Below are 55,397 nucleotides of genomic sequence, written 5' to 3' on the forward strand. Positions count from 1 at the left end.
GGTCGCTACGGCGCCTCCCTGGACCAGCGTTTCGGCATGGCACCTAATCAGGAAACCAACACCAAGCTGGTCAGCGATGTGTTGAGTGATGCGTTGACGCGCCTGTTCAAGGACCCGACAGTGGGTCAGGTGCTGGGCCAATAAGCGTTCGCGAGATGAAAAAAGTATGCCCGGGACCAGAAATGGCCCGGGCATTTTTATGTCAGGCCGCCTGGGAATAGAAATCCAGCACGCTGATCCCCGTGAGCAAATCCGTCTCCGGCAAGTCCTCATGCTGATGCCCGCCCAATGCGCAATACACCAGCCAGTGGCGGTCCTGGACATTGAAGGACAGGCTTCCCACAAGGTTCTGCTGTTCTTCGCTTGCGGCGATCAGGTAGAGGCGATCCTGGTTTTCGGCGTGCAGCATGACGTTTTCCGTGTCGGTTTCGAGGGGCGCCAGACTGACCCAGTCAGATGACGTCGCCGTGACACAGAACAGCATTTGCTCAGTTTTTCGTTATTTGTCGGAAAGGTGGGGCAGGTGGGCGGCCTTTCGGTAGAATCCGCGCCGCAGTCGTCGATCTGGCGACTTGCCATATCCGATTCGCCAGAGGTTCGTGATGTCGCTGCATTTGATGACGCTGTTTATCGCCCATCCCGCCAAGTTGATCAACCTGCTGGCCCTGCTGCTCGCCTTCCCGGGCAGCTGGCTGCTGCATGCCACCCGTCGCCGCGAGCAGCGCGCACTGGCCAGTATCGAGGCCCAGCGCCAGAGCCGGCCAAGCGTGGAGCCGACCCTGGATTGGGCGACCTTGCGCATGAACCGGTTTTTCTATCGCTTTGGTTTTGCGTGCCTGGCGCTGGCGCTGGTCGTGTCGTGGGTCAGCACGCAGTTTTGAACCTCTAAAAGAAGATCGCAGCCTGCGGCAGCTCCGGCCTATAGGGGCAATCCGGCCTTGACCCGATACTGATTACGCACCGGCGTCGCATACTGCTGGATGAGGTATGGACGATGGTCCGCAGGGCATTCGTCCAGGCGCCGCTGCCACTCCTCCTGAGCCTTGGCCAACTCATCCGCCGCAAATACCTTGGCCGCGTCTGGCACCTGCAGTTGCGGATCCGCGTCCTGCCATTGGGCGTAGGCCAGGTAATGCACCGGAAACAGCCGATACCCCCCGAGAATCTGCTTGTCCATCTCGATCGCCAATTGCTTGGTGTCGTCGAAGACCTGGGTGATGGGCGCCGCAAAGTTCACATGCACTCGGCCCTTGTAGCCGGTGATTCCCTTGGCAATGCTGACATCATCCTCGCCCGGCACCTTGGTGTAGGTGCCAGTGGTGGCGCGTATGTACAGTTCGCGGGCCTTGGCCTGGTCGCAGGGATCGTATTCGTAGCTGATCGATACCGGAGTCAGGTTCAGAGACCGAATGACCTCGCCGAACGGCTCGTCCTTGCGGCTCATATGAAACATCTTGAGGATCGCCGACTCGGTCCGGTCATCACCATCCTTGGCCCGACCTTCAGCCTGGGCGATCCAGATCGAGGCGCAGTCGTTGCGGATCGAATGATTGATGTACGCCGAGAGCAACTGGTACGCCGCCATCTTTTCCCGGCGACCGGTGATCGAGCGATGCACGATGAAGCTCTTGTTCAGGCGCATCAGGTCGCTGACGAAGGGTTTCTGCAGCAGGTTGTCGCCAATCGCGATACGTGGGGTCGGCAGCCCCGCGTGGTATACGGCATAGTTGACGAAGGCCGGGTCCATCACGATATCGCGGTGGTTGGCGATGAACAGGTAGGCGCTGCCGGACTTGAATTGCTCGACGCCGCTGTAGGTGACGCCGTCGGTAGCACGCTCAATGGTGTGGTCGACATAAACTTCGACTTTATCCTGCAGGCTTGCCACTGAATTCACGCCGGCGAACTCACGCCGCAACCGATGAGCTATAAGAGGTTTAAGCGCCCAGCCAAGGGCTCCGGCAAAGCGCGGGAAGCGGAAGTGGGTGAGGATATCTAGCAACGCCTTGTCGCTGAGCAGCCGTGCCAGCACCGCCGGGACTTCGCTGTCGTCGTAAGGTCGGATGGTATCGAATTCGCCCATCATGCTCTCTTGTTGGAAACGGCTAGGGTAAGTAAAGGTTTTGATCAAACCAACGGGGCACGGTCTGAAAAATAGACAGACAAAAATAGCCCTGCAAATAGACCGGCGATTATACGCACAAGTCACCTGGGAGACCGCGATGCTGGAAACCGAGCGCTACGAATGTCCATATTGTGGTGAGCAAGCCGAGGCTGTACTGGACTTGTCCGGTGGCGATCAGACGTATATCGAGGACTGTCCGGTGTGTTGTCGCCCGATAACCTTTGTACTGCAGACCGATGGTCAGGAATGGTTGCTGGAAGTCCATAGCGAAAACGAGTGAAAGGGGCGTGACATGCAGCGGATCTACGAACCGGAAAACCTGATGGAAGGGGAGTTGCTGCAAGGCATGCTGGCCAGCGAGGGGATCGAGGCCCACCTGGTGGGGCGGGACCTGGTCGGAGGTACGGGAGAATTGCCCATCTACGGGTTGCTCGGGCTGTCGGTTGACAATGACCAGGCGGCCTACGCGCGTGAGCTGATCAGCGCTTACAATGCCGCGCTGCCGCTGCCCGGGGATGAACCGGAGAGTTTCCCCGGCACGCTGGTCTGTTAGGCTGGCGTTCGTTTGATCAAGAGTTGTGCTGCCCCATGTGTGGACGTTATGCCCTGTTTCGCTGGAACCCCGCCTTTGCGGCCCTGCCTGGTTTTCCCGCTGATCAGCAGGCCCAGTGGAACATATCCCCTACCGATTCGGTGCTGATGCTGCGCGCTGGCGCTGATGGCCAGCGCGAGTTGGCGCGCGCGCGCTGGGGGCTGACCCCGCCGTGGCTGACCGATCTTTCCCGCACGCCCGCGCATGCCCGAGCTGAAACCGTGGCCGAACAACCCATGTTCCGCGAAGCCCTGCGCCTGCGCCGTTGCCTGTTGCCGGCCAACGGGTTCTACGAATGGCGCGGCACCGCGCGCAAGCGTCCGTACTGGCTGACGCCGGGAGAGGGCGCGTCGCTGTTTTTCGCGGCAATCTGGGAGGCATATCCGGTGCAGGAGCAGGTGTGGTTGAGTACCGCGGTGATCACGCAGCCGGCCGCGAGCCAGCGTCGGCCATTGATTCTGGATGCCGCCGGGCAGCAAGCGTGGCTCGATCCAGAGACGCCGTTGCATGCCTTGCAGGCCCTGCTGGCGAGCGAGCCTGCGCCCTTGCGCGAGCGGGTGCTGGCCAACCTGATAAACGATCCAAAGCTCAATGGCCCGGAGTGTTTGACGCCGGGGTAGGCGCTGCCATGGGCAATTTTCGGCTCGGGTTCGGATCTTTTCCTCAAATGCGCGTCTGTATGTCTGTTGTATCTGGCGCCGATTTCATTCCGCGCCTAGGATACCGGCATGTTTTCAAGGAGCTTTTCGATGAACAAGACATTGGTTTTGTGTGCACTGAGCGCAGGTCTGCTGCTCGCCGGTTGTCAGTCGGTCAACACCACCAGCGGTGGCGCGGTAGGTGTTGAGCGCAAGCAGTACATGTTCAGCATGCTGTCGACCGACGAGGTCAACCAGATGTATGCCCAGTCCTACCAGAAGACCGTCGGTGAAGCGACCACCCAGGGCGTCCTGGACAAAACCAGCAATGATGCCAAGCGCGTCCAGGCGATTGCCAGCCGGCTGATCGCCCAGGCGCCGGTGTTCCGTCCTGATTCGGCGCAGTGGAAGTGGGAAGTCAATCTGATCAAGAGCGACGAACTCAACGCCAACTGCGGGCCGGGCGGCAAGATCATTTTCTACACCGGGCTGATCGACACGTTGAAGCTGACCGACGATGAAATCGCGGCGATCATGGGCCATGAAATCGCCCACGCCCTGCGCGAGCACGGGCGTGAAGCAATGTCCAAAGCCTATGGTATCGAGATGGCCAAGCAGGGCGCCGGTGCGCTGTTCGGCCTGGGCCAGGACAGCCTGGCGCTGGCGGACACCGTGGCCAACTACGGCATGACCTTGCCTAACAGTCGCTCCAATGAAAACGAAGCGGACCTGATCGGCCTGGAGCTGGCCGCCCGTGCCGGCTACAACCCGAATGCAGCGATTACCCTGTGGAACAAGATGAGCAAGGTCTCGGAAGGTTCGCCGCCGGAGTTCATGAGCACTCACCCGGCTTCGACCAGCCGGATTGCTTCGCTGGAAGCAGCGATTCCGAAGGTGATGCCGCTCTACGAGAAAGCGCCGAAGTCTTGATAATCATGGGGTGATGCCGCTGACGCCTTCGCGGGCAAGCCCGCGATGAACGTTAACTCGTTCTAAGACCTAGCGCGTCAAACCCACCCACTGCTCTGCATCGCCTTGTACACCGCAACGATCGCCAGGATGAAGAACGCCGAAGCCGCCAGGCGGCGAATCAGGGTCAATGGCAGTTTTTCCGCGGCAAAGTTACCCGCCAGAACCACCGGCACGTTGGCAATCAACATGCCCAGGGTGGTACCAATGATTACCAGCCACAATTCCGGGTACTGTGCTGCGAGTATGACCGTGGCGATCTGGGTCTTGTCGCCAATCTCAGCGAGGAAGAACGCGATCAGCGTGGTCACGAACGGCCCGAACTTGCGTGCGGTGCTGGCTTCGTCGTCATCCATCTTGTCCGGCACCAGGGTCCACAGCGCAGTGGCGGCGAAGCTCGCGGCCAGGATCCAGTGCAGCATCGCATCCGAGAAGAAACTGCCGACCCATGCGCCCACTGCGCCGGCAGCCGCATGGTTGGCCAGGGTGGCAGCGACGATGCCGGCGATGATCGGCCAGGGCTTGCGGAAACGCGCGGCGAGAATGAGGGCGAGCAGTTGCGTCTTGTCACCGATTTCGGCCAAGGCAACGATTGCGGTTGGAACGAGTAGAGAGTCCAGCATCAGGGATTTTCCTAAGGGGCGGGTCGACACGGCTATGACACGTACAGCCTCCCCGCCCCGGGTAAGGTGTTCGTGTCATAGGTCTTGTCAAACCCTGAGGTCCGTCTGTGCGGACCTCGAGGTCGCATACGCCATGGTCTGAGGACCAAGTATGTTGACGTATGCCGGACGAGCGTGGCGCTCGTGGGAGACTACTCCCCTAGGACGGAGCGGATTCTGCCTAGGCAAATCCGAATGAGCAAGTCTCTTTTTGCAGAAAAGATTTCAGCCGCGCTTGGCGCGATAGATCCTGAAGCCCTGTCCTTCGGCCTTGATCGCACACACGCCAAGGTGCTCTTCGATCAGCGGCTGGTACTTCAGGAAGCTGTTGGCAACCAGGCGCAGTTCCCCGCCGTTTTTCAGATGTTTGGCTGCTTTTCGCAGCAAGTTCTCGGTGGCGAAGTAGTCGGTATGCACGCCCACATGGAACGGCGGGTTGCTTAAAATCGCGCTCAAACCCATGGGTGCCGCGTCGATACCGTCACCGGTTATCACGTCTGCTTCAAGGCCGTTGGCGGCCAGCGTCAGGCGACTGCTGGCGGCCGCGAAGGCGTCCACGTCGAGCAAGGTCACCTGATTGTGCGGATAGCGGCGCTTGACCGCCGCCCCCAACACACCGGCACCGCAACCAAAATCCAGCAAATGACCGCTTGGCAACTTGTCGAGGTGCTCGAGCAGCAGCGCACTGCCGCGATCCAGGCGGCCGTGGCTGAACACCCCGGGCAGGCTGATGACGGTCAGCGGTCCTTCAGACAGGTCCAGCTCATAAGTCTGGGCCAGGCTTTCCAGGGATTTGGCCTTTGGCGCATCGGCGACGGTGACCAGCCACAGCTGGCAGTGGCGCGCGCTGTCGAGCTTGCGCGGTTTGCCAAAAGGGTTGAGTTGCTTGGCGGCGCCTTCGATGCCGCTGCGCTTCTCGCCCACCAGGTACAACTCGCGACCGGCCAGGCGCGAGGCCAGGGCGTTGAGAATGTAGTCGGTGAGGTCCTTGGATTTGGGCAGAAACACCACCGCTGTTTCGAACTCGCGCTCTGGCGCGGTCACCCCAAATTGGCTGCGCCCGGCGAAGCGGGCATCGAGGGCTGCTTGATCGCCAGCGTGCCAGCACCAGCCGTGGGCATCGGGCAGGCGTCCCAGCAGATCATCGGCGGGCAACCCGGCGAGCAATACCGAACCCTGGAATAACTCGGCCTGACGAAGCAGTACTTCACTGCGCGGATCCATAATCTGCTCCCTGGAAAAAAGTGCCGCAGTCTATCAACTGACGACACGCAGCGCTTTACCGCTGAAGTATCCCTGCGCATTTTCCGTGAGTTGGCCGACGATCCGCTGGCGCGCTTCACGACTGCCCCAGGCGTTGTGCGGGGTGACGATCAGGCGAGGGATGTCGTCGGCCAGCAGTGGATTGCCGGCGGTCGGTGGCTCTACGCTGAGCACGTCGGTGGCCGCGCCGCCGAGGTGGCCGTTGCGCAAAGCGTCGGCCAGCGCCTGCTCGTCAATCAGGCCACCTCGGGCCGTGTTCACTACAAATGCGCCCGGTTTCATCGAGGCCAGCTCCGGGGCTCCAATGAAATGGCGGGTGTGTTCGTTCAGTGGGCAGTGCAGGGTCAGGGCGTCGATCTGCGGCAGCAGCTCTGCCAGCGGCAGTCGATCCGGCCTGGCTGGGCGCCCCGGTATCTGGCCCAGCAGCACGCGCATGCCGAATGCTTGCGCCAGCCGGGCGACGGCGCCACCCAGTTCGCCGTGCCCCAGCAAGCCAAGGGTCTTGCCTTCCAGTTCGACGATCGGATAGTCCAGCAGGCAGAACTGTTTCGCCTGTTGCCAGCGTCCTTCGTCCACGGCTTTCTGGTAGTCGGCCAGGCGCGTTGCCAGGTTCAGCAGCAACATGATGGTGTGTTGCGCCACCGAGGGTGTGCCGTATCCCTGGCAGTTGCACACGGTGATGCCGTGGGCGCGCGCGGCCGCCAGATCGACATTGTTGGTGCCGGTGGCGGCAATCAGGATCAGCTTCAGCCCGGGGCTCGCGGCGATTGCGGCTGCATCGATCACGGTTTTATTGCTGATGGCGACAGTCGCGCCCTTGAGGCGCTCGATCACCTGGTCTGGCGTTGTCTGGGCGAACAGTTGCAAGTCGCTGAAGCAATCGCGCAACGGTGCCAGGTCGAGGTCGCCCAGGTCCAGGGAAGGATGGTCGAGGAAAACTGCGCGGTGAGTGTTCGTCATCAACTGTACCTTTTGTGCATTGATCTGAAGGCGTAATCTGCCGAGCCTAACAGATGAAACAATCAGTTACTCATCGCAGGGCTGGCCTATACGCCGCTGGATTTCGCCAGGCCTGCCACTAAGGATTTGCGCATGTATTGGACAGAGTTCTTGACCGTTGCCCTCATTCACCTGCTCGCCGTGGCCAGCCCCGGCCCGGACTTTGCGGTGGTGGTGCGCGAAAGCGTGACCCACGGTCGTCGCGCCGGCACTTGGACTGCACTGGGGGTTGGCTCGGCGATATTCCTGCATGTGGGTTATTCGCTGCTGGGCATTGGGCTGATCGTGTCGCAATCGATCGTGCTGTTCAACGCCTTGAAATGGGCCGCTGCCGCGTACCTGCTGTACATCGGATTCAAGGCGCTGCGTGCGAAACCGGCCAAGCCGGTGACCGACGACCTGCACAAGGAAGCCGGTGAGCGCACTGCCCGTGGCGCCTTCACTTCGGGCTTTGTGACCAATGGTCTGAACCCGAAGGCCACGCTGTTCTTCCTGTCGCTGTTCACGGTGGTGATCAACCCGCACACGCCGTTGTCGGTGCAGGCTGGCTACGGCGTCTATCTGGCGGTGGCCACGGCGATCTGGTTCTGCCTGGTGGCGATGCTGTTCAGCCAGCAGCGAGTGCGCGCCGGATTTGCGCGCATGGGCCACTGGTTCGATCGGACGATGGGCGCGGTGCTGATTGCCATCGGGGTGAAACTGGCGTTTACCGAAATGCATTGAAGGAACTGGGGAGCGCCGCGCCATCTTGTCGCGGCCAATCCGTCACCCGGGTTGATTCGACTGGCGCTGGCGGACGTAATCCAGAAACCCGTCCATGTCACTGCTGCACAGCGCCCGTGACGCAGTCTTCACCTCTTCCATCGGCCAGTCCCACCAGGCAGATGCCAACAGTTCCTGGCGCACGTCTTCCTCGAAGCGCCAGCGAATGTGCCGGCTGGGGTTGCCGCCAACGATCGCATAGGGTTCCACGTCACGGGTGACCACGGCCCCCGCGGCGACTACCGCGCCATGACCGATGGTGACGCCCGACAGGATCAGCACATTGGCGCAGATCCAGCAGTCGCTGCCGATTACCACATCACCCTTGGTCGGGCTGCACCCGGGAATATCCCGGGCTTCGTCAATCATCAACGGGAACGGGTAGGTGCTGACCCAGTCGGTGCGATGCCCGCCGCCGAGCAGAATCTGCACGCCTTCGGCTATCGAGGTGTAGGAGCCGACCTTCAGGATCGTATCGTCACCAAATTCCATGACCTCGGGAATGCCATAGGTCCCCACGCCTATTTCATAGCGGGGGTAGCGCAGGCGAATTTTCTCTGGCGCCCGCTGCAGTTTTTCCAGGCGCTTGAGGTGCTTGCGGATTTTTCGTTGTTTGAGTTTTTCGAGAAATTTCATGGCCAGGCCTGGAAGCGGGGAGGGCGTTCAGCGATGCAGCATCAAGCGTTTCAAACGGCGGAAGCTGGTGCGGTTCAGGTGACGCCAGGGAATGGAGCGCAACAGTTTCCAGGCTTCCTTCTTGTCTTCGACGACCGCGTACTTGAGGGCCTTGTTCACCAGTTGCGTGCGAGCGCTCTGGTATGCGGGGTGGCCCAGGTACGGCGCGATGGCTTCAAGGTCCGCCTGTAGCAGCACCTTGTACTTTCTCGACAGGTTGTTGGGGTGACGGCGATAGCGGGTCACGCACACCGGCAGCTCATGCACCTCGTAACCCAGGCGGGCGATGCGCAGGGTCATCTGGAAATCCTGGACCCGCAGGCTTGGCGCATAAAAGCCGGCACTGCGCATGGCGCTCATGCGATACAGCGCAACCGGAGCACCGATCACCACGGCGCCGCTGAGCACCTTGTCGAAGTCGTAGGTGCGGATCTCGTCGCGTTGTTGCTGCTTGATGGTATTGCCGTCGCTGTCCATGTAGATGATCAGCGCCCCCACACAGCCAACTTGCGGGTGCTGTTCCAGGTAATCCACCCGGATGCGCACGGACTGCGGCAGCATGATGTCGTCCAGGTCCGGCGTGGATACGTAGTCGCCCTTGGCATAACGCAAGCCGTGGTTGAGGGCCGCGCTGACGCCCTGGTTGGCCTGGGTATACAGCTGGAAGTCATGGGTTTGCTGCAATTGCCTGAGCATCGCGATGCTGTTGTCGCTGGAGCCATCGTCGACGATGATGACTTCAAAATTCGGGTAATCCTGGGCGAAGATGCTGGCGATCGCCTCTTCCAGGTATTTTTCCGCGTTATAACAAGGCGCCACAATGGAAACCAGGGGCGCTTGTTTACTGGAGCAATCCAGAGGGTCGGTCACTTCAGTATTCATCGCTGTCATTGTGTCGGTAAAAGTGCATAGGCTCGCACGAAACCCTGCTGGCATCCATTACAAGTTGCCCTGCACAGGCAATAAGCGTGGCCGCCAGAGGTTGCGGGTGATGGCGCAAAGCCAGCATCTGACCCTTCGACGAAATCATTCCTTTGGCTGATTTGATGCCCGGGCCGGCGCATTAGAGTGCTGCTTTCAGCCACGACCGTGCAGTCAGGAAAAGGGATTCTTATGTTGCAGACTCGCGTTATCCCCCCAGCCGAAGGCGCTTACCAATACCCGCTGCTGATTAAACGCCTGCTGATGTCGGGTGCCCGCTACGAGAAGACCCGCGAGATCGTCTATCGCGATCAATTGCGCTACAGCTACCCGACCCTGATCGAGCGCGTGGCACGGCTCGCCAACGTACTGACCGCCGCCGGCGTCAAGCCGGGGGATACCGTGGCGGTGATGGACTGGGACAGCCATCGCTATCTGGAATGCATGTTCGCCATCCCGATGATCGGCGCGGTGATCCACACCATCAACGTACGTCTGTCACCGGAACAGATCCTCTACACCATGAACCACGCTGAAGACCGCTTCGTGCTGGTCAACAGCGAGTTCGTGGGCCTGTACAACGCGATCGCCGGGCACCTGACCACCGTCGAGAAAACCCTGCTGCTGACCGACCTGCCGGAAAAAACTGCTGACCTGCCCAATCTCGTGGGGGAGTACGAGCAACTGCTGGCGGCAGCGAGCGCCCAATACGATTTCGAGGATTTCGACGAAAACTCGGTCGCCACCACCTTCTACACCACCGGCACCACCGGCAACCCCAAGGGCGTGTACTTCACCCATCGACAACTGGTGCTGCACACCATGGGGGTGTCGACCATCATGGGCGCCATCGACAGCGTGCGCCTGCTGGGCACCAATGATGTGTACATGCCGATCACCCCGATGTTCCACGTGCATGCCTGGGGCTTGCCGTACGTGGCGACCATGCTCGGGCTCAAGCAGGTTTACCCCGGTCGTTACGACCCGGAGTTTCTGGTGGAGTTGTGGCGCAAGGAGAAGGTCACTTTTTCCCACTGCGTACCGACCATCCTGCAGATGGTCCTCAATGCCAAGGCCGCGCAGGACACCGATTTTGGCGGCTGGAAAATCGTCATCGGCGGCAGTGCCCTGAACCGGGCGCTGTATGAGGCCGCCAAGGCCAAGGGCATTCAGTTGACCGCAGCCTATGGCATGTCGGAAACCGGCCCGCTGGTGTCCTGTGCGCACCTCAACGACGAGCTGATGGCAGGCACTGAAGACGAGCGCACCACTTACCGCATCAAGGCCGGTGTCCCGGGCCCCCTGGTGGAGGCGGCGATCGTCGACGCCGAGGGTCATTTCCTGCCGGCCGATGGCGAGACTCAGGGGGAACTGGTACTGCGCGCGCCATGGCTCACCGAAGGCTATTTCAATGAACCGCAGAAGGGCGCCGAGCTGTGGGCGGGCGGCTGGTTGCACACCGGCGACGTGGCGACGCTGGACACCATGGGCGTGATCGATATTCGCGACCGCATCAAGGACGTGATCAAGACCGGCGGCGAGTGGATTTCCTCCCTGGACCTCGAAGACCTGATCAGCCGTCATGTAGCGGTACGCGAAGTAGCAGTGGTGGGCATCGCCGATCCGCAGTGGGGCGAGCGCCCGTTCGCCTTGCTGGTGATCCGCGAAGGCCACGTAATCGGGGCCAAGGAACTCAAGGAACACCTCAAGCCGTTCGTGGAACTGGGGCACCTGAGCAAGTGGGCGATCCCGAGCCAGATTGCTCTTGTTACCGAAATTCCCAAGACCAGCGTCGGCAAGCTGGACAAGAAAAAAATCCGCCTCGACATTACCGAATGGCAGGCCAACAACAGCACCTTCCTCTCGACGCTTTAAGCGATCCTGGCGTGCCCGAAAAGGCACGCCAGCCCCACCAAGCAAGCGCTTGGCTTGTGAAATCTGAATTTTCAGCCATTCTTCCCGTGCCGACAGTTGTCGGACTGGCGAAAGGACTGTTCCAGAGTGGCTGGCAGCTGCAAATCACACTTTAGAGGGATCAAGCTCTACTACCTGCTGGCTATAGTCCGCTCAAGGATTTTTAAGAACGAGCGCAAACGCACAAACGGGGCGATGCACATTGGATTGAATTCGGAACGCCCTGGCGTCCGGTCAGCCACAACGTTTTTAAAAGTACTCACTGCCATAACAATAATGCACATGGAGTAGCGTCGATGACATCAGTAAACCAGTTCTGGCGCCGGGCGAAATTGCCTTTGGCGGTCAGTCTTGCTTCTACGCTCGCCGGGCCCGCATTCGGCGTCAGTTTCAACATTGGTGAAATCGAAGGTCAGTTCGACTCTTCTCTCTCCCTGGGCATGAGCGTTTCCACCCAGTCGCCGAACAAGAACCTCATCGGGGTCAACAACGGCGGCCAAGGGCTGTCCCAGACTTCCGATGACGGTCACCTGAACTTCAAGAGCGGCCAGGCCTTCTCGAAGATTTTCAAGGGTATCCATGACCTTGAATTGAAATACGGCGACACCGGTGTGTTCGTGCGGGGCAAATACTGGTACGACTTCGCACTGCAAAACGAAGACCTTGAATTCAAGAACGTCAGCAACGACAACCGCAAGGAAGGCGCCAAATCCTCCGGCGGCCAGATCCTCGATGCCTTCGTCTACCACAACTACTCCATCGCCGATCAGCCGGGCTCCGTGCGTCTGGGCAAGCAGGTAGTGAGCTGGGGCGAAAGTACGTTCATCGGCGGTGGCATCAACTCGATCAACCCGATCGACGTATCCGCATTCCGTCGTCCGGGTGCCGAGATCAAGGAAGGCCTGATCCCGGTCAACATGTTCTACGTCTCCCAGAGCCTCACCGAGAATCTCTCGGCTGAAGCGTTCTACCAGCTGGAATGGGACCAGACCGTCGTCGACAACTGCGGCACCTTCTTCTCCCAGCCGGACATCGTTGCCGATGGCTGTGACAGCAACCTGCGGGTGTTGAACAAACGCTCGACCATCCCGGCCATTGCACTGGGACCGTTGGCTGGCGCTGGCGTAGACGTCAACGAGGAAGGTGTGCTGGTCCGTCGCGGCCCCGATCGCGATGCGCGGGACAGCGGCCAATGGGGCGCGTCCCTGAAGTACATGTTCGATCCGCTGGACACCGAATTCGGTGCCTACTTCATGAACTACCACAGCCGTGCGCCGATCTTCAGCGCCACGGGTGCACCGCAATCGGTGTACAACACCGCCGCGGGCCTGCCGGGTCCATTCGCTGCACTGGCACCTTTGCTGGTGGCGGGCAACTCGCAGTATTTCATCGAATACCCGGAAGACATTCGCCTGTACGGCTTGAGCTTCTCCACCACCCTGCCTACCGGTACGGCGTGGAGCGGTGAGATCAGCTATCGTCCGAACGCGCCGGTGCAGCTCAACTCCACCGACATCCTGTTCGCCGGTGTGCGTCCGTTGGGCGGCGCCCTGGGCAATGCTTCGCTACTGACTGGCGTTCCTGGCCAGGACCTGCACGGTTATCGTCGCAAGGAAATCACCCAGTTCCAGACCACCCTGACGCACTTCTTCGATCAAGTGATGGGCGCGAGCCGTCTGACCCTGGTAGGTGAAGTGGGCGTGACTCACGTCGGCGGCCTGGAAAGCTCCTCTGACGTGCGCTACGGCCGCGATCCGGTCTACGGTCCAGGTGAGCTGCCACCGACTGGCCCAGCCGGTACCGACACCTGCGCCAACATCCTCAACGCCAGCACCATCAACGGTGCAGGTGCTGGTTCGCCGCAGAACAACCGCAGTCGCAATTGCACCAACGAAGGCTTCACCACCGCAACCTCGTGGGGCTACCGCGGTCGTGCGATCTGGGAATACAACGACGTATTCGCCGGCGTGAACCTCAAGCCTAACGTGGCCTGGTCCCATGACGTGAGCGGCTACTCGCCTGGCCCTGGCGGCAACTTCGAGGAAGGTCGCAAAGCGGTCAGCCTGGGCGTTGATGCCGAGTACCAGAACACCTACACCGCGAGCCTGGCGTACACCAACTTCTTCGACGGCAAATACACCACTGTGGACGATCGCGACTTTGTTGCGCTCAGCGTCGGCGTGAACTTCTAAGCACAGTATTTTCAGGACGAACACACATATGAAAATAACAAAGAGTCTGTTCCAAGCCGGTGTTCTGGGACTTTCGCTGCTGGCGACCAGCGTCATGGCGGCGGTTCCCGCTGCCGAGGCAGACAAGCTGGGCAAGAGCCTGACACCGATGGGCGCCGAGATGGCGGGTAACGCCGACGGTTCGATCCCGGCCTGGAAACCCATGGCCAAAAATGCGGGCACAGTCGACAGCAAGGGCTTCCTGTCCAACCCGTACGGCAGTGAAAAACCGCTGTTCACCATCACCGCGCAGAACGTGGATCAGTACAAAGAGAAGCTTGCCCCGGGCCAGTACGCGATGTTCAAGCGTTACCCGGAAACCTTCAAGATGCCGGTCTACCCGTCCCATCGCGGTGCCACAGTGCCGGATGAAGTGTTCGCCTCCATCAAGAAAAACGCCGTCAACACCAAACTGGTGTCCGGTGGTAACGGCCTGGAAAACTTCGAGACTGCCGTCCCGTTCCCAATCCCGAAAACTGGCGTTGAGGTTATCTGGAACCACATCACCCGGTATCGCGGCGGCAGCGTGACTCGCCTGGTCACCCAGGCCACTCCACAGCCTAACGGCTCGTTCAGCCTGGTGTATTTCCAGGACCAGTTCGTGTTCCGCGACAAGATGAAGGATTACGATCCGGCGAACCCGGGCAACATCCTGTTCTACTTCAAGCAGAAAGTGACCGCGCCGGCACGTCTGGCCGGTGGTGTACTGCTGGTGCACGAAACCCTCGACCAAGTGAAGGAGCCGCGTTCGGCGTGGGTCTATAACGCCGGTCAGCGTCGGGTGCGTCGCGCCCCGCAAGTGTCTTATGACGGGCCGGGTACTGCCGCCGATGGCCTGCGTACCTCTGACAACCTGGACATGTACAACGGAGCGCCAGATCGCTACGACTGGAAACTCGAAGGCAAGAAAGAGATGTACATCGCCTCCGACAGCTACAAGCTCGACGATCCGAAGCTCAAGTACGCCGACATCATCAAGGCCGGCCACATCAACCAGGACCTGGCTCGATACGAGCTGCGCCGGGTGTGGCATGTGGTTGCAACCCTGAAGGAAGGTCAGCGCCATATCTACGCCAAGCGTGACTTCTACATCGACGAAGACACCTGGCAGGCGGCGGTGATCGATCACTACGACGGTCGTAATCAACTGTGGCGCGTTGCGGAAGCCCACGCCGAGAACTACTACGACAAACAAGTGCCGTGGTATGCCCTGGAAACCCTGTATGACCTGCAATCGGGTCGTTACCTGGCGTTGGGCATGAAGAACGAAGAGAAGTCGGCATATGACTTCGGCTTCACTGCTACCACCAGCGACTTCACCCCTGCGGCATTGCGTCAGGAAGGTGTTCGCTAAGCTGCACTGAGCAGAGGCCGCACCCTCTGAAAACGCCCCGACTGGTTCGGGGCGTTTTTTTTTGCCTATCGCTCCTGTAGGAGCGAGCTTGCTCGCGATGAACCTGAGGGCTCCGCGGGGAGTCAGGCAACCCACGTCATCGTTAACGACCATCGCGAGCGAGCTCGCTCCTACGGGCCTGCATGCATTCGGGCGTAGAGCTTGATGGCCTTTTTGTAGCCATTTGTAGCAATAACCTTCATTACCTCTTCGTTTACCGCTAGTCTGCGGACATCTGCAACGCCGCCACCCGCCATCAAACAAGAGCCGGCCATGACTGATCTGTCCCCCATCCCGGGCCCTGCAAGCGTTGCCGTCGCGGCACTGGACGGACGTTTTTTTCGCCCGCCGCTGCCTGATGGTCACGTGCTGCGGCCGCGTCTGTGCGAGCGACTGAGTGCCGGGCTTGGCGGCAGGCTGTTGCTGGTCAGCGCCCCGGCAGGGTTCGGCAAGAGCTCCCTGGCCGTGGAATTCTGTCAAGGTCTGCCCGCGCACTGGCAGAGTCTGTGGCTGGGCCTGAGTCCGCGTGACAGCGACCCTGGGCGTTTTCTTGAGCGGCTGCTCGAAGGCCTCCAGGATTTTTATCCCAAGCTTGGCAGCCAGTCCCTTGGCCTGCTGAAAATGCGCCAGCGCCATCAGCCATTTGCTTTCGAGGAGTGGCTGGACGGCTTGCTCGATGAGCTGGCCGTGCACTTGCTGCCAACGGCTCCACTGTTGCTGGTGCTCGATGACTACCACCTGGCCCAGGGGCCGGTGCTCGACCGTTGCCTGCAATTTTTCCTCAATCATCTGCCTGACGGCCTGCTGGTGATGGTGACCAGCCGCCAGCGCCCGGACTGGCATCTGGCGCGCCTGCGCCTGTCCCGGCAATTGCTCGAACTGCACGAGCAGGACTTGCGCCTGACTCACGACGAAGCCCAGACCCTGCTCGATCGCCACAGCACCTCACTGCGCGGCGAAGCCCTGGAAAACCTCATAGAGCGCAGCGAAGGCTGGGTCGCTGGCCTGCGTTTCTGGCTGCTGGCCGCCTCCGAAGTGGGCAGTGAAGGTGCATTGCCTCAGTCCCTGCATGGTGGGGAAGGGCTGATCCGCGATTACCTGCTTGAAGAAGTCATCGATTGCCTGCCCGCCGAAGTGCAGGCCTTCCTCTACGACACCGCCCCCCAGGAGCGCTTCTGCAGCGAACTGTGCGACGCCGTTCGCGAGGCTCACGACAGCGCAGAGATCCTGCGCTTCCTGCTGGCTCACCAGGTGTTCCTGGTGCCCCTGGACGAGCAGGGCCGCTGGTATCGTTATCACCATTTGTTTTCCGATCTGCTGCGCACCCGCCCGACCGCCCAGGCCATCGTGCCGGCAGCGAGCCTGCACCTGCGCGCATGCCGCTGGTTCAACGCCCAGGGGCTACTCGATGAAGCGGTGGAACAGGCGTTGCGCGCCGGTCACCTGGACGTCGCAGCGAACCTGGTGCAGAACCTGTCCGAAGAGCAGCTGCTGGCCGAACAGAACGTCGGCATGTTGCTGCGCTGGAAGATGGACTTGCCCGACAGCCTGCTGATCAGCACGCCGCGCCTGATCGTGCTGTACAGCTGGGCTCTGGGGCTGGCCTGCCAACTCGACGCTGCCGAAGAACTGGCCAGTCATCTGAGCCGCTTCCTGCCGGCCCCTTCGGCCACGGCGCAAAAGTCCATGCTGGCGCAGTGGCTGGCCCTGAGCGGGATCATCGCCCGCGGACGGGGCAACCGTGAACTGACCCTGCTGTATTGCACTGAAGCCCTGGAGAGCCTGCCGTCCAAGCGCTATGGCCAACGCTTGATGTGCCTGTCGACCTTGTCCAACCTGGCCATCGCCGACGGCGACCTGTGGCGTGCACGCGGGTTGAACCGCGATTCCCTGGAGCTGGCACAGCGGGTGGGTAATCCATTGTTCGAGGCGCTGGCGCATTACGACCGTGCCCGAGTGCTCCAGGCCCGCGGGGAAATCCTGCGGGCGCTGGATGAAGTGCGCCAAGGCCTGCAACGCCTGCAAGGGCTGTCGCCGCAACGACTCTATGCTGTTCGTGCACGCCTGACGTTATACGAAGGATTTCTGTTGGCCATGCGCCTGCAGCCACAGGCTGCGCGCATTCGACTGCAGGCTGGCCTCAGCGAAGCACGAGCCTGCCGGGATATCAGCGTACTGATCGGCCATTGCGTGATTGCCCGAATCGAAGGCAGCAGTGGCGAGTTTTCCAAGGCATTCGCCGAACTCGCCGAAGCCGAGCGCCTGATGCATATCTGGGACGTGCCGCCGATTTATTACCTGGCGATGATTACCCTGGTCAAATGCGAGCTGTGGCTGGCCCAGGGCCGCACCGACCTGGCCGAAGCCTGGCTGGCGCGTCTGAGCCAGACCTACAACGGCGAAAACCCCGCTGCGCCGCCGGAATTTCATCCGCAACTGCCCTTGCATATCGAATTGCAGCAGGCTTTGCTGGAGGTCATCCAGGGCCAGTTGATGCTGGCCGAGGGGCGGTTGAACGCATTGCTGGAAAACGGCCAGCAAACCGGGCGTCAGATGCTCAGCGTCATGGTGCTGACCCAGAAGACCGAGCTGCTACTGGCCAGCAACCGCGAACCTGACGCCCGGCAAAGCCTCACTCAGGCCCTTGATGCTGCGATGGGTGGCGTGGTGCAACCTTTCGACGGCTTGCTGAGCAAACATCCGGCCTGGTTGCGCGAACAACTTCAGCACAACGCCAGGACCGCAGTTTGCGCCGCCCTGGCAGAGCATCTGCCCGCCATACCACCGCGCATTGCCTCGGAGCCATCCCACGCCTGCGAGCAACTGAGTGCCCGAGAACTGGCCGTCCTGAAGCTCATTGCACAAGGGTGCTCGAATCAGGAGATCAGTGATCAGCTGTTTATTTCGCTGCATACGGTGAAGACGCATGCCAGTCATATCAACAGCAAGCTGGGGGTAGAGCGCAGGACTCAGGCGGTGGCGCGGGCGAAGGAGTTGGGTGTATTGGGGTGACGCTGTCGGGCCCGCCAGCCTGTGCCAGAATAGGCCATCCATTCTTTTCAGGAACCACCATGGTCGCTGCCAGCCCCACGCTCATCCGCGAGACCTTCCCCGTCGGCCCGTTGCAGTGCAACTGCACGATCATCGGCGATCCGATTACGAAAAAGGCCATCGTCGTCGATCCCGGTGGCAACCCTGAGCTGATCATGGCGCGACTCGACGCCCTCGGGCTCAAGGTGGTGAGCATCATCCACACCCACGCACACCTGGATCACTTCCTGGCTTCCGGTCAGATGAAAGAGAAAACCGGGGCGACCCTGCATCTGCACAAGGAGGACCAGTTCCTCTGGGACAACCTGGAGATGCAATGCCAGATGTTCGGCGTGCCTTACACGCCGGTGCCCCCGCCAGATCGCTGGTTGGCCGACGATGAAGAACTGGCTTGCGGCTGTGGCGTGGCATTGCACACACCCGGTCACACACCCGGCTCTATGAGTTTCTGGTTTGCAGACGCTAAGCTGCTCATCGCCGGTGACACCCTGTTTCGTCGCGGGGTAGGGCGCACGGATTTATGGGGCGGGGATCAGGCCGCTATCGTGCGGTCGATCAAGCAGCGCCTGTATACCCTCGATGAAGAGGCGACCGTGGTCACCGGGCATGGACCGGACACGCGACTGGGTGACGAAATGCGTGAAAACCCGTTCGTGCGCGCCTGATGTCTGCTTGATGGAATTTTTATCGCGCAAAATGATCCAACGCCGGCAAAGGTTCAATGCTTAAGTCCGTTGCACCACAGAATGCAAAAAGTAGGAGCTCTTCATGTTCACCACGCCTCGTCTGATTATTGCCGCTACTGCCATCGCGCTGCTGTCTGGCTGCGCTTCGCCGAACCCGTATGACAACCAGGGTCAGGCCGATAGCGGTTCCCAGGGCATGAGCAAAACCGCCAAGTACGGCGGCCTCGGCGCTCTGGCCGGGGCGCTTGCGGGCGCCGCCATCGACCACAACAATCGTGGCAAGGGCGCGCTGATCGGCGCCGCAGTGGTAGGTGCTTCCGCTGCCGGTTACGGGTACTACGCTGATCAGCAGGAGAAGAAGCTGCGCGCCAGCATGGCCAACACCGGCGTGGAGGTGCAGCGCCAGGGTGATCAGATCAAGCTGATCATGCCGGGTAACATCACGTTCGCCACCGATTCGGCGAATATCGCCTCGAGCTTCTATCAGCCGTTGAACAACCTTGCAGGCTCGCTGAAGGAGTTCAACCAGAACCAGATCGAAATCGTCGGCTACACCGACAGCACCGGCAGTCGCCAGCACAACATGGACCTGTCCCAGCGGCGCGCCCAGAGCGTGGCGACCTACCTGACGTCCCAGGGCGTCAGCAGTGCCAACCTCACAGCCCGTGGCGCCGGTCCGGATAACCCGGTAGCCAGCAACGCTGACGTTAATGGTCGGGCGCAGAACCGTCGGGTTGAGGTCAACCTGAAGGCGATTCCGGGCCAGCAATATGGTGGTCAGCAGCAAGGTACTGTTCAGCAGTACCCATAAGCGCCTGGCTGAATATCAGGTGTGAAAAAAGCCCCCGGACAATCACTCATCCGGGGGCTTTTTCATGTTGCGCGAAACCTGATTACTTCTTCAGGCCGTAATGCTCATCGAGCATGCCCGGTGCGTTTGGCGCTTTGGGCGCGTAATCGCGAGGCGGCTCCTGGTTGCGCGGCGGCGTCAGGCGCTCACGAGGCGCCTGGGCTGAATCGGCATGCAGGGCGGCGAGCAAGCGTTGGCGAGTCTGCTCGTCCAGGGCAAGACGGTTTGCGCCATCGGCGAGATGATCCTGCACTTCCTGGTAACTCTGGGTCATTTTCTTGACCAGGGTCGCGGTGCTGTTGAAGTGGGTGACCACCTCGTTCTGATAACTGTCGAAACGTTCCTGAATATCATCCAGCTGACGTTGCGTGCTGTTAGGCGCGGCATTCGGCACCAGGCGAGCGATCAGGAAACCAATGGCGACACCCACAACCAGGGCAAGAGTCGGCAACAACCAAACTAAGAGCGAGTGTTCCACGAGTCCTTCCTCTATAAACGGCTTTGCTTTACGTTAACGGCTCGAACCTGCGCTGTATACCGCGATTCTCTCGCAGATAGATTGGCACAGACAAATTGCTAGACGAGTCGACCCGATTCGAGGTCACGGAGTTCCTTCCTTGCTTATGCGCGAAACCCCTGTAGTGATTGATGGCCCAGTCGGTGAACTGGAAAGTTTGTACCTGGAAAATGAGCAGCCGCGCGGCATTGCGCTGATCTGCCATCCGAACCCGGTGCAGGGCGGCACCATGCTCAACAAAGTGGTCTCGACCCTGCAGCGCACGGCCCGCGACGCCGGTTTGGTGACCCTGCGCTTCAATTACCGGGGCGTAGGTGCCAGCGCCGGCTCCCATGACATGGGGACCGGCGAGGTCGATGATGCCCAGGCCGCCGCTGCCTGGTTGCGGTCGAAACATCCTGATCTACCTCTGACGCTGCTGGGTTTCTCCTTTGGTGGTTTTGTTGCAGCAAGTCTCGGCGGGCGCCTGGAAGCCCAGGGTGAACAGCTCAAGCATCTGTTCATGGTAGCGCCGGCCGTCATGCGCCTGGGGGATCAGGATCAGGTGCCGCTGCAGGGCGAACTGACGCTGATCCAGCCGGAAACCGACGAAGTCATCGATCCGCAACTGGTCTACGACTGGTCCGGGAAACTCCAGCGTCCCCATGAGCTGCTGAAAGTGGCAGAATGCGGACACTTTTTTCATGGCAAGCTGACCGATCTCAAGGATCTGATCCTGCCGCGTCTCTCGAATTGATTGCAGTCTGACAAGCGATAACCCATGACGACTCGTACCCGTATCCTCACCGGCATCACCACCACCGGCACGCCACACCTGGGCAACTACGCCGGCGCCATCCGTCCGGCGATCCTCGCCAGCCGTGACAGCAATGCCGATTCGTTCTATTTCCTGGCCGACTACCACGCCCTGATCAAATGCGATGACCCGCTGCGCATCCAGCGCTCGCGTCTGGAAATTGCCGCAACCTGGCTGGCCGGTGGCCTGGATGTAGAGCGCGTGACCTTCTATCGCCAGTCCGACATCCCGGAAATCCCCGAGCTGACCTGGCTGCTGACCTGCGTCGCCGCCAAGGGCCTGCTCAACCGTGCGCACGCCTACAAGGCCTCGGTGGACAAGAACGTCGAGAGCGGTGAAGACCCGGATGCCGGCATCACCATGGGCTTGTACAGCTACCCTGTGCTGATGGCCGCGGACATCCTGATGTTCAACGCGCACAAGGTGCCGGTGGGTCGTGACCAGATTCAGCACGTGGAAATGGCCCGGGACATCGGCCAGCGCTTCAACCACCTGTTTGGCCAGGGCAAGGAATTCTTCACCATGCCCGAGGCGCTGATCGAAGAAAGCGTCGCCACGTTGCCAGGCCTCGACGGTCGCAAGATGTCGAAGAGCTACGACAACACCATCCCGTTGTTCAGCAGCGCCAAGGAAATGAAGGACGCGATCTCGCGCATCGTGACCGACTCCCGAGCACCGGGCGAAGCGAAAGATCCGGACAACTCGCACCTGTTCACGCTGTTCCAGGCCTTCGCTACCCCGGCGCAGTCCGACGAATTCCGCAGTGAGCTGCTGCAGGGCCTGGGTTGGGGCGAGGCGAAGAACCGTCTGTTCCAGCTGCTCGACAGCGAACTGGGTGAATCCCGCGAGCGTTATCATCAACTGATCGAACGCCCGGCAGACCTGGAAGACATGCTGCAGATCGGCGCCAAGAAGGCCCGTGCCGTGGCCACGCCGTTCCTCAACGAGCTGCGTGAAGCGGTCGGTCTGCGCTCGTTCGTCGCCCAGACTCAAGTGGCTGCCACCACGAAAAAGAAAGCCACCAAGGCCGCGCGCTTCGTCAGCTTCCGCGAAGACGACGGCAGCTTCCGATTCCGCCTGCTGGCGGCTGATGGTGAGCAGTTGCTGCTGTCGCGCAACTTTGCTGACGGTAAAACCGCAGGTCAGGTGACCAAACAGTTGCAAGCGGGCCAGGCTCTGGACGTGCGTAGCGAAGACCTGAGCTTCAGCGTCTGGCTCGAAGGCGAGTGTGTGGCCGACAGCGCCACGTTCGCTGACAGCGCCGCTCGCGATGCCGGCATTGATGCGTTGCGGATCGCGCTGACTCCGGTTCAGGAATAAATCGACGGCTCGGTCCGACCAAGGGCTGATTGCCATTCCGACGGGCCGTCGCTACAGTGACGGCCCGTTTTTGTTGCCTTGCTAACGAATTATGACGCCCCTAGAACGATATCAAGCTGATCTGAAACGCCCGGAATTCTTTCATGATGCCGCGCAGGAAACTGCCGTACGTCATTTGCAGCGCCTGTACGACGATCTGGTGGCGGCCTCGCAGAACAAACCCGGTTTTCTCGGGAAACTGTTCGGCAAGAAAGACCAGACCCCGATCAAGGGGCTGTATTTCTGGGGCGGCGTAGGTCGCGGCAAGACTTACCTGGTCGACACCTTCTTCGAAGCGCTGCCGTTCAAGGAAAAGACCCGCACCCACTTCCACCGCTTCATGAAGCGCGTGCACGAAGAAATGAAGACACTGGGCGGCGAAAAAAACCCGCTGACCATCATCGCCAAGCGTTTCTCGGACGAGTCCCGGGTGATCTGTTTCGATGAGTTCTTCGTCTCCGACATCACCGACGCCATGATCCTTGGCACGCTGATGGAAGAGTTGTTCAAGAATGGAGTGACCCTGGTCGCGACCTCGAACATCGTGCCTGACGGCCTGTACAAGGACGGCCTGCAGCGTGCGCGTTTCCTGCCGGCCATCGCGCTGATCAAGCAGAACACCGAGATCGTCAACGTCGACAGCGGCGTCGATTATCGCCTGCGCCACCTCGAGCAAGCGGAGCTGTTCCACTTCCCGCTGAACGAGGCGTCACACGAAAGCCTGCGCAAGAGCTTCCGCGCCCTGACGCCGGAATGCACCGCAGCAGTCGAGAACGACGTGCTGATGATCGAAAATCGCGAAATCCGCGCCTTGCGCACCTGTGACGACGTGGCCTGGTTTGACTTCCGCGAACTCTGCGACGGCCCGCGCAGCCAGAACGACTACATCGAACTGGGCAAGATCTTCCACGCGGTATTGCTCAGCGGCGTCGAGCAGATGAGCGTCACCACCGACGACATCGCCCGGCGCTTCATCAACATGGTCGACGAATTCTACGACCGTAACGTGAAGCTGATCATCTCCGCCGAAGTCGAGCTCAAAGACCTCTACACCGGCGGTCGCCTGAACTTCGAGTTCCAGCGCACCCTCAGCCGCCTGCTGGAAATGCAGTCCCATGAATTCCTGTCCAGGGCGCATAAGCCTTAAACAGATCTTCAGCTTATAAAAAGGGCCTGCAATTGCAGGCCCTTTTTGATTTGTGCTGAAGAAAAAAGCGAAGGCACTGCAATCCCTGTGGGAGCGAGCGTGCCCGCGATGGCGTCGTGTCAGGCAATATTCATTGCGCTGACAAATCGCTATCGCTGGCAAGCCAGCTCCCACAGGTCTTGTATTTTTCTCGGGGCTACGCTGCCTGCTGAAACTGCTGCCGATACTGATTCGGTGACAGATCCGTATGTTGGCGAAACAGGCGGGCGAAGAAGCTTGCATCGTCGTAGCCCACCTCATAACTGATGGTCTTGATGCTTTTGCGGCTGCCGGACAGCAGGCCCTTGGCGGTTTCAATGCGCAGGCGTTGCAGGTAGTGCAGTGGTTTGTCGCCGGTGGCGGTCTGGAAGCGGCGCATGAAGTTACGGATGCTCATGCCGTGTTCGCGGGCGACGTCTTCGAAGCGGAATTTGTCGGCGAAGTGTTCTTCGAGCCAGTGCTGGATCTGCAGGATGATTACGTCCTGATGCAATTTTTGTCCGCCGAAGCCGATGCGGCCGGGGGAGTAGCTGCGCTGCACTTCATAAAGGATGTCGCGGGCCACGGCTTGCGACACGTTGGCGCCGCAGAAGCGTTCGATCAGATAAATGTACAGGTCGCAGGCTGAGGTGGTGCCGCCGGCGCAGTACAGGTTGTCGGCGTCGGTCAGGTGCTTGTCCTGATTGAGCTGGACCTTGGGGAAGCGTTCGGCGAAGGCGTTGAAGAAGCGCCAGTAGGTCGTGGCTTCCTTGCCGTCGAGCAGCCCGGCTTCGGCGAGCCAGAATACGCCGGTCGCCTCCCCGCACAGCACGGCGCCGCGGGCGTGTTGCTGGCGTAGCCACGGCAGGACTTGCGGGTAGCGCTGGCAAAGCGTCTCGAAGTCGTCCCAGAACGCCGGCAGGACGATGATGTCGGCGTTTTCCAGGCCGCCGTCCACCGGCATGATGACATCACTGAAGCTGTTCACTGGCTTGCCATCCGGGCTGACCAGACGAGTCTCGAAGGCCGGCACGAGACCGTGGCCGAGCTGTTTGCCATAGCGCAGGCTGGCAAGGTGGAAGAAATCCTTGGCTTGCATGAGGGTGGAAGCGAAAACCCGGTCGATAGCCAGGATGCTGACGCGCCGTAAAGGCGTGGAGGCTTGGTTGGACATAATTCAACTTTATTTTTATAAGGGAAAGTGGTCACCAGACGGCTGGATCGTCTTATTTTTTGTCTGATGTGTCCAGTGTCCTGTATCGAAGCCGAGGCATAGTCTCTGAAGGCCCCATCCTTCCAACAATAACGACAGGTGCCGCATGATCCCCAGAACCTTGTTCAGTTCCGAGCACGAACTCTTTCGCGACAGCGTTCGATCGTTCCTCGATAAGGAGGCGGTACCGTTTCATGCGCAATGGGAGAAACAGGGCTACATCGACCGTAAACTCTGGAACAAGGCGGGGGAGGCGGGGATGCTGTGCTCGCATCTGCCGGAAGAATATGGCGGGCTGGGGGCGGACTTCCTATACAGCGCGGTGGTGATCGAAGAAGTGGGTCGACTCGGGCTGACCGGTATCGGTTTTTCTCTCCATTCGGACATTGTTGCGCCATATATCCTGCACTACGGCAGCGAGGCGTTGAAGCACAAATACCTGCCGAAACTGGTCTCTGGGGAAATGGTCACGGCGATTGCCATGACCGAGCCAGGGGCTGGCTCCGACTTGCAGGGGGTCAAGACCACTGCGGTGCTGGATGGCGACGAGTATGTGATCAACGGCTCCAAGACTTTCATCACCAACGGCTTTCTGGCTGACCTGGTGATTGTCGTGGCAAAGACCGATCCGAAAGCCGGCGCGAAGGGCACCAGTCTGTTTCTGGTGGAGGCCGATACGCCTGGCTTCGACAAGGGCAAGCGCCTGGAGAAAGTCGGCATGAAGGCCCAGGACACTTCGGAGCTGTTCTTTCAGGACGTGCGCGTGCCCAAGGAAAACCTGCTGGGGCAAGCAGGGATGGGTTTTGCCTATCTGATGCAGGAATTACCCCAGGAGCGGCTGACGGTGGCTATTGGCGGCCTGGCCTCGGCTGAAGCGGCGCTGCAGTGGACGCTCGACTACACCCGTGAGCGCAAGGCATTCGGCAAGGCCATTGCGGACTTCCAGAACACTCGGTTCAAGCTGGCGGAAATGGCCACTGAAATTCAGATTGGCCGGGTCTTCGTTGATCGCTGCCTGGAATTGCACTTGCAGGGCAAGCTGGATGTGCCGACGGCGGCGATGGCCAAATATTGGGGTACCGACCTGCAGTGCAAGGTGCTCGATGAGTGCGTGCAGTTGCATGGCGGCTACGGGTTCATGTGGGAATACCCGGTGGCCCGGGCGTGGGCGGATGCGCGAGTGCAGCGCATTTATGCCGGGACCAACGAGATCATGAAGGAGATCATTGCCCGGTCGCTTTGATGTTGCGGTGACTGTCAGGCCGCCATCGCGGGCAAGCCACGCTCCCACAGGAATAACCGAACCTGTGGGAGCGTGGCTTGCCCGCGATTGGTTTCAAGGATTAATCAAGGTGCAGGATTCGGGTGATCCTTGTGTATCGCCTCAATCCCCTCAAGCACTTCATCCGACAGCTTCAGCTCGAAGCTGGCGATGTTGCTCTCCAGCTGCTCCAGGGTTGTGGCACCAATGATGTTGCTGGTCACGAACGGCTGTTGGTTGACGAACGCCAGTGCCATTTGCGCAGGGTCCAGGCCGTGCTCACGGGCCAATGCCACGTATCGGCTGCAGGCCGCCTCGGACTGCGGGTTGAAATAGCGGCTGAAGCGGCTGTAGAGGCTCAGGCGGCCTTTTGGCGGGCGGGCGCCACCTTCGTACTTGCCGGACAGGAAACCGAACGCCAGCGGCGAATAGGCGAGCAGGCCGCATTGTTCGCGGATGGCGATTTCCGCCAGGCCGATCTCGAAACTGCGGTTGAGCAGGTTGTAGGGGTTCTGGATCGACACGGCGCGCGGCCAGCCTCGGGCTTCGGCCAGCGCCAGGAAGCGCATGGTGCCCCACGGGGTTTCATTGGACAGGCCAATGTGGCGGATCTTGCCGGCCCGGACCTGCTCGTCCAGCGCTTCGAGGGTGTCTTCCAAGGGAGTGAGGTTGGCTTCGGTCTGGTGCTTGTAGCCCAGCTGGCCGAAGAAGTTGGTGCTGCGCTCCGGCCAGTGCAGTTGGTAAAGATCGATGTAGTCGGTCTGCAGGCGCTTGAGGCTCGCATCTACGGCTTCGGTGATGTGCTGGCGGTTGTGCCGCAGGTTCTTGTCGCGGATGTAGTCGATCGTATTGCCGGGGCCGGCGATCTTGCTGGCCAGGATCCAGTCGGCGCGATCGCCGCGGCTTTTGAAGTAATTCCCTATGTAGCGCTCGGTGGTGGCGTAGGTTTCGGCTTTGGGTGGCACCGGGTACATCTCCGCGGTGTCGATAAAATTGATCCCGGCGCCTTTGGCCCGTTCGATCTGTGCGAAGGCTTCAGCCTCGCTGTTTTGCTCGCCCCAGGTCATGGTTCCGAGGCAGATTGCGCTTACGTTCAGATGGGTCCGGCCTAGCTGTCGATAGTCCATCGGGTGCTCCTTGGGCAAAACAATCATAAAAGCAGGTTGAAATATTTTTCGCAATCTGCATAATTGCGCACCTCTTTCTGCAGTGGAAGTGATGCGCCGCCGCCGAAGAATCTTGCCGTTGAACGGACGCGCCGACCCGAGCCCCCGAAAGCGTCTGTATCCGGCTGCCTTTGACTTGTCAAAGTACGCACTATTCAGTAAGATCCGCCGTCTAATTTACAGGGCGGCCCCTGAGGCTATAAAGAATGAAAACTTTTACTGCTAAACCGGAAACAGTACAGCGCGACTGGTTTGTCGTCGACGCTGCAGGTCAGACCCTGGGTCGTCTGGCCACCGAAATCGCGAGCCGTCTGCGTGGCAAGCATAAAGCTGAGTACACTCCTCACGTTGACACCGGCGACTACATCGTCGTTATCAACGCCGAGCAGATTCGTGTAACCGGTGCTAAAACCACCGACAAAATCTACTACTCCCACTCCGGTTTCCCGGGCGGCATCAAGTCGATCAACTTCGAAAAGCTGATTGCTAAAGCCCCTGAGCGCGTGATCGAGACCGCGGTCAAAGGCATGCTGCCTAAGAACCCGCTGGGTCGCGACATGTATCGTAAGCTGAAAGTCTATGCGGGCGCTGTACACCCTCATACTGCTCAGCAGCCCCAAGAACTGAAGTTTTAACGGAATAGTTCATTATGTCGGCGACTCAAAATTACGGCACTGGCCGTCGCAAGACCGCAACCGCACGCGTTTTCCTGCGTCCGGGTACTGGTAACATCTCCATCAACAACCGTTCGCTGGATAATTTCTTCGGCCGCGAAACTGCCCGCATGGTAGTTCGTCAGCCGCTGGAATTGACTGAGACTGTCGAGAAGTTCGACATCTACGTCACCGTGATCGGCGGTGGTGTAAGTGGTCAAGCTGGCGCAATCCGCCACGGTATCACTCGCGCTCTGATGCAGTACGACGAAACCCTGCGTGGCGCTCTGCGCAAAGCTGGCTTCGTGACTCGCGATGCTCGTGAAGTTGAACGTAAGAAAGTGGGTCTGCGTAAAGCGCGTAAGCGTCCGCAGTACTCGAAGCGTTAATTCGCTTCCACGTTCAAAAAAGAACGCCCAGTTCCTCACGGAGCTGGGCGTTTTTTTATGGGTGCGATTTATCAAAGAATTGCTCTGTGACAACTTGCCACAGCCGCAGAGGCCCTATACTGCAAGGCTTGGCAGTGGAGCTCTTGGGTAATTACCTTGTCAGAATTGGGGCTTTTCATTACCATTCGGCAAAATTTTTATAAGTACATAGATTTACTTAGTAGATGCCTGATTTAACAGGCCACAAAGCTGATGGGAGAGGACTGAATGAGCAATGACGGCGTGAATGCAGGCCGGCGTCGCTTCTTGGTAGCAGCCACATCCGTGGTGGGTGCTGCAGGAGCGGTGGGGGCTGCGGTCCCGTTCGTGGGGTCATGGTTTCCCAGTGCCAAGGCGAAAGCCGCAGGTGCACCGGTGAAAGTGAATGTCAGCAAAATCGAACCAGGTCAGCAGATGATTGCTGAGTGGCGCGGTCAGCCGGTGTTCATCGTCCGCCGTACCGAGGAAATCCTGGGGAATCTGAAGAAGATCGAGGGCCAGTTGTCTGACCCGACCTCCAAGAACTCGACACAACCGACCTATGTCGACCCGGAAACGCGTTCGATCAAGCCAGAGGTACTGCTGCTGATCGGAATCTGCACGCACCTGGGTTGCTCGCCGACTTTCCGTCCGGAAGTGGCTCCCGCAGATCTGGGCAAGGATTGGGTAGGTGGTTATTTCTGCCCTTGCCACGGTTCCCACTACGACCTGGCTGGCCGCGTCTACAAGTCGCAACCTGCGCCTTTGAACCTGCCAGTTCCCCCGCATTCCTATGAGACCGACGAGATCATTGTCGTCGGCGTCGATACGGAGAACGCGTGATGAGCAAGTTCATGGATTGGGTGGATGCGCGCTTTCCTGCCACTAAAATGTGGGAAGACCATCTCAGCAAGTATTACGCTCCGAAGAACTTCAACTTCTTCTATTTCTTTGGCTCCCTCGCACTGCTCGTTCTGGTCAACCAGATCGTCACCGGTGTCTGGCTGACCATGAGCTACACCCCGTCGGCGGAAGAAGCCTTTGCCTCCGTCGAATACATCATGCGTGACGTCGAGTACGGCTCCATCCTGCGTCTGTTGCACGCGGTGGGTGCCTCGATGTTCTTCATCGTGGTCTACCTGCACATGTTCCGTGGCTTGCTCTACGGTTCGTATCAGAAGCCGCGGGAGCTGGTGTGGGTCTTCGGCATGCTGATTTACCTGGCGCTGATGGCTGAGGCTTTCATGGGCTACCTGCTGCCTTGGGGCCAGATGTCCTACTGGGGTGCCCAGGTGATCATCTCGCTGTTCGGTGCGATCCCGGTCATCGGTGACGACCTGACCCAGTGGATCCGTGGTGACTACCTGATTTCCGGCATCACCCTGAACCGCTTCTTTGCGCTACACGTCGTGGCCTTGCCGATCGTGATTCTCGGTCTGGTGGTGCTGCACGTCCTGGCGCTGCACGAAGTCGGGTCGAACAACCCGGACGGCGTGGACATCAAGAAACACAAAGACGAAAACGGCGTACCGCTGGACGGCATTGCCTTCCACCCGTACTACACCGTGAAAGATATCGTCGGCGTGGTGGTGTTCCTGTTCATCTTCTGCTCGATTGTATTCTTCTTCCCGGAAATGGGCGGCTACTTCCTGGAGAAGCCGAACTTTGAAGTGGCCAACGCCTTCAAGACCCCAGAGCACATTGCTCCGGTCTGGTACTTCACTCCGTTCTACGCGATCTTGCGCGCGGTTCCAGACAAGCTCCTGGGCGTAATTGCCATGGGTGCGGCCATCGCGGTGCTGTTCGTACTGCCGTGGCTGGATCGCAGTCCGGTCAAGTCAATGCGCTACAAGGGCTGGCTGAGCAAGATCTGGCTGGTGTTGTTCTGCGTGTCGTTCGTGATCCTGGGCATCCTCGGTGTCCTGGCTCCGACTCCGGGCCGTACCTTGCTGTCGCAGGTGTGTACCTTCCTGTACTTCGCCTACTTCATTCTGATGCCTTTCTACACCAGGCTCGAGAAGACCAAACCGGTTCCGGATAGGGTGACTGGCTGATGAAAAAGCTATTTGCTGTACTGATTCTTGCTGCATTGCCTGTGCTGTCCTTTGCCGCTGAGCACGGCGGTCCAGAGCTGGAAAAGGTCGACATCGACGTTTCCGACAAGGCTGCCTTGCAAGACGGCGCGCGTACGTTCGCCAACTACTGCATGGGTTGCCACAGCGCCAAGTTTCAGCGTTACGAGCGAGTTGCCGACGACCTGGGTATCCCGCACGACCTGATGCTCTCGAACCTGGTGTTCACGGGTGCCAAGATCGGCGACCACATGAGCATCGGCATGCAACCGGCAGATGCCAAGACCTGGTTCGGTGCGGCACCGCCCGACCTGACCCTGGTCGCCCGCGTGCGTGGCACCGACTGGCTGTATGGTTACCTGAAGTCGTTCTACGAAGATCCTGCGCGCCCTTGGGGCGTCAACAACAAGGTCTTCCCGAACGTCGGCATGCCTAACGTGCTGGTCGGCCTGCAAGGTCGCCAGGTTGTCGGCTGCAAGCAGGTGCAGATCGTCGAGGACGGCAAGAAGCAATATGACCCTCTGACGGGTACGCCGCTGACGCATGAAGCCTGTGATCAACTGACCATCGTGCCGAAAAGTGGGGCGCTGACTGAAGAGCAGTTCGATGAGAAGGTCAAGAATCTGGTAACCTTCCTCGCTTACTCGGCTAACCCGGTTAAGCTGCAACATCAGCGCATCGGTACGTACGTATTGCTGTACCTGGCGTTCTTCTTCGTATTCGCTTACCTGCTCAAGCGCGAATACTGGAAAGACGTGCACTGATAACGTTTCAAGCAATTGCTGTTAATCGCGCGCGCCCAAGGGCGTCTCTGAAGATGTAACGTATCTGGTTATCCAGAGGTTACGGAGAGGCGCCCTCTGGGCGCGCTCGTTTTTTCCGCTTTCGAAATTTCAACAAGCGAGGAGGACCGCCATGGGCGTGACCAATCGGTTGGCCTGTTACTCCGACCCCGCCGACCACTATTCCCACCGGGTACGCATCGTACTCGCAGAGAAGGGTGTCAGCGCCGAGATCATTTATGTGGAAGCTGGTCGCCAGCCGCCTAAACTGATCGAAGTGAACCCTTACGGGAGTTTGCCCACCCTGGTTGATCGTGACCTGGCGTTGTGGGAATCGACCGTAGTGATGGAATATCTGGATGAGCGTTACCCGCACCCGCCGCTACTGCCGGTTTATCCCGTGGCGCGTGCAAACAGCCGTCTGCTGATCCATCGTATCCAGCGTGACTGGTGTGGCCTGGTGGATCTGATTCTGGATTCGCGGACCAAGGAAGCAGCCCGCGTCGTGGCCCGCAAGGAGCTGCGCGAGAGCCTGACAGGCGTGTCGCCGTTGTTCGCGGACAAGCCGTTTTTCCTCAGTGAGGAACAAAGTCTGGTGGATTGCTGCCTATTACCAATACTCTGGCGCTTGCCGATTCTGGGTATTGAATTGCCGCGGCCTGCGAAGCCGCTGCTTGATTATATGGAGCGCTCGTTTGCGCGTGAGGCTTTCCAGGCAAGTCTGTCTGGTGTCGAACGCGATATGCGCTAAGGCTTAAGGAGCCGCTATGAACTCCAGTCGACCTTATCTGGTCCGCGCGCTCTATGAGTGGATTGTAGATAACGATTGCACCCCGCACATGCTGGTCAATTCCGAGTACCCGTCGGTGCAGGTGCCTCAGGGTTTTGCCAGTGAAGGGCAGATTGTCCTGAACGTATCGCCGGCAGCCGTGCGGCATTTGCACATGGACAACGAAGCGGTCAGCTTCGAAGGGCGCTTCGGTGGCGTGCCGCACACCCTGTACGTGCCTATCGCATCGATCCTGGGCATTTACGCTCGGGAGAACGGTCAGGGCATGGTGTTTGATCTGGAATCGCCTATGGAAGACGAGGAAGAGATCGAGCCGGATGACGATGTTCCGCCGCCCGACAGCGAGCCGCCGCGACCAAGCGGAAGGCCGAGTTTGAAGGTGGTGAAGTAATAAAAAAGGCGATCCGGATGGATCGCCTTTTTTATTGCTTCACCACCTTCAAACCCTTAGGAGCTGCCGAAGGCTGCGATCTTTTGATTTTGATTTTTCCAAAGATCAAAAGATCGCAGCCTCGTTTCACTCGACAGCTCTTACAGATCGTGGCGCATCAATCGATGTACTCGAACAACTTGACAATCTTCTGCACGCCAGACACGCCTTGCACCAGATTGGTCGCCTGGGCCGCTTCCTGCTTGGTCAGCAGGCCCAGCAGGTAGACGATGCCATTCTCGGTGACAACCTTGATGCGCGAGCCCGGAATGCTCGCATCGGTCAGCATCTGGGTCTTGATCTTGGAGGTCAGCCAGGTGTCGTTCTGGCGAGCGAGGAAGCCTGAAGGTGGCAGTACCTGCAGTTCGTTATGCACCGTCTTCACGCGCTGGACCGAAGAGGCGGCCTGTTCGGCCTTGGCCTTCAGGTCTGCGGTAGGCGTTTGCCCGGCCAGCAATACCACGCCGTTGAAGCTGGTGACTACGATGTGCGAATCGTTGTCCAGGGCGGGGTCGGCCTTGGCGATGTTCACGCCGACCTTGGTTTCGATCAGGGTGTCATCGATCTTGCTGCCGAAGGTGCGGGTCCCGCGGTCATCATCAATCGGCGCCTCACGGCTGGCGTTAACCACCGAAGTGCAGCCGCTGATACCGAGGCATAGTGTCAGGGCCATCAGGCCTAGGCGATTAGGGGTCATTCTTCACTCCCGAACAGTTGGCTGTCGATCAAGTCGCAGAGGCAATGGATCGCCAGCAGGTGGACTTCCTGAATACGTGCAGTGACGTTGGCCGGGACGCGGATCTCGACGTCCTCGGGCAAAAGCAGTGATGCCATGCCACCACCGTCGCGGCCCGTCATTGCTACGACAATCATTTCGCGATCATGTGCGGCCTGGATCGCTTGAATAATATTGGCCGAGTTGCCGCTGGTCGAAATTGCCAGCAATACGTCGCCTGGTTGGCCCAGGGCGCGGATCTGCTTGGAGAAGATTTCGTTATAGCTGTAGTCGTTGGCGATCGAGGTGATCGTCGAGCTGTCGGTGGTCAGCGCAATGGCTGGGAGGCTGGGGCGCTCGCGTTCGAAGCGGTTGAGCAGCTCCGAGGAAAAATGCTGGGCGTCACCAGCAGAACCGCCGTTGCCGCAGGACAGCATCTTGCCCTCGTTGAGCAGGGCGTTGACCATCACCTGGCTGGCTTGCTCGATGTGCGGTGCAAGTACGTCCATCGCCATTTGCTTGGTGTCGATACTGGCCTGAAAAAGCTGGCGAATTCGGGATTGCATGTCCATCTGTGTGACCTTAATTAGCGCGGCTACCTGGCACAGGAATGTGCAGCCCGCAAAGCAAAGAGCAAAAGTGTTGGGTGGAAGTGTCCGGTTCAGCGCGCAGTCGATCAGCTGTCGAAGGCATTTTGCAACCAGTTCAACTGATCGAGATTGCTGTCGATGGCAATCACGTCGAAACGGCAAGGGGAATTGGCCCAGCGCGACTCGCACTGAAGAAAATACTGCGCGGCAAAAATCAGCTTCTGCCGTTTGCGCTCATCGATGCTATCGAGCGCGCCACCCCATTGAGTGTTTTTTCTGTAGCGGACTTCAACGAATACTACTGTATCGCCATCGAGCATGACCAGATCAAGCTCGCCGCGTTTGCATAACCAGTTCTGCGCCAGCAGGCGCAGACCCTGTTGTTGCAGATGCTCGAGCGCATGGCGCTCGGCATCCTGACCGCTTTGTCGGCGTGTCCTCTCGGGCATCAGCGCGAGGTGTCCGGCAGGCGCTGGACCTGGCCATTGACGAACTGCGCCCACGGCAACTGACGTTCGACGCGCTGGTTCTGGGTCATGCCCAGGCTGCCCGACTCACCCTCGATGCGGCTGTCCGGCAAAGCCTTGAGCTGCCCCAGGCGAGGTGCCAGGCGGTAGGCATCGGCGCCCATCGCATACAGGCGTCCCAGGCTGCCGGCGGCTTGTGGCCATTGGGCGGTAACCTGTTTGCGCAGCGGATCGTTGACGTCCAGCAACCATGGGGTTTCGCAGAACCGCACGCCATTCATATCGTTGTACTGGTTCACATCACCGCTGGCACTGTACACGTGGGACGTGGCGTAGACCGGCACGTCACCCGCGTACTGGAAGTTCAGGGTCGGCTTGATCTGCTGGGCTTGCTGCGGAGTTGCCGCCAGGAAGATGAACTCGATGTCCTGGCGACGCGAAGGCTGGGCGGCGACCTGCGAACCTATCGTGGTTTGCAGGCTCTTGGCACGACCTTCGCTCTGACGCAGCTGGAACATGTCGGCAATCTGCTGGGCCAGTTGCACCGGCTGGTCAACGCGTTCGGTGGCGACGATGCTGCCGCCGTTGGCTTGCCAATCCTGGCTGAACGCTCGCAGTACACGGTCGCCCCATTCACCTTTGGGTACCATGATGGCGGCGCGGGTCAGGCCGTCGGCGCGAGCGCGGCGGGAGACTTCCCGGGCTTCGTCCTCGGCGGCAAGCCCAAACTGGAACAGTTGGGCCGGACCCTGGGTGCCTTCACTGTAGTTCAGGGCCAGGGTAGTGATCGGCAGTTGCGGGCGAGTGCTGAGTTGTTTGACCAGTGGCTTTTCCAGTGGCCCCACGACCAGTTGCACGCCGTCGGCCTGGGCCTTGCGATAGAACTCGTCCATGGAGGTCAGGCGCGAGCTGTCATAGAACTCGATGGCCGGCGGATTCTGACCGGCTTGCTGTGCCTGGTAGTGGGCGGCCATGAAGCCTTCGCGCAGCGCCTTGCCGACAGCGGCCAGCGGGCCGTCCTGTGGCAACAGCAGGCCGATCTTGCCCAGGGGCTGGCTGGCCAGTTCCTTGAGCTTGGTCAGGGGGATTGGCAACTGGATGGCTGCCGGATGCTTGGGGTTCTGGGCGCGCCAGTTGTCGATCGCGGCCTGCTGTTGCTCCAGGGTGCCCGCCGTCTTCACGGCCAGCGCCAGGCTCATCCAGCCACCGAGGTCATCGGTGGAGGTGGGCTGCAGTTGGTCGGTTGGCAGCGAAGCGATCAGGGTCCAGATCGCTTCATGGTTCTTGCCGGCGGCTTCGCCTTCGAGCATGGGCGCAATGAAAATGCGCTCCCGTGCAGCCGCCAACGCTTGTCCCTCGGCTTCAAGCGCGCGGGCATGCACGGTACCGGTACGCACCTGTTGCTCGACCGGCAGTTCGCTCAGGCGCTGCAGGCTCGGATGGCTCAATGCAGTCAGCGCTGCCTTGGGCTGATTGCGCGCCATTGCCAGTTCTGCGGCCAGCGTGCTGGCGAACACCTGTTGTCCAGGCTTGAGTTGTTCCATCGGTACTTGCTGGAGGATTTGCGCCGATTGGCCAGCGTTACCCTGGCGATAGGCCAGGTCGGCGGCGCTCAAGCGTAACAGCGCAGCTTTTTCCGGGTCTTTGCTCTGGGAAGCCTGCTCGAGCAGTTGCTCGATACTGGCATCCGGAGTCCGTGGAAGGTCGCCCAGGCTGGAGGAGGGCGAGCTGGCGCAGGCCGCCAGCAAGGCAGCGAGGCAGAGGGCAGTGAACAGCCGCAGGCAAGCGATCATGTAGTGTTCCTGATACTCGATCAAATTAGCGTGGAATTGTACCCAAGCACTGGCCGGGGCGCGATGTTACTGGCGTGAATCGATCAATTTAGCTCATGCAAATGTTGCAGCACGGCAACTGAGGCAGGTAAACCTGCAGTGGCAGACGCCTGTCGCCAGCGGCGCTACGCGCTACAATGGCGACTTTTAACGATCATGAGGTGTGCGCTTTGACTGCTCCAGGTGCTTTGAATTCCGCTGCTGGCTCGCTTTATGTGGTGGCGACGCCCATCGGCAACCTGGACGACATCAGTGCGCGCGCCCTGAAGATCCTCCGTGATGTCGCCTTGATTGCCGCCGAAGATACCCGGCACTCCCAGCGCCTGATGCAGCACTTTGGCATTCCAACGCCGCTGGCGGCCTGTCATGAGCACAACGAACGGGATGAAGGTAGCCGCTTTATTACCCGGTTGCTGGCAGGGGACGATGTGGCATTGATATCCGATGCCGGCACGCCGTTGATTTCCGATCCGGGCTACCACCTGGTGCGTCAGGCGCGCGCGGCCGGCATTAATGTAGTGCCCGTCCCGGGTGCCTGTGCATTGATTGCGGCATTGTCGGCTGCGGGCCTGCCGTCGGACCGCTTCATCTTCGAAGGGTTTCTGCCCGCCAAGGCAGTAGGCCGCCGGGCCCGCCTGGAGCTGGTCAAGGAAGAACCGCGTACCTTGATCTTCTATGAGGCGCCGCACCGTATCCTGGAGTGTCTGCAGGATATGGAACTGGTGTTTGGTGGTGAGCGTCCGGCCTTGCTGGCCCGGGAGATCACCAAGACTTTCGAAACCCTCAAGGGGCTGCCCCTGGCCGAGTTGCGCGAGTTCGTCGAGTCGGACAGCAATCAGCAGCGGGGCGAGTGCGTGGTGCTGGTGGCGGGTTGGTCCATGCCTGAAACAGAAGATGCGGTCAGCAGCGAGGCCATGCGCATCCTCAATCTTCTGCTCGAAGAGATGCCGCTCAAGCGTGCCGCCGCCCTGGCCGCGCAAATCACCGGTGAGCGCAAGAATGTGTTGTATCAGGTCGCGCTGGAAAAACAGAAGGGCGAGTGAAAACCCGACGCGCAGGAATGGCCAAAGGCTTTTAGCGCTTGTTCTTCGGCCGCTGTCCCGTTAACCTTCGCGGCGGAGAGTCGATCGGACAGTCGCTGCCCTCTATGAAAATTAGGGGGGGGAGGAAAGTCCGGGCTCCATAGGGCGAAGTGCCAGGTAATGCCTGGGAGGCGTGAGCCTACGGAAAGTGCCACAGAAAATAACCGCCTAAGCGCTTCGGCGCCGGTAAGGGTGAAAAGGTGCGGTAAGAGCGCACCGCACGTCTGGCAACAGTTCGTGGCTAGGTAAACCCCACTTGGAGCAAGACCAAATAGGGTCCCAAGGCGTGGCCCGCGCTGGGACCGGGTAGGTTGCTAAAGATGTCCAGTGATGGCCATCGTAGACGAATGACTGTTCAAGACAGAACCCGGCTTACAGATCGACTCTCCACCTTTTTCCCTCCCTGTTTGCAGCATTGGACAGGGCGCAGACAGTAGCGCTTTTCCTCCTTCCAGAAACCTCAGCAGAAGCACTTTCGTAATACCAAAAAAATCTTACACTTAACAAACTACTTTAACTTCCGGGCGCAGCCTTCAGTGCTGGTTCAAGTTATTGAGCAAGATTATGCGTCAGATTCTCGTTGCCCCCCCTTTTGCGCTCTTAAATCACAGTTATGTAAGACTTTTCCTTTACCGCGCGCCTTGACGGTGTGGTGGGCGCATTCCTATAGTGTGCGCAAGTGGCGGAAAGTGGCATGAAGTGGGTTTTTTGAGCTCAAAACGCTAAAATTTGGAGAAACGCTGACGTGTTTCGCGGAGCTAACGCTATCAGTCTCGACGCAAAAGGCCGTCTCGCTATGCCGAGCCGGTATCGCGACGAGCTCGTTTCGCGTAGTTCCGGGCAGTTAATCGTCACGATCGATGCCGTTGATCCCTGTTTGTGTGTTTACCCCCTCGATGAGTGGGAAATTATTGAAACCAAATTGCGCGCACTGCCTTCGCTTCGCGAAGAAAACCGCCGCCTGCAACGTTTACTGATTGGTAACGCCGTCGACCTCGAGCTCGATGGCAGTGGTCGTTTTCTGGTTCCGCCGCGTTTGCGTGAATATGCCAAGTTGGATAAGCGCGCGATGTTGGTAGGCCAACTGAACAAGTTCCAATTATGGGACGAGGATGCCTGGGATGCGGTTTCTGCCGCTGACCTGGCTGCTATTCAACAACCGGGCGCCATGCCTGATGAACTGCGTGATTTAATTCTGTGACTATTGATAGCGGCTTCAACCACATCACCGTACTGCTTGACGAAGCCGTGGAGGCTCTCGCCGTACGTCCTGATGGCTGCTATCTGGACGGTACGTTCGGACGCGGCGGACACAGCCGTTTGATCCTCAGCCAGCTGGGGCCCGATGGCCGGTTGCTGGGATTCGACAAAGATCCTCAAGCGATTGCCACTGGGCAAACGCTGGCGGCCGAAGACGGCCGCTTTGTCGTTGTGCAGCGCAGCTTTGCCGAGCTGGGCTCGGAAGTGGCCGAGCGCGGGCTGGCCGGCAAGGTCAGCGGGATCCTGCTGGACCTCGGCGTGTCTTCCCCGCAGCTTGACGACCCTGAGCGCGGTTTCAGTTTCCTCAACGACGGCCCGTTGGACATGCGCATGGATCCTTCGCGAGGGATCAGCGCTGCCGAATTCGTCAACACCGCGCCGGTGGAAGAGATTGCCCGGGTGTTCAAGGAATACGGCGAAGAACGTTTTTCCGGACGCATGGCTCGAGCCGTCGCTGAGCGTCGCGATATCAAGCCATTCGAGCGCACCGGCGACCTGGCTGAAGTCCTGAAAGTCGCTAACCCGGCATGGGAGAAGGGCAAGAACCCGGCCACCCGTGCTTTCCAGGGCTTGCGTATCCACGTCAACAACGAGCTGGGCGACCTGGAGGCTGGCCTCGAAGCCGCCCTGGAGTGCCTGGAAATCGGCGGCCGCCTGGTAGTGATCAGCTTTCATTCCCTGGAAGACCGCATCGTCAAGCTCTTCATGCGCAAGCTGGTGAAAGGCGAAGCGGACAACCTGCCGCGCAACCTGCCGGTGCGGCATGTGGCCTTCGAGCCGAAAATCAAAGTCCATGGCAAAGCGCAGTCCGCCTCCGAGGCCGAACTCAAAGCCAACCCACGTTCCCGTAGCGCCGTCATGCGTGTCGCGGAGAAGTTGCGGTGAGCAAGCTTTTCGCCAAGCCACTTCCCGGCGGAAGCTTTTTCATGCTGCTGCTATTTGTCGGTGTGCTCGTGTCGGCTATCGGCGTGTCCTACAGTGCCCACTGGAACCGCCAGTTGCTGAACTCGCTGTACAACGAATTGAGCGTGCGCGACAAGGCGCAGGCGGAGTGGGGGCGGCTGATTCTCGAGCAGAGTACCTGGACCGCACACAGCCGAATCGAAGTTCTGGCCTCAGAGCAACTGAAGATGCGCATTCCCGGCGCAGCTGAAGTGCAAATGGTGGCGCCATGATGAAACTCGAGGGCGCACTGTTCCCATGGCGGTTTCGCCTGGTACTGGGCTTGCTCGGCGTCATGGTCGCGGCGATCTGCTGGCGTATCATTGACCTGCAAATCGTTGACCGTGCGTTCCTTAAAGGCCAGGGCGATGCGCGCAGCGTTCGTCACATTCCCATTCCGGCTCACCGTGGCCTGATCACCGACCGTAACGGCGAGCCTTTGGCCGTCAGTACGCCGGTCACCACGCTGTGGGCCAACGCCAAGGAAATGCAACAGGCCAAAGAGAAGTGGCCAGCACTGGCGGCGGCTCTGGGCCAGGACCCGAAAGCCCTGAGCGAGCGTCTCGAAGCCCAGGCCAACAAGGAATTCATCTACCTGGTGCGTGGCCTGACCCCGGAGCAGGGGCAGTCGGTACTCGACCTGAAAGTACCCGGCGTCTATGGCATCGAAGAGTTCCGGCGTTTTTATCCTGCCGGTGAAGTCACCGCGCACATGGTCGGGTTCACCGATATCGACGACCACGGGCGCGAAGGAGTCGAGCTGGCCTATGACGAATGGCTCGCGGGTGTCCCGGGCAAGCGCCAGGTCATCAAGGACCGGCGCGGCCGACTGATCAAGGATGTACAGGTCACCAAAAACGCCAAGGCCGGCAAGCCCTTGGCGTTGTCCATTGACCTGCGCCTGCAATACCTGGCCAACCGCGAGCTGCGCAACGCAATCATCGAGAATGGCGCCAAGGCCGGCAGCCTGGTGATCATGGATGTGAAGACCGGCGAAATCCTCGCCATGGTCAACCAGCCAACATACAACCCGAACAACCGTCGCAACCTGCAGCCGGCGATGATGCGCAACCGCGCAATGATCGACGTGTTCGAGCCGGGTTCGACCATGAAAGCGATTTCCATGAGCGCCGCGATTGAATCCGGGCGCTGGAAACCGACCGATACCGTCGAGGTCTATCCAGGCAGCTTGCAGATCGGTAAATACACCATCAAGGACGTATCCAAGTCCGAGGGACCGGTACTCGACCTGACCGGTATCCTGATCAACTCCAGTAACGTCGGCATGAGCAAGATCGCCTTCGACATTGGCGGCGAAACCATTTTCCGCCTGGCGCAGAAAGTCGGCCTCGGCCAGGACACCGGCCTTGGCTTCCCGGGCGAGCGCGTCGGCAACCTGCCGAACTACCGCGAATGGCGCAAGGCTGAAACCGCCACGTTGTCCTACGGCTACGGTATTTCCGTGACCGCGATCCAGTTGGTGCACGCGTTTTCAGCCCTGGCCAACAACGGTCGCCTGGCGCCACTGACGCTGATCAAGACCGACAAGGCCCCGCAGACCACCCAGGTATTGCCCGAGACAGTCGCGAAGACCATGCAGACCATGCTGCAACAAGTGATCGAAGCCCCGCGCGGCGTGTTCCGTGCACAGGTCCCGGCTTATCACGTGGGCGGCAAGTCGGGTACCGCACGTAAAACCTCGGTTGGCACCAAAGGTTACGCCGAGAATTCCTACCGATCGCTGTTCGCCGGCTTCGGCCCGATGAGCGACCCGCGGTACGCAATCGTTGTAGTCATCGATGAACCAAGCAAAGCCGGTTACTTCGGCGGTCTGGTATCGGCGCCAGTGTTCAGCAAAGTGATGTCCGGGACCTTGCGCCTGATGAACATCACTCCTGACAACCTGCCTCCGGTCCAGCAGGCCAATGCCACCCCGGCTGTTCCGCTGAAAGCCAATGGAGGGCGCGGCTGATGTCTCTAAGTCTGAACAAGATATTTGCCCACGCCGGTCGTGATCTGCTGATCCGCGAACTGACCCTTGATAGCCGCAATGTGCGGGCTGGCGACCTGTTCCTGGCCGTGCCTGGCGGCAAGTTCGACGGCCGTGCGCACATCGGCGATGCCTTGCAGCGCGGCGCCGCGGCCGTGGCCTATGAGGTTGAAGGCGCTACCGTGCTGCCGATCACTGACGTGCCGCTGATTCCGGTCAAGGGCCTGGCAGCGCAGCTGTCGGACATCGCCGGGCGATTTTATGGTGACCCGAGCCGCCACCTGAACCTGGTCGGCGTCACTGGCACCAACGGCAAGACCAGCGTTACCCAGCTGGTCGCGCAAGCTCTGGACCTGCTCGGTCAGCACTGCGGCATTGTTGGCACCCTGGGCAGCGGTTTCTACGGCGCCCTGGAAAGCGGCCTGCACACGACGCCGAACCCGATAGCCGTACAGGCGACCCTCGCCGACTTGAAGAAAGCCGGGGCCAAGGCCGTGGCCATGGAAGTGTCCTCCCACGGTCTGGATCAGGGGCGAGTGACGGCCCTGGCGTTCGACGTGGCAGTGATGACCAACCTGTCCCGCGATCACCTCGATTACCACGGCACCATGCAGGCTTACGGTGAAGCCAAGGCGAAGCTGTTTGCCTGGAATGACCTGAAATGCCGCGTGGTGAATCTCGACGACGAGTTCGGCCGCCAGCTGGCCGCTGACAAACGCGAGTCGCGACTGATCACCTATAGCCTCGAAGACGCCCGCGCCTACCTTTATTGCCGTGAAGCGCATTTCGACGACGAAGGCGTGCGCGCCACGCTGGTCACGCCTCAGGGCGAGCATCACTTGCGCAGCACATTGCTCGGCCGGTTTAACCTGAGCAACGTGTTGGCCGCAGTCGGCGCCTTGCTCGGCCTGGATTACGCGCTCGACGAAATTCTCAAGGTGCTGCCGAAACTTGAAGGCCCGGCCGGTCGCATGCAGCGCCTGGGCGGCGGCACTCAACCGTTGGTGGTGGTCGATTACGCCCACACACCGGATGCGTTGGAAAAAGTATTGATGGCCCTGCGCCCACACGCCAAAGGGCGCCTGTTGTGCCTGTTCGGCTGCGGCGGTGACCGTGATCGCGGCAAGCGCCCGCTGATGGCGGAAGTGGTGGAGCGTCTGGCGGACGGCGTGCTGGTCACCGATGACAACCCGCGTACCGAAGACCCTTCGGTGATCTTCGACGACATTCGTGCCGGTTTCAGCGCTGTGGATAACGTAACCTTCGTTGCCGGTCGTGGCCAGGCGATTGCCCAGCTGATTGCCGGTGCCTCGGCCGATGACGTCATCGTGCTGGCGGGCAAAGGCCACGAGGACTATCAGGAAATCAACGGCGAACGTCAGCCGTTCTCCGACCTGGTCGAGGCCGATCGCGCCCTGACCGCATGGGAGGTGGCCCGTGCTTGAAGCCTTGAAATTGAGCGAACTCACCGGCGCGCTGAACGCCCGCCTGGTCAGTGCCGATGCGAGCTTCAACGGCGTCAGCATCGACAGCCGCGCGATCCAGCCGGGCCAGCTGTTCGTGGCCCTGACCGGTCCGCGGTTTGACGGGCATGACTATCTCAATGACGTCGCCGCCAAAGGCGCAGTAGCGGCATTGGTCGAGCGTGAAATCGCCGACAGCCCGCTGGCGCAACTGGTGGTCAAAGACACCCGCCAGGCCCTCGGTCAACTGGGCGCGATCAACCGTGTCGCGTTCACCCAGCCCGTGGCGGCCATTACCGGTTCCAGCGGCAAGACCACGGTCAAGGAAATGCTTGCAAGCATCCTGCGCACCCGTGGTCCCGTGCTGGCCACCCGCGGCAACCTGAACAACGACCTGGGCGCGCCCCTGACCTTGCTCGAACTGGCGCCGGAACATACCGCTGCCGTGATCGAACTGGGTGCTTCGCGTCTCGGCGAAATTGCCTACACCGTTGCGATGACCAAGCCCCATGTCGCCGTGCTCAATAACGCCGGGACTGCCCACGTGGGTGAGTTTGGCGGGCCGGAAAAAATCGTCGAGGCCAAGGGCGAGATTATCGAAGGGCTGGATGCCGACGGCGTCGCCGTGCTCAATCTAGATGACAAGGCTTTTGAAATCTGGAAGACCCGCGCAGCCGGTCGCAAAGTACTGACCTTTGCCCTGAGCAATGTCGCGGCCGACTTCTACGCAAGTGATCTGGATCGCGACGCTCGCGGCTGCCCGGCGTTCAACCTGCACAGTCCCGACGGTGTGGAGCGTGTTCAATTGAACCTGCTCGGCACCCATAACGTCGCTAATGCCATGGCTGCCGCAGCCGCTGCCCATGCGCTGGGTGTATCCCTGTTCGGCATTGCCACCGGCCTCGGCGCGGTGCAACCGGTCAAGGGTCGCACCGTTGCGCAGCTGGCCAGCAACGGCATGCGCGTCATCGATGACACTTACAACGCGAACCCCACCTCCATGTGCGCCGCCGTTGATATACTCGCCGGCTTTTCCGGCCGCACCGTTCTGGTGCTCGGGGATATCGGCGAGTTGGGTGACTGGGCGGAGCAGGGGCACCGCGACGTGGGCGAATACGCCCGCGGCAAAGTCAGCGCGCTTTACGCTGTTGGGCCAATGATGGCCCACGCCGTGACCGCGTTTGGCGAGCACGCCCGTCACTTCAGCACTCAGGCTGAACTGATCCAGGCCCTCGGCGCCGAGCAAGACACCAACACCACCATTTTGATCAAGGGCTCGCGCAGCGCTGCGATGGAAAACATCGTTGCCGCTTTGTGCGGGTCCAGTTTGGAGAAACATTAATGCTGCTGCTGCTAGCGGAGTACATGCAACAGTTCTACAAAGGCTTCGCGGTCTTCCAGTACCTGACCCTGCGCGGGATTCTCGGTGTGCTGACCGCGCTGGTCCTTTCGCTGTGCTATGGCCCGTGGATGATTCGTACCCTGCAGAAGCGTCAGATCGGCCAATCGGTTCGTAACGACGGTCCGCAATCGCACCTGTCCAAGTCGGGCACCCCGACCATGGGCGGCGCGCTGATCCTGTCTTCGATCGGCGTCAGCACCTTGCTCTGGGCTGACCTGAGCAACCGCTACGTCTGGACCGTATTGCTGGTGACCCTGCTGTTCGGCGCGATCGGCTGGGTGGATGACTACCGCAAGGTGATCGAGAAAAACTCCCGTGGCCTGCCGAGCCGCTGGAAATACTTCTGGCAGTCGGTATTCGGCCTGGGCGCGGCGATCTTCCTGTTCATGACCGCCACCACGCCTGTGGAAACCACGCTGATCCTGCCGATGCTCAAGGACTACAGCATTCCATTGGGCGCGGGCTTCATTGTCCTGACCTACTTCGTCATCGTCGGCTCGAGCAATGCGGTCAACCTGACCGACGGTCTCGATGGCCTGGCGATCATGCCGACCGTGATGGTCGGTGGCGGGCTGGGGATCTTCTGCTACCTGTCGGGTAACGTGAAATTCGCCGAATACCTGCTGATTCCTTATGTGCCGGGTGCCGGTGAACTCATCGTATTCTGCGGCGCGTTGATCGGTGCGGGCCTGGGCTTCCTCTGGTTCAACACCTATCCGGCCCAAGTCTTCATGGGTGACGTCGGCGCGCTGGCGCTGGGCGCTGCCCTGGGAACCATCGCGGTCATCGTCCGTCAGGAAATCGTCCTGTTCATCATGGGCGGTGTGTTCGTGATGGAAACCCTGTCGGTGGTCATCCAGGTGGCCTCCTTCAAGTTGACCGGCCGCCGGGTGTTCCGCATGGCACCCATACACCACCATTTTGAACTCAAGGGCTGGCCCGAGCCGCGCGTGATCGTCCGATTCTGGATCATCACCGTGATTCTCGTACTGGTTGGCCTTGCCACCCTGAAGCTGAGGTAGAACGAGTGTCTCTGATCGCTTCTGACCACTTCCGCATCGTTGTCGGCCTCGGCAAGAGCGGCATGTCCCTGGTTCGCTTCCTGGCGAACCGGGGCACGTCGTTTGCTGTCGCCGACACGCGGGAAAATCCACCGGAACTGGCCACGCTCAAGCGTGACTATCCGCACGTGGAAGTGCGTTGTGGCGAGCTTGACGTCGAGTTCCTGTGCCGTGCCGACGAGCTCTACGTGAGCCCCGGCCTGGCGCTGGCGACCCCGGCCTTGCAGGCCGCCGCCGCCCGTGGGGTGAAATTGTCCGGTGACATCGAGCTGTTCGCGCGTAACGCGAAGGCACCGATAGTCGCCATCAGTGGTTCCAACGCGAAAAGCACCGTGACCACCCTCGTCGGCGAGATGGCCGCAGCGGCCGGCAAGCGCGTGGCGGTCGGCGGGAACCTGGGCACGCCGGCGCTGGACCTGCTCGCCGACGACGTCGAGCTGTATGTCATGGAACTGTCGAGCTTCCAGCTGGAAACCACCGACAATCTCGGCGCTGAAGTGGCGACCGTGCTCAACGTCAGCGAAGACCACATGGACCGCTACAGCGGCCTGCCGGCCTATCACCTGGCCAAGCACAGGATCTTCCGCGGCGCCCGCCAGTTCGTGGTCAACCGCCAGGATGCCCTGAGCCGTCCGCTGATGGGCGAAGGCCAGCCATGCTGGACCTTCGGCCTGAGCAAACCTGATTTCAAGGCATTCGGTATTCGTGAAGAAGACGGCGAGAAGTACCTGGCCTTCGAATTTCAGAACCTGATGCCGGTGCGCGAGTTGAAGATTCGCGGTGCCCACAATCAATCCAACGCCCTGGCGGCATTGGCGCTGGGGCACGCCGTGGGCCTGCCGTTCGACGCCATGCTGTCGAGCCTGCACACCTTCGCCGGCCTTGAACACCGATGCCAATGGGTCCGCGACCTGGATGGCGTGGGCTACTACAACGACTCCAAGGCCACCAACGTAGGCGCCGCACTCGCAGCCATCGAAGGCCTGGGCGCCGATATCGACGGCAAGGTCGTGCTGATCGCCGGTGGCGACGGCAAGGGGGCAGAATTCACCGACTTGCGCGATCCGGTGGCAGCCAACTGCCGTGCCGTGATCCTGATGGGCCGTGACTCCGACAAAATCGGTGCAGCCATTGGCGACCGTGTGCCGCTGATCCGCGTCGGGTCCCTGGTCGAGGCAGTGGAACAATGCCGCGCCGCCGCCCATCCAGGTGACGTGGTGCTGCTGTCGCCGGCCTGCGCCAGTTTCGACATGTTCAAGAATTACGAAGACCGTGGTCACCAGTTCGTCCGCGCTGTGGAGGATCTGGCATGAGCCTGCTTAATATCATCAAGCCGTACCCGTCGCCGATCATTACCGGGCGCGGCATCGATCTCGACTTCCCGATGCTCGCCGGGTGCCTGGCATTGCTGGGCCTGGGCCTGGTGATGATTGCCTCGGCGTCGACCGAAGTCGCTGCCGTACAGTCGGGCAGCGCCCTCTATTACATGATCCGCCACCTGATCTATGTGGTGCTGGGCCTGGGCGCCTGCATCGTCACCATGATGATCCCGATCGCCACCTGGCAGCGTCTGGGCTGGCTGATGCTGATTGGCGCGTTCGGCTTGCTGGTGATGGTGATCATTCCCGGCATTGGCCGTGAAGTGAACGGTTCGATGCGCTGGATCGGCTTCAGCTTCTTCAACGTGCAGCCTTCCGAAATCGCCAAGGTGTTCGTGGTGATCTACCTCGCCGGCTACCTGGTGCGGCGCCAGAAAGAAGTACGTGAAAGCTGGATGGGCTTTTTCAAACCGTTCATCGTGCTGTTGCCGATGGCCGGCCTGTTGCTGATGGAGCCGGACTTCGGTGCCACCGTCGTGATGATGGGTGCCGCTGCGGCCATGCTGTTTCTCGGCGGGGTCGGGTTGTTCCGCTTCCTGCTGATGGTGCTGCTGGCAGTCGGCGCCGTCGTGCTGCTGATCCAGATGCAGCCTTACCGGATGGCGCGTCTGACCAACTTTGCCGACCCATGGGCTGACCAGTTTGGCGCCGGCTACCAGCTGTCCCAGGCGTTGATCGCTTTCGGTCGCGGCGAGTGGCTGGGCGTTGGCCTGGGCAACAGCGTGCAAAAGCAGTTTTACCTGCCGGAAGCCCACACCGACTTCGTGTTCTCGGTCCTGGCCGAAGAGCTGGGTGCGGTTGGTTCGCTGTTCACGGTTGCGCTGTTTGCCTTCGTCTGTGTGCGCGGGATGTACATCGGTTATTGGGCGGAAAAAGCCAAGCAGTTCTTTGCCGCCTACATCGCCTATGGCCTGTCGTTCCTGTGGATCGGTCAATTCCTGATCAACATCGGCGTGAACGTCGGCCTGTTGCCAACCAAGGGCCTGACCCTGCCGTTCCTCAGCTATGGCGGCAGCTCGCTGGTGATCTGCTGTGCGTGCCTGGGCCTGCTGCTGCGCATCGAATGGGAGAGTCGAACCCATCTTGGCAGCGAAGAGATGGAATTCCAGGAAAGCGACTTCGCCGAGGAGCCGACCCATGGGCGCTAACGTGCTGATCATGGCGGGCGGCACCGGCGGCCACGTGTTCCCGGCGCTGGCCTGTGCACGCGAGTTCCAGGCCCGCGGTTATACCGTGCACTGGCTCGGCACCCCGCGTGGCATCGAGAACGAACTGGTACCGATGGCCGGTATCGAGCTGCACCGCATCAATGCCAGTGGTCTGCGTGGCAAGGGCAAGTTGTCGCTGCTCAAGGCTCCGGTCATGTTGCTCAAGTCGGTCTGGCAGGCGCGGGCGATCATTCGCCAGCTGCAGCCGGTCTGCGTGGTCGGCTTTGGTGGCTATGTGACCGGTCCTGGTGGCGTTGCTGCCAAACTGGCCGGCGTGCCAGTGATCGTTCACGAGCAGAACGCGGTGGCCGGTACCGCCAATCGGTTGCTGGTGCCGTTGGCCGCCCGGGTGTGTGAAGCCTTCCCCGACACCTTTACCCTGTCGGACAGCCGCCGTACCACTGGCAACCCGGTGCGTACCGAACTGTTCCTCGAAACACCGCGTTCGGCCCTGGCCGGTCGCAAAGCGCGTTTGCTGATCCTGGGCGGAAGCCTGGGTGCAGAGCCATTGAACAAGTTGCTGCCTGAAGCCCTGGCCCAAGTCGCTGCCGACCTGCGCCCGGAAGTGTTCCATCAGGCTGGCAAAAACCACGATCAAGTGACTGCAGAGCGCTATCGCGCTGCCGGCGTCGAGGCGCAGGTGCAGCCTTTCATCAAAGACATGGCCCAAGCCTATGGCTGGGCCGACCTGGTGGTGTGCCGCGCAGGCGCGCTGACCATCAGTGAACTGGCTGCCGCCGGTCTGCCCTCGATGCTGGTGCCTTTGCCCCATGCCATCGACGATCACCAGACCCGCAACGCCGATTATTTGGCCCGTGAAGGCGCTGCCTTCCTGATGCCACAAAGAACGACCGGCGCTGCGGATCTTGCCGCACGCCTGACAGAGGTCCTGATGCAACCGCAACGACTCAATGACATGGCCACCGCAGCCCGCCGCCTGGCCAAACCAGATGCTACCCGTAACGTTGTCGATACCTGCCTGGAGGTGGCCCATGGTTGAGAATCAGAAAGCCATGCCTCATCCGGAGATGCGCCGCATCCGTCGCATCCACTTCGTCGGTATCGGCGGCGTGGGCATGTGCGGCATTGCCGAAGTGTTGTTGAACCTGGGTTATGAAGTGTCCGGTTCCGACCTGAAGGCATCGCCGGTGACCGAGCGCCTGGAATCCTTCGGTGCCCACATCTATATCGGCCACCGCGCCGAGAACGCCGCTACGGCCGATGTGCTGGTCACTTCGAGCGCCGTGAACACCTCCAACCCGGAAGTCGCCACCGCCCTGGAGCGTCGAATCCCGGTGGTGCCGCGCGCCGAAATGCTGGCTGAATTGATGCGCTACCGTCACGGCATTGCCGTCGCCGGTACCCATGGCAAAACCACCACCACCAGCCTGATCGCTTCGGTGTTCGCCGCAGGTGGCCTGGACCCGACGTTCGTCATCGGCGGTCGTCTGAATGCAGCAGGCACCAATGCCCAGCTCGGTACCAGCCGGTACCTGATCGCCGAGGCCGATGAAAGCGACGCCAGTTTCCTGCACTTGCAGCCGCTGGTGGCCGTGGTCACCAACATCGACGCCGATCACATGGCGACCTACGACGGCGACTTCAACAAGCTGAAGAAGACCTTCGTCGAGTTCCTTCACAACCTGCCGTTCTACGGTCTGGCGGTAGTGTGCCTGGACGATCCGGTGGTGCGCGAAATCCTTCCACTGGTCAAGCGTCCGACCGTCACCTACGGCTTCGGCGATGACTGCGACGTGCGCGCAATCAATGTGCGCCAGCAGGGCATGCAGACCTTCTTCACCGTGCTACGCCCTGAGCGCGAGCCGCTGGATGTCTCGGTGAACATGCCGGGCAATCACAACGTATTGAACGCCCTGGCGACCATCTGCATCGCCACCGACGAAGGCGTCAGCGACGAGGCCATCGTCCAGGGCCTGTCGGGCTTCCAGGGTGTCGGCCGACGCTTCCAGGTTTACGGCGAACTGCCGGTAGAGGGCGGCAACGTGATGCTGGTGGATGACTACGGCCACCACCCGACCGAAGTCGCCGCCGTGATCAAGGCCGTGCGCGGTGGCTGGCCGGAGCGCCGTCTGGTGATGGTCTACCAGCCGCACCGCTACAGCCGCACCCGCGACCTGTACGACGATTTCGTCAATGTACTGGCCGACGCCAACGTGCTGCTGCTGATGGAAGTCTATCCGGCCGGTGAGGAACCCATCCCGGGCGCCGACAGCCGCAAGCTGTGCAACAGCATCCGCCAGCGTGGTCAGCTCGACCCGATCTACATCGAGCGCGGCGTTGACCTTGCACCGATCGTCAAGCCACTGCTGCGTGCCGGCGACATCTTGCTGTGCCAGGGCGCGGGTGATATCGGTGGCCTCGCCCCGAAACTGCTGAACAGTCCGTTATTCGTTGGCGCCGTTGCTGCGCCGAGCGTGGGGAAGTTGAAATGACCGCTGCATACGCCAACCTCTTTTCCACCATCGCGCCGAAAGACTTCGGTCGGGTGGCCGTGCTGTTCGGTGGCCGGAGCGCCGAGCGCGAGGTTTCCCTGAAATCGGGTAGCGCCGTGCTCGAGGCGCTGCAAAGCGCCGGGGTGGATGCGTTTGGTCTCGACGTGGGCGACGATTTGTTGCAACGCCTGCTGAGCGAAAAGATCGACCGCGCCTTCAACATTCTCCACGGTCGTGGCGGTGAAGACGGCAGCATGCAGGGCCTGCTCGAATGCCTGGGCATCCCGTACACCGGCAGTGGCATCCTCGCGTCCGCGCTGGCCATGGACAAGTTGCGCACCAAGCAGGTCTGGCACAGCCTCGGCATTCCGACGCCACGTCACGCCGTGTTGTGCAGCGAGGCCGATTGTATTTCTGCAGCGACGGAACTGGGCTTCCCTTTGATCGTCAAACCGGCCCATGAAGGTTCAAGTATCGGCATGGCCAAAGTGACTTCCACGTCCGAGTTGATCGACGCCTGGAAAGCGGCCAGTACCTACGATTCGCAAGTGTTGGTCGAGCAATGGATTCAAGGTCCGGAGTTCACCATCGCCACCCTGCGTGACCAGGTGTTGCCTCCGATTGCCCTGGGCACACCGCACAGCTTCTACGACTACGACGCCAAGTACGTGGCCTCCGATACCCAGTACCGGATCCCGTGCGGGCTCGACAGCAACAAAGAGAAAGAATTGATCGACCTCACGGCGAAAGCCTGTGAGGCGCTGGGTATCGCCGGTTGGGGCAGGGCAGACGTGATGCAGGACGCCGATGGGCAGTTCTGGTTTCTCGAAGTCAATACCGCGCCGGGCATGACCGATCACAGCCTGGTGCCGATGGCGGCCCGTGCAGCCGGTCTGGATTTCCAGCAACTGGTTCTGGCCATTTTGGCCGCCAGCCTAGAGCCGCGAGGTTAAGACCATGCAAGGCGCCCAGCTGAGACATCAGCCTCCCGCACCGCCCGGCCGCAAGCCGGTGCCGCGGGGTGCAAGCCGAATGGTGGCCAAAGAGCCGATGTCCGCGCGCCTGCCGAAAGCCAACTTCGGTTTTCTCAAAGCCCTGTTTTGGCCAGTGCTGCTGGTCGCCCTGGGTTTCGGTACTTACGAAGGTGCGCAGCGTTTGCTGCCTTACGCTGACCGGCCGATTAGCAAGATCGCGGTACAAGGCGACCTGAGCTACATCAGCCAGCAAGCAGTGCAGCAGCGGATCGCCCCTTTTGTGGCGGCGAGCTTCTTCACCATCGACCTGGCGAGCATGCGTACCGAACTGGAGCAAATGCCCTGGATCGCCCACGCCGAAGTGCGGCGGGTATGGCCGGACCAGGTTGTGATTCGCCTGGAAGAGCAGCTGCCGGTGGCCCGTTGGGGCGATGAGTCGTTGCTTAACAACCAGGGCCAGGCGTTCACCCCGCGTGAGCTGGCGAACTACGAACACCTGCCACAGCTGTTCGGTCCACAACGGGCCCAGCAGCAGGTGATGCAGCAGTACCAGGTGCTGAGCCAGATGCTCAGGCCGTTGGGCTTCTCGATTGCACGGCTGGAACTGCGTGAACGCGGCAGCTGGTTCCTGACCACCGGAGCCGGCAGTGCAGGCCCAGGCATCGAGTTGCTGCTGGGACGCGGCAACCTGTTGGAAAAGATGCGTCGTTTTATCGCCATCTATGACAAGACGCTTAAAGAACAGATTACGAACATTGCGCGCATCGATCTGCGCTATGCCAACGGCCTCGCTGTTGGCTGGCGGGAACCTGCAGCGCCCACGACAGCCCAACCCGCTGTCGCGAAGAATTAAGAAGAGGCAGGACCCATGGCAAACGTGCAAAGCGGCAAAATGATCGTCGGTCTGGATATCGGCACTTCCAAGGTGGTGGCGCTGGTCGGCGAGGTCGCGGACGATGGCACGCTGGAAATCGTCGGGATCGGTACGCACCCTTCCCGTGGCCTGAAAAAAGGCGTGGTGGTGAACATCGAGTCCACCGTGCAATCGATCCAGCGCGCAATCGAAGAAGCGCAGCTGATGGCCGGTTGCCGGATCCACTCGGCGTTCGTCGGCGTGGCGGGTAATCACATCCGCAGCCTGAACTCCCACGGCATCGTGGCGATTCGTGATCGCGAAGTCAGCTCCGCCGACCTCGAGCGGGTTCTTGACGCTGCCCAGGCCGTGGCGATCCCGGCTGACCAGCGTGTGCTGCACACCCTGCCTCAGGACTACGTGATCGATAACCAGGAAGGCGTACGTGAGCCCCTGGGCATGTCCGGCGTCCGTCTGGAAGCCAAGGTCCACGTGGTCACCTGCGCGGTCAACGCTGCTCAGAACATCGAGAAGTGCGTGCGTCGCTGCGGCCTGGAAATCGACGACATCATTCTCGAGCAACTGGCTTCGGCGTATTCGGTCCTGACCGACGACGAGAAAGAGCTGGGGGTGTGCCTGGTCGACATTGGCGGCGGCACCACCGACATCGCCATCTTCACCGAAGGTGCGATCCGTCACACCGCAGTGATCCCGATTGCGGGCGACCAGGTGACCAACGACATCGCCATGGCGTTGCGCACACCGACCCAGTACGCCGAAGAAATCAAGATCCGCTACGCCTGCGCCCTGGCCAAGCTGGCCGGTGCTGGCGAGACCATCAAGGTGCCAAGCGTTGGCGACCGGCCACCGCGCGAGCTGTCCCGCCAGGCCCTGGCCGAAGTGGTCGAGCCGCGTTACGACGAACTCTTCACCCTGATCCAGGCCGAGCTGCGTCGCAGCGGTTACGAAGACCTGATCCCGGCCGGCATCGTGCTGACCGGTGGCACCTCGAAAATGGAAGGCGCGGTCGAACTGGCCGAGGAAATTTTCCACATGCCGGTCCGCCTGGGCGTGCCGCATGGCGTCAAGGGCCTGGATGACGTGGTGCGCAACCCGATCTATTCCACTGGCGTTGGCCTGTTGATGTACGGCCTGCAAAAGCAGTCTGACGGGATTTCGTTCTCCGGCATCAGCAGCCGCGACGGCTATAGCAATGAAGAAGCCAAACCCGCTTTGCTCGATCGCATCAAGAGCTGGGTGCAGGGCAACTTCTAAAGAATTACCGCAGCACCGCAGTAAAAGCAGTAGGCGAAAAAACTAGAGAATGTAAAGGAGAGGGAAAATGTTCGAACTCGTAGACAACATCCCCGCAAGCCCGGTTATTAAAGTTATCGGTGTTGGCGGAGGCGGCGGCAACGCTGTCAACCATATGGCCAAGAGCAACATTGAAGGCGTCGAATTCATTTGCGCTAACACTGATGCCCAAGCGCTGAAAAGCGTCGGCGCGCGGACCATCCTGCAATTGGGCACAGCCGTGACCAAGGGCCTCGGCGCTGGCGCCAATCCGGAAGTCGGCCGTCAAGCCGCGCTGGAAGACCGCGAGCGTATTGCTGAAGTGCTGCAAGGCACCAACATGTTGTTCATCACCACCGGCATGGGCGGCGGTACCGGTACCGGTGCGGCCCCGATCATTGCCGAAGTGGCCAAGGAAATGGGGATTCTGACGGTTGCTGTCGTGACCCGTCCGTTCCCTTTCGAAGGCCGCAAGCGCATGCAGATCGCCGACGAAGGTATCCGTCTGCTGTCTGAAAGCGTCGACTCGTTGATCACCATCCCCAACGAGAAGCTGCTGACCATCCTCGGCAAGGACGCAAGCCTGTTGTCGGCTTTCGCCAAGGCTGACGATGTACTGGCGGGTGCCGTTCGCGGTATCTCCGACATCATCAAGCGTCCCGGCATGATCAACGTCGACTTTGCCGACGTACGTACCGTGATGAGCGAAATGGGCATGGCGATGATGGGCACTGGCTGCGCCAGCGGTCCGAACCGTGCACGCGAGGCCACCGAAGCGGCCATTCGCAACCCGTTGCTGGAAGACGTGAACCTGCAAGGTGCACGCGGCATCCTGGTGAACATCACCGCCGGTCCTGACCTGTCCCTGGGTGAGTACTCCGACGTGGGTAGCATCATCGAAGCCTTCGCTTCCGAGCACGCCATGGTCAAGGTCGGTACCGTTATCGATCCGGACATGCGCGACGAGCTGCACGTGACTGTAGTAGCGACCGGCCTGGGCGCGAAAATCGAGAAGCCGGTGAAGGTCATCGACAACACCATGCACACCTCCGTGACCTCGCAGCCACAGCAACACGCGCCCGCTCGTCAGGAAGCTCCTGCCGTGAACTACCGTGATCTGGACCGTCCGACCGTCATGCGCAACCAGGCCCAGGCCGGTGCAGCGACTGCCGCGAAGATGAATCCGCAAGATGACCTGGACTACCTGGACATCCCGGCCTTCCTGCGTCGTCAGGCCGATTGATGGAATGTATCAGGGCTATGAAGGTGATTGGTGTTCAGCAAAGGTCTGGTCTGCTATTATCGCCAGCCTTTGTTGATACCAGTTCGCAATTTGCGCTGAAGCGGCCCAAGCCATGATTAAACAACGCACACTGAAAAATATTATCCGTGCCACAGGTGTAGGCCTGCACTCCGGGGAGAAGGTATACCTGACCCTCAAGCCCGCACCTATCGACACCGGCATTGTGTTTTGTCGTGCCGATCTCGACCCTGTGGTGCAGATTCCTGCCCGCGCGGAAAACGTTGGTGAAACCACGATGTCGACCACGCTGGTCAGTGGTGACACCAAAGTGGATACGGTGGAGCACTTGCTCTCGGCCATGGCTGGCCTGGGCATCGATAACGCCTACGTCGAGCTCTCCGCGTCCGAAGTTCCAATCATGGATGGTAGCGCTGGACCTTTCGTATTCCTGATTCAGTCGGCTGGCCTGGAAGAACAGGACGCCGCCAAGAAATTCATCCGCATCCTGCGTGAAGTGACAGTGGAAGATGGCGACAAGCGCGCCACTTTCGTCCCTTTCGAAGGGTTCAAGGTGAGTTTCGAGATCGATTTCGATCACCCGGTTTTCCGTGACCGCACACAAAGTGCAAGCGTGGATTTTTCCAGCACTTCGTTTGTAAAAGAAGTCAGCCGCGCCCGTACCTTTGGTTTCATGAGTGATATCGAGTACCTGCGCAAGCACAACCTCGCACTCGGCGGCAGCGTTGAAAACGCTATTGTGGTCGACGCGGATGGCGTACTGAACGAAGACGGCCTTCGCTATGAAGACGAATTCGTGAAGCACAAGATCCTCGATGCTATTGGTGACC

The 55,397-nt window shown here is 60.3% G+C and carries 55 protein-coding genes, 1 other RNA gene, 1 pseudogene and 1 riboswitch (2 of these 58 cut by a window edge); of the genes and pseudogenes, 42 read left to right on the forward strand and 15 right to left on the reverse strand.

The features are described from left to right. Positions 1–144, forward strand: the 3' end of a protein-coding gene (locus tag AAEZ05_RS19065; protein WP_045059247.1) for a YajG family lipoprotein. 441 nt of this gene lie to the left of the window's left edge; only the last 144 of its 585 coding nucleotides appear in the window; its start codon lies off the left edge, out of view; the stop codon is at positions 142–144. A 58-nt stretch (positions 145–202) separates the two neighbouring features. Here the strand turns inward: AAEZ05_RS19065 and AAEZ05_RS19070 are convergent, their stop codons facing one another. After that, positions 203–409, reverse strand: coding sequence for a hypothetical protein (locus tag AAEZ05_RS19070; RefSeq protein WP_045059309.1), 207 nt, complete (start codon positions 407–409; stop codon positions 203–205). A gap of 193 nt (positions 410–602) precedes the next feature. Between AAEZ05_RS19070 and AAEZ05_RS19075 the strand changes: the two genes are divergently transcribed. Next, positions 603–881, forward strand: a complete 279-nt coding sequence (locus tag AAEZ05_RS19075; protein WP_045059248.1) for a hypothetical protein — start codon at positions 603–605, stop codon at positions 879–881. 38 nt (positions 882–919) lie between these two features. Here the strand turns inward: AAEZ05_RS19075 and AAEZ05_RS19080 are convergent, their stop codons facing one another. Beyond that, positions 920–2,083 carry a 1-acyl-sn-glycerol-3-phosphate acyltransferase gene (locus AAEZ05_RS19080; RefSeq protein WP_177328541.1) on the reverse strand — a complete coding sequence of 388 codons (1,164 nt, stop codon included), beginning with the start codon at positions 2,081–2,083 and terminating at the stop codon, positions 920–922. Positions 2,084–2,222: 139 nt separating this feature from the next. Between AAEZ05_RS19080 and AAEZ05_RS19085 the strand changes: the two genes are divergently transcribed. The 4 genes from AAEZ05_RS19085 to AAEZ05_RS19100 all read left to right on the forward strand — a co-directional run bounded on the left by AAEZ05_RS19085 (position 2,223) and on the right by AAEZ05_RS19100 (position 4,285). Further along, a complete protein-coding gene (locus tag AAEZ05_RS19085; RefSeq protein WP_122838762.1) occupies positions 2,223–2,405 on the forward strand; it encodes a CPXCG motif-containing cysteine-rich protein in 183 nt (60 codons plus the stop codon). Between the two features lie 12 nt (positions 2,406–2,417). Next, the gene (locus AAEZ05_RS19090; protein WP_045059251.1) at positions 2,418–2,678 is read left to right on the forward strand and encodes a putative signal transducing protein; all 261 of its coding nucleotides are present in this window, start codon (positions 2,418–2,420) and stop codon (positions 2,676–2,678) included. A 35-nt stretch (positions 2,679–2,713) separates the two neighbouring features. Next, entirely contained in the window at positions 2,714–3,337 is a 624-nt protein-coding gene (locus AAEZ05_RS19095) for an SOS response-associated peptidase (RefSeq protein ID WP_045059252.1), read from the forward strand. 129 nt (positions 3,338–3,466) lie between these two features. Further along, positions 3,467–4,285 (forward strand): M48 family metallopeptidase, encoded by an 819-nt coding sequence (locus tag AAEZ05_RS19100; protein ID WP_045059253.1) that lies wholly within the window; start codon positions 3,467–3,469, stop codon positions 4,283–4,285. A 77-nt stretch (positions 4,286–4,362) separates the two neighbouring features. Here AAEZ05_RS19100 and AAEZ05_RS19105 read toward each other — a convergent pair whose 3' ends face one another. The 3 genes from AAEZ05_RS19105 to AAEZ05_RS19115 all read right to left on the reverse strand — a co-directional run bounded on the left by AAEZ05_RS19105 (position 4,363) and on the right by AAEZ05_RS19115 (position 7,209). Beyond that, positions 4,363–4,947 (reverse strand): TMEM165/GDT1 family protein, encoded by a 585-nt coding sequence (locus tag AAEZ05_RS19105; RefSeq protein WP_045059254.1) that lies wholly within the window; start codon positions 4,945–4,947, stop codon positions 4,363–4,365. 111 nt (positions 4,948–5,058) lie between these two features. Continuing rightward, positions 5,059–5,160, reverse strand: a riboswitch (yybP-ykoY riboswitch). A 51-nt stretch (positions 5,161–5,211) separates the two neighbouring features. Next, a complete protein-coding gene (locus AAEZ05_RS19110) occupies positions 5,212–6,210 on the reverse strand; it encodes a methyltransferase (protein ID WP_350599871.1) in 999 nt (332 codons plus the stop codon). A 33-nt stretch (positions 6,211–6,243) separates the two neighbouring features. After that, positions 6,244–7,209 carry a 2-hydroxyacid dehydrogenase gene (locus tag AAEZ05_RS19115; RefSeq protein WP_045059256.1) on the reverse strand — a complete coding sequence of 322 codons (966 nt, stop codon included), beginning with the start codon at positions 7,207–7,209 and terminating at the stop codon, positions 6,244–6,246. Between the two features lie 132 nt (positions 7,210–7,341). Between AAEZ05_RS19115 and AAEZ05_RS19120 the strand changes: the two genes are divergently transcribed. Continuing rightward, positions 7,342–7,971, forward strand: coding sequence for a LysE family translocator (locus AAEZ05_RS19120; RefSeq protein WP_045059257.1), 630 nt, complete (start codon positions 7,342–7,344; stop codon positions 7,969–7,971). Positions 7,972–8,013: 42 nt separating this feature from the next. Here the strand turns inward: AAEZ05_RS19120 and AAEZ05_RS19125 are convergent, their stop codons facing one another. Beyond that, positions 8,014–8,646 (reverse strand): CatB-related O-acetyltransferase, encoded by a 633-nt coding sequence (locus AAEZ05_RS19125; protein ID WP_350648459.1) that lies wholly within the window; start codon positions 8,644–8,646, stop codon positions 8,014–8,016. Positions 8,647–8,673: 27 nt separating this feature from the next. Next, positions 8,674–9,567, reverse strand: coding sequence for a glycosyltransferase family 2 protein (locus tag AAEZ05_RS19130; RefSeq protein ID WP_045059259.1), 894 nt, complete (start codon positions 9,565–9,567; stop codon positions 8,674–8,676). Positions 9,568–9,798: 231 nt separating this feature from the next. Between AAEZ05_RS19130 and AAEZ05_RS19135 the strand changes: the two genes are divergently transcribed. The 3 genes from AAEZ05_RS19135 to AAEZ05_RS19145 all read left to right on the forward strand — a co-directional run bounded on the left by AAEZ05_RS19135 (position 9,799) and on the right by AAEZ05_RS19145 (position 15,105). Beyond that, positions 9,799–11,481 carry a fatty acid--CoA ligase gene (locus tag AAEZ05_RS19135; RefSeq protein WP_045059260.1) on the forward strand — a complete coding sequence of 561 codons (1,683 nt, stop codon included), beginning with the start codon at positions 9,799–9,801 and terminating at the stop codon, positions 11,479–11,481. 335 nt (positions 11,482–11,816) lie between these two features. Continuing rightward, on the forward strand, positions 11,817–13,712 hold the full coding sequence (locus AAEZ05_RS19140; RefSeq protein WP_045059261.1) for a DUF1302 domain-containing protein: 1,896 nt from the start codon (positions 11,817–11,819) through the stop codon (positions 13,710–13,712). 28 nt (positions 13,713–13,740) lie between these two features. After that, on the forward strand, positions 13,741–15,105 hold the full coding sequence (locus AAEZ05_RS19145) for a DUF1329 domain-containing protein (protein WP_045059262.1): 1,365 nt from the start codon (positions 13,741–13,743) through the stop codon (positions 15,103–15,105). Between the two features lie 75 nt (positions 15,106–15,180). Here the strand turns inward: AAEZ05_RS19145 and AAEZ05_RS19150 are convergent. Continuing rightward, positions 15,181–15,258: pseudogene (locus AAEZ05_RS19150) on the reverse strand (outer membrane lipoprotein carrier protein LolA); the annotation flags it as partial. Positions 15,259–15,417: 159 nt separating this feature from the next. Between AAEZ05_RS19150 and AAEZ05_RS19155 the strand changes: the two are divergent. The 3 genes from AAEZ05_RS19155 (at position 15,418) to AAEZ05_RS19165 (ending at position 19,692) form a co-directional block, all read left to right on the forward strand. Beyond that, positions 15,418–18,156, forward strand: a complete 2,739-nt coding sequence (locus tag AAEZ05_RS19155; protein ID WP_045059263.1) for a winged helix-turn-helix domain-containing protein — start codon at positions 15,418–15,420, stop codon at positions 18,154–18,156. A gap of 59 nt (positions 18,157–18,215) precedes the next feature. Then, the gene (locus tag AAEZ05_RS19160) at positions 18,216–18,860 is read left to right on the forward strand and encodes an MBL fold metallo-hydrolase (RefSeq protein WP_045059264.1); all 645 of its coding nucleotides are present in this window, start codon (positions 18,216–18,218) and stop codon (positions 18,858–18,860) included. A gap of 103 nt (positions 18,861–18,963) precedes the next feature. After that, positions 18,964–19,692 carry a YiaD family glycine zipper/OmpA-like lipoprotein gene (locus AAEZ05_RS19165; RefSeq protein WP_045059265.1) on the forward strand — a complete coding sequence of 243 codons (729 nt, stop codon included), beginning with the start codon at positions 18,964–18,966 and terminating at the stop codon, positions 19,690–19,692. Positions 19,693–19,774: 82 nt separating this feature from the next. Here AAEZ05_RS19165 and AAEZ05_RS19170 read toward each other — a convergent pair whose 3' ends face one another. Then, a complete protein-coding gene (locus AAEZ05_RS19170; RefSeq protein WP_045059266.1) occupies positions 19,775–20,209 on the reverse strand; it encodes a Z-ring associated ZapG family protein in 435 nt (144 codons plus the stop codon). Positions 20,210–20,354: 145 nt separating this feature from the next. Here AAEZ05_RS19170 and AAEZ05_RS19175 point away from each other — a divergent pair, with 145 nt between their 5' ends. The 3 genes from AAEZ05_RS19175 to zapE all read left to right on the forward strand — a co-directional run bounded on the left by AAEZ05_RS19175 (position 20,355) and on the right by zapE (position 23,550). Continuing rightward, positions 20,355–20,984 carry an alpha/beta hydrolase gene (locus AAEZ05_RS19175; protein WP_045059267.1) on the forward strand — a complete coding sequence of 210 codons (630 nt, stop codon included), beginning with the start codon at positions 20,355–20,357 and terminating at the stop codon, positions 20,982–20,984. Positions 20,985–21,008: 24 nt separating this feature from the next. Next, positions 21,009–22,364, forward strand: a complete 1,356-nt coding sequence (locus AAEZ05_RS19180) for a tryptophan--tRNA ligase (RefSeq protein WP_045059268.1) — start codon at positions 21,009–21,011, stop codon at positions 22,362–22,364. A 91-nt stretch (positions 22,365–22,455) separates the two neighbouring features. Continuing rightward, entirely contained in the window at positions 22,456–23,550 is a 1,095-nt protein-coding gene (gene zapE, locus AAEZ05_RS19185; protein WP_045059269.1) for a cell division protein ZapE, read from the forward strand. A 196-nt stretch (positions 23,551–23,746) separates the two neighbouring features. Here the strand turns inward: zapE and AAEZ05_RS19190 are convergent, their stop codons facing one another. Then, positions 23,747–24,667: a GlxA family transcriptional regulator gene (locus tag AAEZ05_RS19190; protein WP_177328543.1), complete on the reverse strand. Its 921-nt coding sequence runs from the start codon at positions 24,665–24,667 to the stop codon at positions 23,747–23,749. A 220-nt stretch (positions 24,668–24,887) separates the two neighbouring features. On the opposite strand from AAEZ05_RS19190, the gene AAEZ05_RS19195 reads away from it, so the two are divergent. After that, positions 24,888–26,024 (forward strand): acyl-CoA dehydrogenase family protein, encoded by a 1,137-nt coding sequence (locus AAEZ05_RS19195; RefSeq protein WP_045059271.1) that lies wholly within the window; start codon positions 24,888–24,890, stop codon positions 26,022–26,024. Positions 26,025–26,128: 104 nt separating this feature from the next. Here AAEZ05_RS19195 and AAEZ05_RS19200 read toward each other — a convergent pair whose 3' ends face one another. Beyond that, positions 26,129–27,169, reverse strand: a complete 1,041-nt coding sequence (locus AAEZ05_RS19200; RefSeq protein ID WP_045059272.1) for an NADP(H)-dependent aldo-keto reductase — start codon at positions 27,167–27,169, stop codon at positions 26,129–26,131. 245 nt (positions 27,170–27,414) lie between these two features. On the opposite strand from AAEZ05_RS19200, the gene rplM reads away from it, so the two are divergent. From rplM to AAEZ05_RS19235, 7 genes are all read left to right on the forward strand, one after another. Then, complete coding sequence (gene rplM / locus AAEZ05_RS19205) at positions 27,415–27,843, forward strand: 50S ribosomal protein L13 (RefSeq protein WP_007905295.1); 429 nt, start codon at positions 27,415–27,417, stop codon at positions 27,841–27,843. Between the two features lie 14 nt (positions 27,844–27,857). Then, positions 27,858–28,250, forward strand: coding sequence for a 30S ribosomal protein S9 (gene rpsI / locus AAEZ05_RS19210; RefSeq protein ID WP_002555064.1), 393 nt, complete (start codon positions 27,858–27,860; stop codon positions 28,248–28,250). A gap of 267 nt (positions 28,251–28,517) precedes the next feature. Then, the gene (petA, locus tag AAEZ05_RS19215; protein WP_045059273.1) at positions 28,518–29,111 is read left to right on the forward strand and encodes a ubiquinol-cytochrome c reductase iron-sulfur subunit; all 594 of its coding nucleotides are present in this window, start codon (positions 28,518–28,520) and stop codon (positions 29,109–29,111) included. Further along, positions 29,111–30,322, forward strand: coding sequence for a cytochrome b (locus AAEZ05_RS19220; RefSeq protein ID WP_045059274.1), 1,212 nt, complete (start codon positions 29,111–29,113; stop codon positions 30,320–30,322). Before petA ends, AAEZ05_RS19220 begins: the two co-directional genes overlap by 1 nt. Further along, positions 30,322–31,104 (forward strand): cytochrome c1, encoded by a 783-nt coding sequence (locus AAEZ05_RS19225; protein WP_045059275.1) that lies wholly within the window; start codon positions 30,322–30,324, stop codon positions 31,102–31,104. Before AAEZ05_RS19220 ends, AAEZ05_RS19225 begins: the two co-directional genes overlap by 1 nt. Before the next feature lie 151 nt (positions 31,105–31,255). Then, positions 31,256–31,873 (forward strand): glutathione S-transferase N-terminal domain-containing protein, encoded by a 618-nt coding sequence (locus tag AAEZ05_RS19230; protein WP_007905304.1) that lies wholly within the window; start codon positions 31,256–31,258, stop codon positions 31,871–31,873. Positions 31,874–31,889: 16 nt separating this feature from the next. After that, entirely contained in the window at positions 31,890–32,303 is a 414-nt protein-coding gene (locus AAEZ05_RS19235) for a ClpXP protease specificity-enhancing factor (RefSeq protein ID WP_045059276.1), read from the forward strand. Between the two features lie 157 nt (positions 32,304–32,460). Here the strand turns inward: AAEZ05_RS19235 and AAEZ05_RS19240 are convergent, their stop codons facing one another. The 4 genes from AAEZ05_RS19240 to AAEZ05_RS19255 all read right to left on the reverse strand — a co-directional run bounded on the left by AAEZ05_RS19240 (position 32,461) and on the right by AAEZ05_RS19255 (position 35,907). After that, positions 32,461–33,039, reverse strand: coding sequence for a BON domain-containing protein (locus AAEZ05_RS19240; RefSeq protein WP_045059277.1), 579 nt, complete (start codon positions 33,037–33,039; stop codon positions 32,461–32,463). Beyond that, complete coding sequence (locus tag AAEZ05_RS19245) at positions 33,036–33,629, reverse strand: phosphoheptose isomerase (RefSeq protein WP_045059278.1); 594 nt, start codon at positions 33,627–33,629, stop codon at positions 33,036–33,038. The genes AAEZ05_RS19240 and AAEZ05_RS19245 overlap by 4 nt, the downstream gene beginning before the upstream one ends. A gap of 104 nt (positions 33,630–33,733) precedes the next feature. Further along, a complete protein-coding gene (locus AAEZ05_RS19250) occupies positions 33,734–34,096 on the reverse strand; it encodes a YraN family protein (protein WP_350648462.1) in 363 nt (120 codons plus the stop codon). Further along, a complete protein-coding gene (locus AAEZ05_RS19255) occupies positions 34,096–35,907 on the reverse strand; it encodes a penicillin-binding protein activator (RefSeq protein ID WP_350648464.1) in 1,812 nt (603 codons plus the stop codon). Before AAEZ05_RS19255 ends, AAEZ05_RS19250 begins: the two co-directional genes overlap by 1 nt. Before the next feature lie 176 nt (positions 35,908–36,083). Between AAEZ05_RS19255 and rsmI the strand changes: the two genes are divergently transcribed. The 18 genes from rsmI to lpxC all read left to right on the forward strand — a co-directional run. Further along, positions 36,084–36,989, forward strand: a complete 906-nt coding sequence (gene rsmI, locus AAEZ05_RS19260) for a 16S rRNA (cytidine(1402)-2'-O)-methyltransferase (protein WP_205891606.1) — start codon at positions 36,084–36,086, stop codon at positions 36,987–36,989. Between the two features lie 76 nt (positions 36,990–37,065). Then, positions 37,066–37,419: RNase P RNA component class A (rnpB, locus tag AAEZ05_RS19265), an RNA gene on the forward strand. A 354-nt stretch (positions 37,420–37,773) separates the two neighbouring features. Continuing rightward, entirely contained in the window at positions 37,774–38,229 is a 456-nt protein-coding gene (mraZ, locus tag AAEZ05_RS19270) for a division/cell wall cluster transcriptional repressor MraZ (RefSeq protein WP_008147486.1), read from the forward strand. Beyond that, positions 38,226–39,173, forward strand: a complete 948-nt coding sequence (gene rsmH, locus AAEZ05_RS19275) for a 16S rRNA (cytosine(1402)-N(4))-methyltransferase RsmH (RefSeq protein WP_045059282.1) — start codon at positions 38,226–38,228, stop codon at positions 39,171–39,173. The genes mraZ and rsmH overlap by 4 nt, the downstream gene beginning before the upstream one ends. Beyond that, positions 39,170–39,463 (forward strand): cell division protein FtsL, encoded by a 294-nt coding sequence (ftsL, locus tag AAEZ05_RS19280; RefSeq protein WP_045059283.1) that lies wholly within the window; start codon positions 39,170–39,172, stop codon positions 39,461–39,463. The genes rsmH and ftsL overlap by 4 nt, the downstream gene beginning before the upstream one ends. Further along, positions 39,463–41,202 carry a peptidoglycan D,D-transpeptidase FtsI family protein gene (locus tag AAEZ05_RS19285; protein ID WP_350599906.1) on the forward strand — a complete coding sequence of 580 codons (1,740 nt, stop codon included), beginning with the start codon at positions 39,463–39,465 and terminating at the stop codon, positions 41,200–41,202. Before ftsL ends, AAEZ05_RS19285 begins: the two co-directional genes overlap by 1 nt. Next, a complete protein-coding gene (locus AAEZ05_RS19290) occupies positions 41,202–42,665 on the forward strand; it encodes a UDP-N-acetylmuramoyl-L-alanyl-D-glutamate--2,6-diaminopimelate ligase (protein ID WP_205891607.1) in 1,464 nt (487 codons plus the stop codon). The genes AAEZ05_RS19285 and AAEZ05_RS19290 overlap by 1 nt, the downstream gene beginning before the upstream one ends. Then, entirely contained in the window at positions 42,658–44,025 is a 1,368-nt protein-coding gene (locus AAEZ05_RS19295; RefSeq protein WP_350648466.1) for a UDP-N-acetylmuramoyl-tripeptide--D-alanyl-D-alanine ligase, read from the forward strand. Before AAEZ05_RS19290 ends, AAEZ05_RS19295 begins: the two co-directional genes overlap by 8 nt. Then, on the forward strand, positions 44,025–45,107 hold the full coding sequence (gene mraY, locus AAEZ05_RS19300) for a phospho-N-acetylmuramoyl-pentapeptide-transferase (protein WP_045059287.1): 1,083 nt from the start codon (positions 44,025–44,027) through the stop codon (positions 45,105–45,107). The genes AAEZ05_RS19295 and mraY overlap by 1 nt, the downstream gene beginning before the upstream one ends. Before the next feature lie 5 nt (positions 45,108–45,112). After that, positions 45,113–46,459, forward strand: coding sequence for a UDP-N-acetylmuramoyl-L-alanine--D-glutamate ligase (gene murD, locus AAEZ05_RS19305; RefSeq protein ID WP_225569530.1), 1,347 nt, complete (start codon positions 45,113–45,115; stop codon positions 46,457–46,459). Next, entirely contained in the window at positions 46,456–47,673 is a 1,218-nt protein-coding gene (gene ftsW / locus AAEZ05_RS19310) for a putative lipid II flippase FtsW (protein WP_045059289.1), read from the forward strand. Before murD ends, ftsW begins: the two co-directional genes overlap by 4 nt. Next, positions 47,663–48,733: an undecaprenyldiphospho-muramoylpentapeptide beta-N-acetylglucosaminyltransferase gene (gene murG / locus AAEZ05_RS19315; protein WP_350648469.1), complete on the forward strand. Its 1,071-nt coding sequence runs from the start codon at positions 47,663–47,665 to the stop codon at positions 48,731–48,733. Before ftsW ends, murG begins: the two co-directional genes overlap by 11 nt. Further along, on the forward strand, positions 48,726–50,186 hold the full coding sequence (gene murC, locus AAEZ05_RS19320) for a UDP-N-acetylmuramate--L-alanine ligase (RefSeq protein ID WP_350648471.1): 1,461 nt from the start codon (positions 48,726–48,728) through the stop codon (positions 50,184–50,186). The genes murG and murC overlap by 8 nt, the downstream gene beginning before the upstream one ends. After that, positions 50,183–51,139, forward strand: coding sequence for a D-alanine--D-alanine ligase (locus AAEZ05_RS19325; protein WP_350648473.1), 957 nt, complete (start codon positions 50,183–50,185; stop codon positions 51,137–51,139). The genes murC and AAEZ05_RS19325 overlap by 4 nt, the downstream gene beginning before the upstream one ends. 4 nt (positions 51,140–51,143) lie before the next feature. Continuing rightward, on the forward strand, positions 51,144–52,013 hold the full coding sequence (locus tag AAEZ05_RS19330; RefSeq protein WP_045059293.1) for a cell division protein FtsQ/DivIB: 870 nt from the start codon (positions 51,144–51,146) through the stop codon (positions 52,011–52,013). A 15-nt stretch (positions 52,014–52,028) separates the two neighbouring features. Next, positions 52,029–53,288: a cell division protein FtsA gene (gene ftsA, locus AAEZ05_RS19335; RefSeq protein WP_045059294.1), complete on the forward strand. Its 1,260-nt coding sequence runs from the start codon at positions 52,029–52,031 to the stop codon at positions 53,286–53,288. Positions 53,289–53,355: 67 nt separating this feature from the next. Beyond that, on the forward strand, positions 53,356–54,549 hold the full coding sequence (gene ftsZ, locus AAEZ05_RS19340) for a cell division protein FtsZ (RefSeq protein ID WP_045059295.1): 1,194 nt from the start codon (positions 53,356–53,358) through the stop codon (positions 54,547–54,549). 112 nt (positions 54,550–54,661) lie between these two features. Then, a protein-coding gene (gene lpxC, locus AAEZ05_RS19345; protein ID WP_045059296.1) for a UDP-3-O-acyl-N-acetylglucosamine deacetylase crosses the window boundary here: on the forward strand, positions 54,662–55,397 show its 5' portion. The gene runs 176 nt beyond the window's last position; the window shows 736 of its 912 coding nt (coding positions 1–736); its start codon is at positions 54,662–54,664; its stop codon lies off the right edge, out of view.

It is taken from the genome of Pseudomonas sp. HY13-MNA-CIBAN-0226 (assembly GCF_040310305.1).
GTDB lineage: Bacteria > Pseudomonadota > Gammaproteobacteria > Pseudomonadales > Pseudomonadaceae > Aquipseudomonas > Aquipseudomonas gregormendelii.

Bases quoted from the DNA above. Each gene is read 5' to 3' on its own strand.
- AAEZ05_RS19070 (WP_045059309.1), bottom strand. From the start codon at position 409: ATGCTGCACGCCGAAAACCAGGATCGCCTCTACCTGATCGCCGCAAGC.
- AAEZ05_RS19075 (WP_045059248.1), top strand. From the start codon at position 603: ATGTCGCTGCATTTGATGACGCTGTTTATCGCCCATCCCGCCAAGTTG.
- AAEZ05_RS19080 (WP_177328541.1), bottom strand. From the start codon at position 2,083: ATGGGCGAATTCGATACCATCCGACCTTACGACGACAGCGAAGTCCCG.
- AAEZ05_RS19085 (WP_122838762.1), top strand. From the start codon at position 2,223: ATGCTGGAAACCGAGCGCTACGAATGTCCATATTGTGGTGAGCAAGCC.
- AAEZ05_RS19090 (WP_045059251.1), top strand. From the start codon at position 2,418: ATGCAGCGGATCTACGAACCGGAAAACCTGATGGAAGGGGAGTTGCTG.
- AAEZ05_RS19095 (WP_045059252.1), top strand. From the start codon at position 2,714: ATGTGTGGACGTTATGCCCTGTTTCGCTGGAACCCCGCCTTTGCGGCC.
- AAEZ05_RS19100 (WP_045059253.1), top strand. From the start codon at position 3,467: ATGAACAAGACATTGGTTTTGTGTGCACTGAGCGCAGGTCTGCTGCTC.
- AAEZ05_RS19105 (WP_045059254.1), bottom strand. From the start codon at position 4,947: ATGCTGGACTCTCTACTCGTTCCAACCGCAATCGTTGCCTTGGCCGAA.
- AAEZ05_RS19110 (WP_350599871.1), bottom strand. From the start codon at position 6,210: ATGGATCCGCGCAGTGAAGTACTGCTTCGTCAGGCCGAGTTATTCCAG.
- AAEZ05_RS19115 (WP_045059256.1), bottom strand. From the start codon at position 7,209: ATGACGAACACTCACCGCGCAGTTTTCCTCGACCATCCTTCCCTGGAC.
- AAEZ05_RS19120 (WP_045059257.1), top strand. From the start codon at position 7,342: ATGTATTGGACAGAGTTCTTGACCGTTGCCCTCATTCACCTGCTCGCC.
- AAEZ05_RS19125 (WP_350648459.1), bottom strand. From the start codon at position 8,646: ATGAAATTTCTCGAAAAACTCAAACAACGAAAAATCCGCAAGCACCTC.
- AAEZ05_RS19130 (WP_045059259.1), bottom strand. From the start codon at position 9,567: ATGAATACTGAAGTGACCGACCCTCTGGATTGCTCCAGTAAACAAGCG.
- AAEZ05_RS19135 (WP_045059260.1), top strand. From the start codon at position 9,799: ATGTTGCAGACTCGCGTTATCCCCCCAGCCGAAGGCGCTTACCAATAC.
- AAEZ05_RS19140 (WP_045059261.1), top strand. From the start codon at position 11,817: ATGACATCAGTAAACCAGTTCTGGCGCCGGGCGAAATTGCCTTTGGCG.
- AAEZ05_RS19145 (WP_045059262.1), top strand. From the start codon at position 13,741: ATGAAAATAACAAAGAGTCTGTTCCAAGCCGGTGTTCTGGGACTTTCG.
- AAEZ05_RS19155 (WP_045059263.1), top strand. From the start codon at position 15,418: ATGACTGATCTGTCCCCCATCCCGGGCCCTGCAAGCGTTGCCGTCGCG.
- AAEZ05_RS19160 (WP_045059264.1), top strand. From the start codon at position 18,216: ATGGTCGCTGCCAGCCCCACGCTCATCCGCGAGACCTTCCCCGTCGGC.
- AAEZ05_RS19165 (WP_045059265.1), top strand. From the start codon at position 18,964: ATGTTCACCACGCCTCGTCTGATTATTGCCGCTACTGCCATCGCGCTG.
- AAEZ05_RS19175 (WP_045059267.1), top strand. From the start codon at position 20,355: ATGCGCGAAACCCCTGTAGTGATTGATGGCCCAGTCGGTGAACTGGAA.
- AAEZ05_RS19180 (WP_045059268.1), top strand. From the start codon at position 21,009: ATGACGACTCGTACCCGTATCCTCACCGGCATCACCACCACCGGCACG.
- zapE (WP_045059269.1), top strand. From the start codon at position 22,456: ATGACGCCCCTAGAACGATATCAAGCTGATCTGAAACGCCCGGAATTC.
- AAEZ05_RS19190 (WP_177328543.1), bottom strand. From the start codon at position 24,667: ATGCAAGCCAAGGATTTCTTCCACCTTGCCAGCCTGCGCTATGGCAAA.
- AAEZ05_RS19195 (WP_045059271.1), top strand. From the start codon at position 24,888: ATGATCCCCAGAACCTTGTTCAGTTCCGAGCACGAACTCTTTCGCGAC.
- AAEZ05_RS19200 (WP_045059272.1), bottom strand. From the start codon at position 27,169: ATGGACTATCGACAGCTAGGCCGGACCCATCTGAACGTAAGCGCAATC.
- rplM (WP_007905295.1), top strand. From the start codon at position 27,415: ATGAAAACTTTTACTGCTAAACCGGAAACAGTACAGCGCGACTGGTTT.
- rpsI (WP_002555064.1), top strand. From the start codon at position 27,858: ATGTCGGCGACTCAAAATTACGGCACTGGCCGTCGCAAGACCGCAACC.
- petA (WP_045059273.1), top strand. From the start codon at position 28,518: ATGAGCAATGACGGCGTGAATGCAGGCCGGCGTCGCTTCTTGGTAGCA.
- AAEZ05_RS19220 (WP_045059274.1), top strand. From the start codon at position 29,111: ATGAGCAAGTTCATGGATTGGGTGGATGCGCGCTTTCCTGCCACTAAA.
- AAEZ05_RS19225 (WP_045059275.1), top strand. From the start codon at position 30,322: ATGAAAAAGCTATTTGCTGTACTGATTCTTGCTGCATTGCCTGTGCTG.
- AAEZ05_RS19230 (WP_007905304.1), top strand. From the start codon at position 31,256: ATGGGCGTGACCAATCGGTTGGCCTGTTACTCCGACCCCGCCGACCAC.
- AAEZ05_RS19235 (WP_045059276.1), top strand. From the start codon at position 31,890: ATGAACTCCAGTCGACCTTATCTGGTCCGCGCGCTCTATGAGTGGATT.
- AAEZ05_RS19240 (WP_045059277.1), bottom strand. From the start codon at position 33,039: ATGACCCCTAATCGCCTAGGCCTGATGGCCCTGACACTATGCCTCGGT.
- AAEZ05_RS19245 (WP_045059278.1), bottom strand. From the start codon at position 33,629: ATGGACATGCAATCCCGAATTCGCCAGCTTTTTCAGGCCAGTATCGAC.
- AAEZ05_RS19250 (WP_350648462.1), bottom strand. From the start codon at position 34,096: ATGCCCGAGAGGACACGCCGACAAAGCGGTCAGGATGCCGAGCGCCAT.
- AAEZ05_RS19255 (WP_350648464.1), bottom strand. From the start codon at position 35,907: ATGATCGCTTGCCTGCGGCTGTTCACTGCCCTCTGCCTCGCTGCCTTG.
- rsmI (WP_205891606.1), top strand. From the start codon at position 36,084: ATGGCGACTTTTAACGATCATGAGGTGTGCGCTTTGACTGCTCCAGGT.
- AAEZ05_RS19285 (WP_350599906.1), top strand. From the start codon at position 39,463: ATGAAACTCGAGGGCGCACTGTTCCCATGGCGGTTTCGCCTGGTACTG.
- AAEZ05_RS19290 (WP_205891607.1), top strand. From the start codon at position 41,202: ATGTCTCTAAGTCTGAACAAGATATTTGCCCACGCCGGTCGTGATCTG.
- mraY (WP_045059287.1), top strand. From the start codon at position 44,025: ATGCTGCTGCTGCTAGCGGAGTACATGCAACAGTTCTACAAAGGCTTC.
- ftsW (WP_045059289.1), top strand. From the start codon at position 46,456: ATGAGCCTGCTTAATATCATCAAGCCGTACCCGTCGCCGATCATTACC.
- murG (WP_350648469.1), top strand. From the start codon at position 47,663: ATGGGCGCTAACGTGCTGATCATGGCGGGCGGCACCGGCGGCCACGTG.
- murC (WP_350648471.1), top strand. From the start codon at position 48,726: ATGGTTGAGAATCAGAAAGCCATGCCTCATCCGGAGATGCGCCGCATC.
- AAEZ05_RS19325 (WP_350648473.1), top strand. From the start codon at position 50,183: ATGACCGCTGCATACGCCAACCTCTTTTCCACCATCGCGCCGAAAGAC.
- AAEZ05_RS19330 (WP_045059293.1), top strand. From the start codon at position 51,144: ATGCAAGGCGCCCAGCTGAGACATCAGCCTCCCGCACCGCCCGGCCGC.
- ftsA (WP_045059294.1), top strand. From the start codon at position 52,029: ATGGCAAACGTGCAAAGCGGCAAAATGATCGTCGGTCTGGATATCGGC.
- ftsZ (WP_045059295.1), top strand. From the start codon at position 53,356: ATGTTCGAACTCGTAGACAACATCCCCGCAAGCCCGGTTATTAAAGTT.